Raw genomic sequence first — 56,689 nt, forward strand, 5'->3', positions numbered from 1 at the left:
GATCGATGCCCAGGGCATCGCCAAATTCACGATCGAGAACGGTCTGGTTGGCGGTGCCGCCTATGATGCCGACAAGCTCCCCATCACCGATGCAACGATGGCCAAGGCGGATGCGGCCGACGCCATCATCTTCGGCGCCGTCGGCGGTCCGAAGTGGGACAACGTGCCTTATGAGCACCGCCCCGAGGCTGGCCTGTTGCGCCTGCGCAAGGATCTCGGCCTGTTCGCCAATCTGCGCCCGGCCGTGTGCTATCCCGCGCTGGCGGAATCATCGAGCCTGAAGCGCGAGGTGGTTGAGGGCCTCGACATCATGATCGTGCGCGAGCTCACTGGCGGCGTCTATTTCGGCGAACCGAAAACCATCACCGATCTCGGCAACGGCCAGAAGCGCGCTGTCGATACGCAGGTCTACGACACCTATGAAATCGAGCGCATCGCACGTGTTGCGTTTGATCTGGCCCGCAAGCGCCAGAACAAGGTGACGTCGATGGAGAAGCGCAACGTCATGAAGTCGGGCGTACTCTGGAACGAGGTTGTCACGCAGGTCCACGGCCGCGAATACAAGGACGTCACGCTCGAGCATCAGCTCGCCGATTCCGGCGGCATGAATCTCGTGAAGTGGCCGAAGCAGTTCGACGTCATCGTTACTGACAACCTGTTCGGCGACATGCTCTCCGATATCGCAGCGATGCTGACCGGCTCATTGGGCATGCTGCCCTCGGCCTCGCTCGGCGAAGTCGATGCCAAGACCAAAAAGCGCAAGGCAATGTATGAGCCCGTGCACGGCTCAGCGCCGGATATTGCCGGCCAGGGCATGGCTAATCCGCTGGCGATGATCGCCTCCTTCGGCATGGCGCTGCGCTATTCGCTCGAGATGGGCGAGTTGGCCGACAAGGTCGACCAGGCCATCGCCGCGGTTCTGGCAAAGGGTCTGCGGACGGCGGATATCAAGTCGGAAGGCGCGACAGTGGTCAGCACATCAGGCATGGGCGAAGCGCTGCTGAAGGAATTGCAGGCGCTGCACGCTTAAGCGCGCTCGAACCTCTTCCCCCTGAACAAAAAATGCCCGGCTGAGCCGGGCATTTTCGTATCGATATGTCGCGCGCTCAGTAGAGCGGGAAGCGCTCGGGATAGCCGCCGAGATCCCACTGCGAGTTGAGCGGCTGGCGGTCCAGCGGACGGTTGTTATTGTCGCGGGCGAAAGAGTAGCCGGGCGGATAGGCGTAATCAGTGAACTTGCGATCACCCGGGAGCACTTCGACGCCGGCATCGAGCCAAGAGCGACGCGTCACGTAAACACGGGTGCGGCCCTGCTGATAGGTCACGTTCGGGCCGCGCGCACCGTAAACGGCGTCACGGTCAGAGACGCGCACCTTCTTCTTGGTGGCGGCGTCGGCCGGAGACGCGGCAACGGCGGTCGCGATGACGGCAACCGTCGCGAACAACGTGGCGAGAGTTTTCGCGGCGGGGAATTTCAAGGTCATCAGGTCCTCATTGCAGTCAGAAGATCGGCATTCAAAAGCCGAGTCGGCAAATCCGATTTGCGGTCAATTTAGCTGGCCGAGGTATCCGGCCACAAGGTCTATCCGGCCACAGTCGCCGATATAATGCGCGGGGTGGCCGAATGTTGCATGTAATCCAAGGTCTTGGTCCAACCCATCACGAAGAGGTCACAGGCTGCCGCGGAGCAGCGGGTTCTGGGCGCCGGTGACCCAGTCGGCCGAGGCCGCCGACAGCGCCGCACCACTGATGCAGCCGGCCCGCTTCAGATCTGCCTGGGCAAAGGCCTCCTGCAGCCGGGGTTCATTGCCGGCGGTGAGCAGCACCAGCCGGTTCAGCGTGCAAGCAATGGCCGCCCGCCGCGCCGGCAGGCCGTCGCCCTGGCACGACCAGCCGGAAATCCTGAGATTGGCGTCGTCCAGCGTCTTCATGAAGCCGAGGCAGCGCTTGCTGTCCTTCAGCCGGTCGGAAAAGCCCATCAGGGCGACCGGCCCGAACTTGCTGTCGACGATGCCCTCGCCCACCGCTTCGCTGACACCACCGGGGTCCATGCGGCCTGCAATGTCCGCCGCTGGCGAACCTGCCCGCTCGACCTCGGCACCAGGGCGATACAATTCCAGCTCGGCCACCGGGCGCTCCCCGGGCGACAACCAGCGCAAGACATCCTTGCGGCCGCCGTCGGGGTGTCTCAAGATCTCGTAAGATGCTGTTTTACCTGATGAATCAAACTGGCTGACGGCGAAGGCTGGATGGGAACGGCTGGCGACGCTCCAGCCGGCTTTGGCGACCGGTTCGCTGCTGAGGTCGAATTCCAGCCCGTCGAAAACGGTAACCGCGGCCATGACAACCAGTGCCAGCGCCCCCATATAGGCGAGCAGACGCACGGCGATGGCACCGCACTCGTCGGCAAAGCTCTGCAGGGCCGGATGGACGCCTGCCGACTTTGGGTGGTGCGAAACCAAAATTGAACGCATCAACACACGCAAATACGCTTAGGACGTTGTCTTTGCGACGTTTCTCGCATAGAAGCGCGGCTCTTCCCTTTCCACGGTATGTGGGGGTGAAGCATTTTTCTTCGGAGAGTGAACGATGGGTTACAAAGTCGCGCTGGTCGGAGCGACCGGCAATGTCGGGCGTGAAATGCTCAGCATTCTGGATGAACGTAAATTCCCCGCTGACGAGGTCGTGGCGCTTGCGTCGCGCCGCAGCATGGGCGTTGAGGTTTCCTTCGGCGACAGAACCCTGAAATGCAAAGACCTCGCGACCTATGACTTCAGCGATGTCGACATCTGCCTGATGTCGGCCGGCGGAGCCGTGTCCAAGGAATGGTCGCCCAAGATTGGTGCCGCCGGTGCCGTCGTGATCGACAACTCGTCGACATGGCGCATGGACCCGGACGTGCCGTTGATCGTGCCGGAAGTAAACGCTGCTGCCGTTGATGGCTTCACCAAGAAGAACATCATCGCAAACCCGAACTGCTCGACTGCGCAGCTCGTGGTGGCGCTGAAGCCGCTGCATGACAAGGCGACCATCAAGCGCGTCGTCGTCTCGACCTATCAGTCGGTGTCGGGTGCGGGCAAGGATGCGATGGACGAGTTGTTCTCGCAGACCAAGGCCGTCTACACCAACAGCGAGCTGGTCAATAACAAATTCCCGAAGCGTATCGCCTTCAACGTCATCCCGCAGATCGACGTGTTCATGGAGGACGGCTACACTAAGGAAGAGTGGAAGATGATGATGGAGACCAAGAAGATTCTTGATCCCAAAATCAAAATGTCCGCGACCTGCGTGCGCGTGCCGGTGTTCGTCGGCCACTCGGAAGCGGTCAACATCGAATTCGAGAATCCGATCTCGGAAGATGAAGCTCGCGACATCCTGCGCAACGCGCCGGGCTGCCTCGTGATCGACAAGCGCGAGCCCGGTGGCTACGTCACGCCTTACGAAGCCGCTGGCGAGGACGCCACCTATATCAGCCGCATCCGCACGGATTCGACGGTCGATAACGGTCTGGTTCTTTGGTGCGTGTCGGACAACCTGCGCAAGGGCGCGGCGCTCAACGCCGTGCAGATCGCGGAATGCCTGATCAACCGCAAGCTGATTACGGCGAAGAAGAAGGCCGCGTAAGCGGACCTTCGACTTCCAACAATCAAAAGCCGGATGCTCAGCATCCGGCTTTTTTTGTTTACGCCACTGGCTTAAACTCTTTCGCGGCCTGATCGAGCACGGACAGCGAGCCGACGGCGACGCCGAAGTAAGCGCCGTGCAGTTCGAGCTCGCCCTTCGCGACCTTGCTGCTCACGAACGGAAACGTCATCAGATTTTCGAGGCTGCGGAACACGGCGGCCTTTTCGATACGGGTGACGAAATCCTGGAACGCCTCGTGCTCGCGGATCTCGACCTTCTCGTCGGGCTTGATGAACATCGACATCCAGCGACCGATGAAGTCACCCGGCGACAGCGGCGCCGCATTGTCGACGAAAGCGCGGATGCCGCCGCATTGCGCGTGGCCGAGGATGACGATGTGCTTCACCTTCAACACCTGCACCGCATATTCCAGCGCCGCCGAGACGCCATGGGCGCCACCGTCGGGCTGATAGACCGGCACCAGGTTGGCGATGTTGCGCACCACGAACAATTCGCCCGGCGATGCATCGAAGATGACCTCCGGCGACACGCGCGAGTCGCAACAGCCGATCACCATGACTTCCGGCGACTGGCCCTTTTCCGATAATTCGCGGAAGCGCGACTGCTCGGTCGGCAATCGCTCCGACGTAAAGGTCTGGTAGCCGGCAATGAGCTGCTTCGGAAATGATGTCATGGTCTGCCTCATGGGTCCCCACGGATAACCATAGGACGCCAGCGCGAACAAGCCTTCCGGGCGGCGGACTGAGATGCTATCGCGAATACCAACCCATAAGCAGGCACCAATTTCAGGGAAATGACGCCATGATCCGTCCGCGCCGCAGCCATTTGTTCATGCCCGGCTCGAACCCGCGCGCGCTGGAGAAGGCCCGCACCGTACCGGCCGACGGCATCATCCTGGACCTTGAAGACGCCGTGGCTCCGGACGCCAAGGGAACCGCGCGCGAGGCCATCGCGCAGACGCTCAATGCCGGAGGCTTCGGTAAGCGCGAGGTCATCATCCGCATCAATGCGCTGGATTCGCCATGGTGGATCGACGACGTCACCATGGCCGGCAAGGCCAAGCCCGACGGCATCCTGGTGCCGAAGATTTCCAGCGTCGAGGATCTCTCAGCCGTTGCGGATCGCCTGAGTGACATTGGCGCCGACATGTCGATCAAGGTCTGGGCCATGATCGAGACCTCGCGCGCCATCCTCCATGCGGAGGAACTCGCGGCAGCCTCCAGGGATTCCGAAAATCGCCTGGCCGGCTTCGTGTTCGGCCCCAACGATATCGCGCGTGAAACCCGCATCCGCATGATGCCCGGCCGCGCGGCGATGTTGCCGATGATTACCCATTGCGTGCTGGCGACGCGGTTGCATGGTCTCGAAATTCTCGATGGTCCCTACAGCAATTTCAGCGATACCGAGGGTTTCATCGCCGAAGCCGAACAGGGCCGCGACATCGGCTTCGACGGCAAGACGCTGATCCATCCGAGCCAGATCGAGGCCTGCAACAAGGTCTTCACGCCGCCGGCCGACGAAGTTGCCCAGGCCCGCCGCATCATCGCAGCATTCGAGCAGCCGGAAAACGCCAGCCGCGGCGCGATCCAGCTTGACGGCAAGATGGTCGAGCGGCTGCATGCGGAGATGGCGAAGCGCACGATCGCGATTTCGGATGCGATTGCGACGATGGGGAGCTAACCACACTCGTCATTCCGGGACAGGATGGACGCCGCAGGCGGCCGGACTGAGCCCGGAATCTCGATGTGGGAGTCGCCGAGATTGAAGCCATCTCGGGATTCCGGGTTCATGCCGGTCCGCTACGCGGTCCGACCTGCCCCGGAATGACGAGCTTATGCTGCTTAGCTCATCTGCTTGTTGCCGACCCGCTCGGTCGCCCAGGCATAAAAGCTTCCCGGCATCGGCGCTTCCTTCCCACGTCCCTTTGGCGAGATATGAAAGCCGAGAATATCCGGATCGCCGACCAGCGTCGCAAAGTCCGACGGCTCGAAGAACAGCTTTGGCTCCGCATGAATCGAATAATAAGCCTTCCGCGGCAGCGCGTGATGCTGGGAGCCGTGGCGTTTCGCCAGCGCCGTCAGCGATGCCGGGCCGAAAATCGCGACACGGACGTCGCTGGCGCTCTTCGCACTACCGCGCAGCTTGCGCCACGTAAAAGCCAGCCGGTGACGCAATGACATCCAGTCGGGCGTCAACTCATCCTGCTTGATCAGCGCCTCGAACGCCGCGACGATCGGATCATTGGGCGGAAGATACAGCACCGAATTGCCGAGCTGACGTCGCTTCTCCCAGGCGAAATAGGGTTTTGCCGGATCAATCTCGATGGGCTTCAGCAACAACACATCCGCGTCGAGCCAGAGGCCAAGACCTTCGGCCATCAGCCGGATGCGAAAGAAATCGCTGAACTGCAGCGGGGTCCAGCCGACCCACGCGCCATTGGGAGCTGATGGGCGCAGCCGCTCGGCAAAGGCGCGCGGCAACACAGCTTCCGCATCGGCATTGCTCACGCCGTCCGGCAGGTCGGTGATGGGAGCGAAACTATAGAGCGTGACGCGATGGCCCGCCTCGACCTGCGACAGCAGACACAGCCTGCGCAATGCATCGAGCGGGCCATCCCAAAAGGTGACGACGTCAGGAATCACGCGTCACCTTCCGAAGTGAATCAGGCCCAGGCGCGCGCGGTCTTGAGCTTGGCCTCGTAGCTGTCGATGGAGGGCTTCTTCTCCATCGTCAGGCCGATATCGTCGAGACCGTTGAGCAGGCAGTGCTTGCGGAACGGATCGATCTCGAACTTCACCGTGCCACCATCGGGGCCACGAATTTCCTGGTTCGGCAGATCGATGGTGATCGTCGCATTGGCGCCGCGCTCGGCATCGTCGAACAACGCGTCGAGATCCTTCTGCGAGACGCGGATTGGCAGCACGCCGTTCTTGAAGCAGTTGTTGTAGAAGATGTCGCCGAACGAGGTCGAGATCACGCAGCGGATGCCGAAATCCAGCAGCGCCCATGGCGCGTGTTCGCGCGACGAACCGCAGCCGAAATTGTCGCCTGCGACCATGATCTTGGCGTTGCGATAGGCCGGCTTGTTGAGCACGAAATCCGGGTTCTCGCTGCCATCGTCGTTGTAACGGGCTTCCGAGAACAGGCCCTTGCCGAGGCCGGTACGCTTAATGGTCTTCAGGTACTGCTTCGGGATGATCATGTCGGTATCGACATTGATGATCTTCAGCGGCGCCGCGACGCCTTCCAGCGTGGTGAACTTGTCCATGGCAAAGGTCCTCGATTAAGCCAGCTTTTTAGCCTGATCGGGACGGCGCTCCAAGGGCGATTTTGGCTGAGCGCCCATGCCTTTCCCTGCGTGAAGCGAGGCTTCGCCAAGAGGAGAATCCTGCCGGCAGCGCGGAGGTAACCTGTCGAAACGTGCACTTGCCCCACGGCTGCAAACCCGCAACAAGGCGCGGATGTTTGATCTTGCACCAGAAATCATCGCGGCACTGTGCGCGGTTTCGCTGCTCGCTGGCTTTATTGATGCCGTTGCCGGAGGCGGCGGGCTGCTCGTAATCCCAGCGTTGCTCGCGGCTGGCGTCAATCCAGTAGCAGCGATCGCCACAAATAAAGTTCAGGCCAGTGCCGGTACTGCTTCCGCCGTTTGGACGTTCTGGCGCGCAGGCCGGATAGATTTTCGCATGTTGATTGTGCCGCTGCTCGCGACGCTAGGCGGAGCAATCCTGGGTGCGCTTGCGCTGATGGTAGCAGACACGCGTTGGCTATTGATCATCTTACCTGTGCTGTTGATCGCGATTGCGATTTATTTCCTGTTCGCCCCAACTGCAAGCGAAGTAGATCGCGAAGCCCATCTCAGCTCACTCAGCTACGCGGGCGTCGCTGCCGTTATCGGCTTTTACGATGGCTTCTTCGGTCCCGGCGCTGGATCATTCTACGCTTTAAGCCTTGTGACATTGCTGGGCATGGGACTGGTGAGAGCGACCGCCCATACAAAAGCACTGAATTTGATGAGCAACGTTGTTTCGCTTGTCGTCTTCGCTTTTGGAGGACAAGTTCTTTGGGTACTTGGCGCGACAATGGCGGTTGGGAACTTCATAGGAGGAAGGCTGGGATCGAAAGCAGCAATGCGCTTCGGGCCCGCTCTCATCCGCCCCTTGCTTGTGCTGATATCGCTCGGGATGACCGCAAAGCTGCTTCTCAATCCCGAAAATCCTCTCAGGCAGATCGTTCAAAGCTATTTCTGAGACGTCGGTTTTATCGCCTCGGTTGTCGTTGGGCGCACCCGAAGTTCCGTTGCGAGCAAATGCGCATTGCGAGGTTGCCCGCCTCTTTTGGACCGATCGGACGGGCGGTCCAGGCCCGATTTGCGGGCCCTAGTCAGTCACCTGCGCCTCGATCGCCTCCATATCGGCATCCGAGAGCCCGAAATGGTGGCCGATCTCGTGGATCAGCACGTGGCGGACGATATGGCCGAGGGTTTCGTCGTGTTCGGCCCAGTAATCCAGGATCGGCCGGCGATACAGCCAGATCATATTGGGCAACTGGCCAGTATTGTCCTGGCTCTGGAATGGCAGGCCGACGCCCTGGAACAGGCCGAGCAGGTCGAATTCGGTCTCGGCCTGCATCTCCTCCAGCACCTCATCGGTCGGGAAATCGTCGACCCGGATGATCACGCCCGCGCAGAGCTTGCGAAAATCCTCCGGCAGGAGGGCGAGCATGGCATGGGCCATGTCCTCCATTTCCGCGAGATCGGGAGCTTTTGCCTGGTGCCACATGTGTCCCTGTCTAGCCAATTCCCATGACATGGCAATGCGCCGGCACAAGGTTGTCCCGGCGGTTGACGGGCGGGCGTCAATCGGAGACTTTGCGGCATTCTTTTGAAGCATGATCCTGTCCGAGAACCGGCACCCACTTTTCGGGATCATGCGTATGGCGGTTTGGGGCGTTAAGATGCGGATCATGATGGCGGCACTGGGATTGGCGGTTGCGCTCGGCGCGTTGCCGATGGCGAATACCGCACAGGCGCAGACGGCCACGCAGGTCGCCCAATCCGACGACAGCGTTCAGCCTCGCCGTGCCCGCCCGCGCGTTCGCATCTATCGCACGCCGGACGAACGCGGTGTCTATCCCAGCTACAATCCCGGCCCGAATGCCGTGCGCGACTGCACCGCCAATCTGGTGCAGGAATATCGCCCGAGCGGCACCGTGATCGTGCCGCGCATGAACTGCTACTGGCGCCGCGGCTGAGCCGACACTTCATACTTTAATTTTGAATGACGTCAGGCCGAGACTTTGCAACTGCGGAGATGGCGTTCGCATGCGCTTACTCTCGTTCCAGCGATGCGTCACAAAACCATGCGACATATTCGCACCGAGCATATTCACATCGCGTTCACCTCCGGCGCCCTAGCGTCATGCACATGGGCGATGATCCATTCGTGAAGCTGCATCTCGACATGAACGCAGCAGACTCAGGAGAGAACACGTGAACGTGAAGAAATTTTTCGGCCTCGCCGCCATCGCAGGATTGCTGTTTGTCGCAGCGCCGACGCAGCAGGCAAATGCAGTCTCGCTGAACGGCCCGGGCATCGCATCGTCCGTGCAAGGCAGTGCGAAGCTGACGACTGACGTTCAGTATCGTCATCACCACAATCGCGGCTATCGCGGGCATCACGGCATGCGGCGTCACCACGGCTGGCATCGCCCACATCACGTCCGCCGCCATCATGGCTGGCACCGGCCGCATCACGTGCGTCGTCACGGCGGCTGGCGCTACTAAGACTATCTCTAAAATGAGAGCAGGCGTGCACAAGCGCGCCTGTTCTCATTGACAAGATGGTGACCGCGTCGGTCTGTCGCGGGAAATCATTGCAGCTATATGCGTTATGGGGTGAAGGCGACGAAAGACGATCGATGGAAAGCGATCGAGGCAAGGAAAAATCATGAAGAACTGGGTAGGCGCAGCCATGCTGGCTGCAACACTTTCACTTGGTGGCGCATTGACCAGCGCCCCCGCAATGGCTGACGCACAGACGCCTCAAAAGGCTGCGGCAGACAACAAGGCAAAGGCCACGGACTTCAGCGCGCAGCGGCGCCATCGTCACTTTCACCACCGCCATCATCACTTCGGCCACCGGCACTACGGGTATCGCAGCTATTACGGCCCGCGTTATGGCTACGGATACGGCTATCGCCCGTACCGCTCATATTACGGCCCGGCCTATTACGGACGCCCCTATGCCTATCGCCCTGCTTACTACGGCGGATACGGCTATCGGCCCTACGGCTATTACGGCGGCTATCATCCCTATGGCGCCTATGGCTACGGCCCGGGCTTCGGCGGCCCGCTCAGCGTCGGCTTCAGCTTCGGCCGCTGGTAAATCCTGACATCACCGGACGACATCGACAGGCGCCCTTTGCGGCGCCTGTTTTTTTGCGCGCGCCTTACAGCTTCTGCCTGCGTCATTCATGACGCGTTCAGATCGACATCCTTAATTTTCGGTCAAGGCGCGACAACCCACATGACATGACCCTGCGCAAACGCACCGTTGGCGCAAGCGAGGACCTGCGCCGTCAGGTTTGCGCGATCGATGTCCCATGCGCTGATCGAGGGAGGATGTTTCCGATGAGACATGTTCAAAATCGACAACCTGTCCTGAATGCCGAACGAAGTTTTGCGATCAGACAATTCATGACGCGCTCGCTCGGCGTGGCTGCCGCCGCAGCGATGATGGTGTCGCTGACGCCATCGGCACAGGCAGTCTCGCTGATCAATCCCGGCGCGGCACCGGCAGCCAAGCAGGCCAGCGACGCGCTGCTCACGCAGGTCCAGCATCGCGGTGGACGCGGCGGCGGTGGCGGAGGTGGTTTCCGCGGCGGTGGCGGAGGTCACGCCTTTCATGGCGGAGGTGGCGGCGGATTTCGCGGCGGCGGCATGCCGGCGTTTCGGGGCGGCGGAGGGGGCGGAGGCTTCCGGGCCGCAGCGCCTGTGTTCCGCGGCGGAGGCGGTTTCCGTCCGGGCCCGGCCTTTGTCGGCGGCGGCTTCCGGCGCGGCCCCGCATTCCATGGCGGCGGCTATCGCTACGCGGCGCCATTGATCGCGCGGCGACCCTATTATGCGCCGGCGCGTTACTACGGCGCGCGCCACTACGGTTATCGCCGCCATTTCCGCCCGCGCTATTACGCCTATGCGCCGAGCTATTATTACGGGCCACGCTACTACCAACCGCGCCGTTTCTGCCGGATCGTCTGGACCTATTACGGCCCACGCAAGATCTGCCGCTATCGCCCCTGGCATCACCGCCACTGGCACTACCGGCGGCATCACCATCGCTTCAACATTTACTGGTGAGATGGGTCGATTTGACTGAAGCGACGCTCCACACTCTCCGTCATGGCCGGGCTTGTCCGACCATGACGGCGGAGTTTGATTGCTCACTCTCCCAGCTGAAACGCCTCGAACCGCCCGAGCTCTTCCTCGATGCACCGCTTCCATTCCTTGCGCGGCGTCTTCGGCTTCGCGCCCTCACCGACCCAGCTCCATTGCTGCATCAGCAATTTGCGCTTTTGCCGATCGGTCTTGAGATCGACAGCCGCCACGATCTTGTCGTCTACCAGCACCGGCAATGCGAAATAGCCGAGCTGGCGCTTTTCTTTCGGCACATAAGCCTCGAAGCGATGATCGTGGCCGAAGAACAAATTCGTGCGCTTGCGCTGGATCACCAGGGGATCGAACGGCGACAGCACATGCACCAGCCCCGCCTCGCCTTCGCTTCCGTCCTCGAGCGCTGCGGGCGTCGTCCAGTGCTCCTGCTTGCCGGCGCCGTCGAGCGCGACGGCCACCAACTCACCCTTGCGCAACCGCGCCTCGATCAGCTTGCGAATGCCGGCCTTGGAGGGCGCATCGAGATGGCAGATCGAATCGAGACTGACGATGCCCTGCGAGCGTAGCGCGCGATCGAGCAGATAGGCGAATTTCTGCGCTGAAGTTGCCGGCTTGGGCAGCGTGTCCCAGCCGAAATGCCTCAGCAACAGGTCATAGGTCTTCAGCATGCCCGTGCGTTCGGAGATCGTGAGGTGGCCCTCATAGAAGGCGAGCTGCAACGCCCGCTTGGACGGCTTGCGGCTGGCCCATTCGTGATCCTTCTCGCGCAGCACATCGTCATCGATGTCGCGAATCGACAACGGGCCGGCTTTGGCCAGCCGCATCACCTTGCGCTTGTCCGCTGGCGTCACCGAGGCGAACCAGCCGTGGCCCTCGCGGCGATAATATTTCATGTCCGGCACGAAGAAGCCGATATCATCGGTCGGCACATAAGCGAGCGCATGGGTCCAGTATTCGAACACGCTCTTGTCGTGCGTCTGCGCCTGTCTGAGGTCCGCGCGTTTGTAGTTGGGGATGCGCGAGAACAGGATGTGATGATGGCTACGCTCGATCACATTGATGGTGTCGATCTGCACATAGCCGAGATGTTGCACGGCGGCCTTCACCGCCTCCGCACCATCGCCGAATGGCGCACGTGCATCAAGCTGCTGCGCGCGCAGCCAGATGCGGCGGGCGGCGGCGTTGGTCAATGCGATCGGTTTGTCGGGTGCGCGGGGCATTTGTGACGAATTACCAAGCTCATAAAAAAGACGGCCCGCGCAAGCAGGCCGTCGATCTTACCGAGGAAGTGACGTCGCGTGCAGCTAAATTAGTGCCACTCTCTGATATCGACGAAGTGCCCCGCGATCGCAGCCGCGGCCGCCATCGCCGGCGACACCAGATGGGTGCGGCCCTTATGGCCCTGACGGCCCTCGAAGTTGCGGTTCGAGGTGGCGGCGCAGCGTTCTTCCGGCGCCAGCTTGTCAGGGTTCATCGCCAAACACATGGAGCAGCCGGGCTCGCGCCATTCGAAGCCGGCTTTCAGGAAGATCTTGTCGAGCCCTTCGGCTTCAGCCTGTTCTTTCACCAGACCCGAGCCCGGCACGATCATCGCCGAGACATGGCCGTTGACGGTCTTGCCGTCGACGACCTTGGCCGCAGCGCGCAAATCCTCGATGCGGCCATTGGTGCAGGAACCGATGAAGACGCGATCCAGCTTGATGTCGGTGATTTTGGTGCCCGCGGTCAGGCCCATATAGGCCAGCGCGCGTTCCTTGGAGAGACGCTTGGCTTCATCGGCGATATCGGCGGGGTTCGGCACCTTGCCCGTGATCGAGATGACGTCTTCCGGCGACGTGCCCCAGGTCACGATGGGGGGCAGCTTGGCGGCGTCGAGACGTATCTCGTGATCGAAATGCGCGCCTTCGTCAGAGCGCAGCGTTTCCCAGTAGCGCACGGCCTGTTCCCACATATCGCCTTTCGGCGACATCGGGCGACCCTTGAGGAATTCATAGGCCTTCTCGTCCGGCGCTATCAGGCCGGCGCGGGCGCCGCCTTCGATCGACATGTTGCAGACCGTCATGCGGCCTTCCATCGACAGCGCACGGATCGCCTCGCCGGCATATTCCAGCACGTAGCCGGTGCCACCCGCAGTACCGATCTCGCCGATGATGGCCAGGATGATGTCCTTGCCGGTGACGCCGTCGGGCAGAATGCCGTCGACGGTGACGCGCATGTTCTTCGCCTTCTTCTGGATCAGCGTCTGCGTCGCCAGCACGTGCTCGACTTCCGACGTGCCGATCCCATGCGCCAGCGCACCGAACGCGCCATGCGTCGAGGTATGACTGTCGCCGCAAACGATGGTCGTGCCCGGCAGCGTAAAACCCTGCTCGGGGCCGATGACGTGAACGATGCCCTGACGCTTGTCGAACTCGTTGTAATATTCGATGCCGAATTCGCGCACGTTCTCAGCCAGCGTCGCGATCTGCTCGGTGCTTTCCGGATCGGGATTGGGCTTGGTGCGATCGGTGGTCGGCACGTTGTGATCGACAACAGCGAGCGTCTTCTCCGGCGCATGTACCTTGCGGCCGGTGATGCGCAAACCTTCGAAGGCCTGCGGGCTCGTGACTTCATGCACCAGATGGCGATCGATATAGAGCAGCGCCGTGCCGTCATCGGCTTCATGCACCAGATGATCGTTCCAGATCTTGTCGTACAGGGTGGTTGGCTTTGCAGAGTCAGTCATGAGATCAGGCCTCGAAAGAAACGTGGGCCAGTTGCGTGCTGCTAAATGATTTGCCGCATCGGCGGCGCAAAGCGCACAACTGAGAAACGGGAAGAGAAAGGCGTGAGATTGCTCACGCGCTTCTAAGCGCGCCCACGATCGACGTAGTGAAGCGGCCGAAGAAACGCCCGGGCAGCCGGCTATGATCGTCGATGACGATGCGCAAAGCGTGCTGGTGCAGGTCTAGAAACATTCCAGTCATATAGCACTCGGCGATCACGACGCCAATGCGACGGAGGTATGCAGTCTTCACATCACAAAAAAGCGCGGCTTGCGCCGCGCTTTTCGTCTCGCACAATTCGATGGTGCGGAAAATTACTTGGCAGCAGCCGCAGCAGCGACCTTGGCCGGACGCTCGGTCTTCTTCTCGGTGATGCGGGCCGACTTGCCGCGCAGATCGCGCAGGTAATACAGCTTGGCGCGACGCACCTTGCCGCGACGCACAACCTTGATGGAGTCGATCATCGGGGAGAGCAGCGGGAACACGCGCTCGACACCCTCGCCGTAGGAGATCTTGCGAACGGTGAAGCTCTCATTGATGCCACCACCGTTGCGGCCGATGCACACGCCTTCATAGGCCTGCACGCGGGAACGCTCGCCTTCGACAACCTTCACGTTGACGATAAGGGTGTCGCCGGGACCGAATTCCGGGATCGACTTGGTGGCGGAAAGGCGGTCGAACTGCTCTTTTTCAAGCGTCTGAATCAGGTTCATCGAAAATCTCCATCGGCGGCGCGCCCAGACGTTGCGCGGGCTGCGCTCGAAACTCTTACCCTGCCAGTGCACGGATTTGGCGCTGCTATACGGGAAAGCAAAGCCGTTGTCACCCGTCTGTGTCACTCACCCGTCGTGATTTTTGGCGGTTTTCGTTTTCTGCCTGATTCCGGAGCTTTCGGGTGCGCTGCCCACAGATCGGGCCGCCGTGCGGCGGTCAGCGCCTCGGCCTCCGCCAGCCGCCACTTGGCGACCCTGGCATGGTCGCCCGAGATCAAAACGTCGGGAATCTGGCGGTCCTCGAACACCTGCGGACGGGTATATTGCGGGTATTCCAGTAGCCCGTCGGAGAAGCTCTCGTCGGTCCCCGAGGCCAATTTGCCCATCACCCCCGGCAAAAGCCGCACACAGGCGTCAATCAGCGTCATGGCGGCGATTTCGCCGCCGGACAGTACATAGTCGCCGATCGAGACTTCCTCGAGCCCTCGGGCGTCGATGACGCGCTGGTCGATGCCTTCAAAACGGCCGCAGACGATCAGCGGTCCCGGCCCGGCCGCCAGCTCGGCCACCCGCGCCTGGGTCAATGGCCGACCGCGCGGGCTCATGACGAGCCTGGGGCGATCCTGCACATCTGCCGCATCAATCGCTGCCGCCAGCACGTCGGCCCGTAGCACCATGCCCGGCCCACCGCCGGCCGGCGTGTCATCGACGCTGCGATGCTTGTCGGTGGCCGAGGCACGGATATCGCGCGCCTCCAGCGCCCACAGGCCGGAAGCCAACGCCTTGCCTGCGAGGCTGATGCCTAGCGGTCCCGGAAACATTTCGGGAAACAGCGTCAGTACCGTCGCGCGCCATGGTGGGGGTTCGATAGTCATGGCTCTCCATCGCGCGTCCGGCGCGAGGCGTCAAACCCCCGCGAGCCCGTTCAAGCCGCCGACATCTGCTCGCTGGTGTCGCCTGCATCGAATGCGGCGCGCGCGGCCTGAATCTCCGCAAAGCTGCGCTCAGCCCAGTCGATCAGGCCGGCCAGTGGCCCGAGCACCGACTGCCCCAGCGGCGACAGCCGATATTCGACCGAAGGCGGCTTGGTGGGAAAGACGTGGCGGGTGACGAGCCCATCCCGCTGCAGCTCGCGCAGGCTCTGAGTGAGCATGCGCTTGGAGATATCCGGCACGGCGCGATGCAGCTCGCTGAACCGCCGCGGCTTGGCGGCCAGCGCCACCAGCAGCAGGGATGTCCATTTATCGCCAATGCGGTCCAGCACGTTGCGCACCGGGCAGGCATCGGCATCGAAGCCCCGCGCCTGCCATTCGTCGAATTGGGTGGCCAAGGGGGCGCCATGAGAGGCTTTTTGGGGCATCGGGAGGCTCCTTTCGGCCGACCGCAGGTCACTTCCAAGTAACCTGGCGAGAAAAACCTGCCTCCTTACGGAAACGGCAGGCGGTCTCTATTCAATACCTGTGTTCAATCAGAGACCTTACAGGATCCCGCCATGTCGAACCACCGTATTCTCGTCACAGCCGCCAGCGGCCAGCTCGGCCGCCTCACCATCGATGCCCTGCTCAAATTCGTCCCGGCCAGCCAGATTGTTGCCGGCCTGCGCGATCCCGCCAAGGGCGCCGATCTTGCCGCCAAGGGCGTCTCGGTCGTCGCTGCCGACTACAGCAAACCGGAGACACTCGACGCCGCCTTCAAGGGCATCGACCGCCTGCTGCTGATCTCATCGAACGAACTCGGGCAGCGCGTCGCGCAGCACCGCAACGTGATCGACGCCGCAAAGAAGGCCGGCGTGAAGCTGATCGCCTATACGAGCGTGCTGCGTGCGGACACCTCACCGCTATCAGTCGCGAAAGAACATCTGCCGACGGAAGAATTGATCCGCGCGTCCGGCATTCCCTTCGTGCTGCTGCGCAACGGCTGGTACACCGAGAACTACACGGCCTCGATCCCCGCAGCATTGGCGCATAATGCGCTGATCAGCAGCGCCCGCGATGGTCGTATCGCGTCGGCTTCGCGTGCGGACTATGCAGCCGCGGCCGCCGCCGTGCTGACCTCGGCAGCGGATCACGCCGGAAAAATCTATGAGCTGGCCGGCGACGACGCCTACACGCTGGAAGCTTTCGCAGCGGAGATCACGAAACAGTCCGGTAAGACCGTTGCTTATGTCCGTCTGCCCGAAGCCGACTTCAAGGCGGCGCTGCTCGGCGCGGGACTGCCGCCTGAACTTGCGGAGCTGATTGCGACGTCGGATACGGCCGCAGCGGATGGCGCGCTGTTCGACGACAGTCGCACGCTGAGCAAGCTCATCGGACGGTCGACCACGCCGTTTGCAACAACGATTGCGGAAGCGTTGAAAGCGTAAGCCTTACGCCGCGGTGGGATCATCGCCGATGATCTCACCGGGCAATTCGATCACGACCTTGCCGTCCGCGAGATCAACAGTCGGCACCACCGCATTGGTGAAGGGCAACAGCAGGGTCGCGCCCTCTGGCGGCGCGATCTCGATGATATCGCCGGCGCCGAAATTATGGACACCGACAACACGGCCGATCGCATCGCCCGCGGCATTGACCGCAGCGAGGCCAATCAGATCGGCGTGGTAATATTCATCATCTTCAGTGTCGGGCAGCGCATCGCGCGCCACATAGAGCTCGAGACCATTGAGGCGCTCGGCGTCTTCGCGGGACGCGACGCCTTTCAGCGTCGCGACCAGATGGCCCTTGGCCTCGCGGACATCATCGACCTCAAAGCTCCGCTTGCCGTCTTTGGTGGCAAGCGGACCGTAGTCGCACACGGCGAATGGATCTTCGGTGAAGGTCCACAGCCGGACCTGGCCGCGCACACCATGCGGCGCGCCGATGCGCGCGACGCAGATTTGCGCGGAGGTCATTCCGCCTTACTTCTTGGCGGCGGCTTCAGCGTTGGCCTTGCGCTCCTTGCGCGGCACGGCCTTCTCGGGATTGTTGCGGGCTTCGCGCTTGGCAACGCCAGCGGCATCGAGGAAGCGAGCCACGCGATCCGAGGGCTGCGCGCCCTTGGCGATCCAGGCCTTGGTCTTTTCGAGGTCGAGCTTCAAGCGCAGCTCGTTGTCCTTGGCGAGCAGCGGATTGAAGTAGCCGAGACGCTCGATGAAGCGGCCATCGCGGGGAAAACGCGAGTCGGCGACGACGACGTGATAGACGGGACGCTTCTTGGTGCCAGCGCGGGCGAGGCGGATAACGACGGACATGGAATTCTCCTAAGTGTGTTCGATTTGAATGTAAGTTGAATTGATCGCGTTATTTCTTTTTCCCGAGACCGGGAAAGCCGCCGAGTCCCGGCAGCGTCGGTTTGCCCAGGCCCGACAGGCCCGGGAAATCTTTCGGCAATGACGGCATGCCCTGCGGCATCCCGCCCGGCATCTTCTCGGCCATCGCCTTCATTTGTTCGGGTGACGGCATGCCGCCACCACCGAAGCCCATGGCCTGCGCGATACCGGCCATCGGGCCGCGCTTGCCGGAGCCCATGGCCTTCATCATGTCGGCCATGTTCCGGTGCATCTTCAGCACCTTGTTGACTTCCTCGACCTTGAGCCCGGCGCCGGCAGCGATACGCTTCTTGCGGCTGGCCTTGAGGATGTCGGGATTCTTGCGCTCCTGACGCGTCATCGAATCGATGACTGCGATCTGGCGCTTCACCACGCGGTCATCGAGACCGGCAGAGGCGATCTGATTCTTCATCTTGGCGATGCCAGGCATCATGCCCATCAGGCCGGAGAGACCGCCCATATTGGTCATCTGGATCAGCTGCTCACGCATATCCGTGAGATCGAACTGACCCTTGCGCATGCGCTCGGCAGTGCGCGCAGCTTTCTCGGCGTCGATATTCGCAGCGGCGCGCTCGACCAGCGACACCACGTCGCCCATGCCGAGAATGCGGCCGGCGATACGGCTTGGATGGAAGTCTTCCAGCGCATCGGTCTTTTCACCCGTACCGATCAGCTTGATTGGCTTGCCGGTCACGGCGCGCATCGACAGTGCAGCGCCGCCGCGGCCATCGCCGTCCACACGCGTCAGCGCGATGCCGGTGAGGCCGACGCGTTCGTTGAAGGAGCGTGCGAGATTGACAGCGTCCTGACCGGTCAGCGAGTCCGCAACCAGCAGCACTTCGTGCGGATTGGCGATCGCTTTGATCTCGATCGCTTCCGACATCATCTCTTCGTCGAGCGTCGTGCGACCGGCCGTATCGAGCAGCACCACGTCGTAGCCGCCGAGCTTCGCAGCGGACAGCGCGCGCTTAGCGATCTCGGCCGGCTTCTGGCCTTCTACGATCGGCAGTGTCTGAATCTCAAGATCGCGGCCGAGCACCGCGAGCTGCTCCATGGCGGCCGGGCGATAGACGTCGAGCGACGCCATCAGCACCTTGCGCTTGTCGCGCTGGGTGAGACGACGCGCGAGTTTCGCAGTGGTGGTGGTCTTACCGGAGCCCTGCAGACCGACCATCATGATGGCGACGGGCGGGACAGCCTGAAGATCGATACCGCCTTCGCCATCGGCGCCGAGCGTGGCGACGAGCTCGTCATGGACGATCTTGACGACCATCTGACCGGGAGTGACCGACTTGACGACGGTGGCGCCGATCGCCTGTTCGCGCACACGATCGATGAAGGAGCGGACCACATCGAGCGAGACGTCGGCTTCGAGCAGCGCACGGCGCACTTCGCGCATCGCGGCATCGACGTCAGCCTCCGACAGCGCACCGCGCCCGGTGAGCCGGTCGAGAATTCCGCCAAGTCGTTCCGACAGATTGTCGAACATCGCGCCTTCGCTTCCGATATCGCCATCACCATGATGACGAAGAACCAAACACTTTTGCGCCCGAGGGCGCATCGCGCTGTCGGGCGTTGACCTCCGGTCTCCAGGACCGGTCGGCGGGTCGAAAAGAGAACTTTTCGAGAATTGGCGGGGATTTACAGCGCAGGGGCCCGGCGAGTCAAGGAAATATGGCCACCGCGCCACCGTTCGAAACCGCAACCTCTTCAGGATAAAGGATATTTTCTGCAGCGGGCGATTAAATTGACAATAGGCAATTGGATTTCCGCGTGAGCTGACCTAGATGTGAGTGATCGCTCACCTCAGGTTCCCCTTTTTCGACGCCTCACATTCATGACCATCACCCGCCGCAAGCTTCTCGCATCCGTCGGCGGCCTCGCCGCAGCGGCGGGGCTGTCGGCCATCTGGGCTTCCCGCATGACCAATTATGACGGCCCCGTCTCCGATCACTTCGACGGCAAGATCTTCTTCGATCCCGACGGCGTGCCGCCCAAGTCGCTTGGCGAAGTGCTGCGCTGGCAGTTCGGCGGCGGCCGCACCCGAGAGGTCTGGCCTGACTGGATCGAGAACGAGTTTGCCGATACGCCGCCTGCCAGGGTCGAGGGCACGGGCGTTCGTTTTTGTTACGTCGGTCACGCCAGCTGGCTGATCCAGACCGCCGGAATCAACATCCTGTTCGATCCGGTGTGGTCCGATCGCGCGTCGCCATTGTCATTTACCGGGCCGAAGCGCCACAACGCGCCGGGCATCGCGTTCGATAAATTACCTGGCATCGACGTCGTGCTGGTGTCGCACGGTCATTACGACCATCTCGATCTTCCCACGCTGTCGAAGCTATCGGCCAAATTTGCACCGCGCGTAATCACGCCGCTTGGCAATGACGTCACCATGAAGAGCGCCGACAGCGCGATCAAGGCCGAGGCCTATGACTGGACAGATCGCGTCGAGCTCGGCAACGGCCTCGCCGTGACGCTGGTGCCGACGCGGCACTGGACGGCACGCGGCCTGTTCGATCGCAACAAGTCGCTCTGGGCGAGCTTCGTGCTGGAGACACCAGCCGGCAAGATCTACATCGTCGGCGATTCCGGCTATGGCGACGGCCTGCACTTCCGCCGCGTGCGCGAAGCCCATGGTGCTATCAGGCTCGCGATCCTGCCGATCGGCGCCTATGAGCCGCGCTGGTTCATGAAAGACCAGCACATGAATCCGGAAGATGCCGTGAAGGCGCTCGCAGATTGCGGCGCGCAGCAGGCGCTGGCCAGCCATCACAGCACATTCCAGCTCACCGATGAGGCGATTGACGGACCGGTGCAAGGATTGGCTGCCGCATGCAGCGCGGCGGAATTGCCCAGCGAGAAGTTTATGGCGCTGAAGCCAGGGCAGGTAGTGGAGATTTAAACTGTCGTCCCCGCAAAGGCAGGGACGACATGCGGAGGGGTGTCACGCTGCCATCACTGCGCCGGCTTGATTTCCCAGCTCACGCTGACATTCACGCGCAGCACGTCCTCGCCTTGCGCCACCGGAGCCGATGCCACGTCGGCGCCCATCTTGCGCAACATCATCGGCGCCGGAGCGCTGCCGGAGTCCTCGGAGATACTGATCGGCGCGCCGAGCTTGACGCCGGCAGCCTTGGCGTAAATCTCCGCTTTGCGCCGCGCATCCGCGATCGCGTCGCTGCGCGCATCGTCGAGCAGTTGCGACGCCTTGGTCACCATGAAATTGATGCCGCCGACCTCATTGGCACCGGACGATACCAGCGCGTCGATCGTGCCGGCCACCTTGGTCACGTCGCGTACGCGGATGGTGACGCGGTTACTGGCGCGATAGCCCGAGATAACGTTGGGGCCAGGATTGGGATTGGGACGGGTCTGCTGCGCATATTGCGGAAACAACGACAACCGCGACGTCTGCATGTCCTTCTCGGCAATGCCGGCACTCTTCAGGGCCGCCAACACCTTGGCCATCGCGGCATTGTTGGCCTCGGCGGCCTCGCGTGCGGTCTTGGCGTCAGTCGTGACACCGCCGTCGACGACAGCGAGATCAGGCGGCACCGAGACGGTGCCTTCGCCGGAGACGGAAATCGTCGGCGGTGGATTGACCTGCGCGAGTGCAGGAGTGGCGATGAGCGCAATGCCGAAAACGGCCAGAGTCAGATGATTTTTCATGCCCGATCTCTCGCGACCGTCCAAGGCTTCTTTATGACCAGAGGCTTATGACAGAGCTACGGTTCGACTACTTGAGCGGCACATAGACATTGATGACCAGCTTGTCTTCCGCCGTCTTCAAGGGATCGGTCATGTATTCCTCGATGAAGGTGTCTTTCGCCTCTAGCTTCTTGTCATCGAGGTGATTGGTGATCGCCTCATAGGTGTTGTCCATATTGTCGTAGGAGCCGCGATGGACGAACTTCAGCGCCTTGCCGTCGGGTGACAGGCCCATCTTCATCGCCTTCGGCAGATTCTTCACCTCCTGATCGACCGGGATTTCCGCGAGAAAGGTGAAGCCGGTGTCATCGGTGGTCGTATAGACGATCATCGGATTGCCCGATGATTTGACACCCTGTTTGTCGAGCACGGTGGTGATCTGCTTGAACGCATCCATCAGCGTATCGAAGGCAGAATCCCAATTCGCCTTGCCGACGAACGTCACCATCTGCTTCGGCGACAGCGTGATTTCCTCGCCGAACGGATCGGCAACCTGGACCTGAGGCGCAGGTGGCGTTGCGGGGGCCTGCGCTGCAGCAGGCGGCGTTGCCGGCGCAGCGGGGGCCGGCGTCTCCGATGTGGCGGGAGCGGGAGTGGTAGGAGCCGCTGCCGCCGGAGCTGGTGTCGCCGGCGCGGGCGGGGTGGCCGGGGTGCTTGCCGCTGGCGGCGTGGCGGGTGGAGATTGCGCCCAGGCCGCGGCGTTCAGCGTCAGCGCGGCAGCCGGGATCAGCGCCGCAGTGGCGAGGCGGGACAGGCGAGAACGGGTCATTCGAAGGGTCTCCAGTGACATCCTGCAGCGCAGCGTCCGGCAACATGCGCGATACGGCACCATGGTAACACGCAGCTGCGGCTTTCGTCCCCTCCCCAAATTGCGCAGGGCCATTCAAAACAACCGACACAGAATAGCCGCACTGGTCAATCGGAGCGGCCTCGCCATATAAGGCAGGGATAACGGGACACGACATGAGCGCACTGGCCAACCATTCCTTCGCCAAGATGAACGGCATCGGCAACGAGATCGTCGTGATCGACCTGCGCGATACGGCCTCCGGTATCACGCCGGCCGAAGCCCGCGCCGTGGCCACTCCCGAAGGCGTGCCCTATGACCAGTTGATGGTGCTGCAGAAGCCCCGGCTGGCCGGCACCGACGCCTTCGTCTCGATCTACAACAATGACGGCTCTGAGGCGGGCGCCTGCGGCAACGGCATGCGCTGCGTGGCGCGTCAGACTTTTGCCGGCGGCGACAAGACCGCACTCACATTCGAGACCAAGGCCGGGCTGATCAATTGCTGGCAAGGCCCAGCGCCTGACCTTTACACGGTGGACATGGGCACGCCGAAGTTCGGCTGGCAGGACATTCCGCTGGCCGAGGAATTCCGCGACACCCGCGGCATTGAGCTGCAGATCGGCCCGATTGACGCCCCGATCCTGCACACGCCGTCAGTGGTGAGCATGGGCAACCCGCATGCGATTTTCTGGGTCGACGACATCCAGGCCTATGACCTCGAGAAGTTCGGACCATTGCTGGAAAACCACCCCATTTTCCCGGATCGCGCCAATATCACGCTAGCCCATATCATCGATCGCGATCACATCGTGATGCGCACCTGGGAGCGCGGCGTCGGCCTAACCAAGGCCTGTGGCTCCGCAGCTTGCGCAACCGCTGTTGCCGCCGCTCGCCTGCGCCGGACCAACCGCACCGTGCATATGACGCTGCCCGGCGGAGAACTCACCATCGAATGGCGCGACAGCGACGACCACGTGCTGATGACGGGGCCGGCCGCGTTTGAATATGAGGGCACGTTCGATCCGAAGCTGTTCGCTTCGGTCGCCTGAAGCAAGCCCCGCGCGCGGCCGAACTGATCCTCAGTTAGGCACCATCGCCGACAATCCATTTTGTATCGGCATGCCCTTTTATTCAACTTTTAGTTGCGATATACCGATCCAACGCGTGGGGAGGTGGACATGCCGTCAATCGTTCGCGTCAATTTCGCGGACCACAGCAGTAGCGAGCCAGGCACGGCGGCAGCATCGGCCGCCGCGGGCGGCATGCCGACTTACGAACTCAAGTTTCTCAATAACAGTGGTTCGAGACAGACATTCGTCTGCTTCCAGTCCAGCCAGAACCCGCCTTCCGGGCCTGTCCCGGCCTGGTTCGCCATGCGGGTCGGCCCGAGGACGCAACTGCTCTTTTCCTGGCAACCGACTTATGACTTCGCCTGGATGGAGAGCGGCAAGCTCGCGCCGGGCATCACCTTCGCTGCGGTCGAGATCTTGCCCGCGGCGCTGCCGGCCAGCAGCCTCGTGACATTGACCTATGGCAGCGGAGCCTTTGGCTTCATCGACCAGCGGCAGGGGCGAAGCGACTCCCTGATGATCACATGCGACGGGACGATCCCGATGGACACGGCAAGCGTCGGCATCGGCATGGCCGGATCAGCAACCGAGGTGATGCAGGCCGCGCCAAACATAGCATTCACCTTCACGTCGACGGCGAGATACTGGATGACGTTCGCTGATGTCGTGCAGGGCGAAATCTTCGATCCGTCCAAGCTGGCGGTCGTCGTGCCATTGGTTTTCGAACCGAACCTGTGTGCACTCACCGTCACATTGAACCCCGATGGCACGGTGACAGTTCAGGACGGCGCTACCGCGTGAGCATAGTCCATCAAAGCGCGGCTGATGCAGCGCTATTCCGGTGCGTCATTCCCCGTTCCAGCCGCACGCCTTGAGCCGCTCGTGCAGATGCGGCGGAGCCGGTGCGACGACGTGGATCGGGTCCTTGTTGCGCGAGATCGGAATCACGATCTCGCGGGCATGCAGATGCAGTGTCGGCTCACCGAATCTTGGCCCGTTGCCGTAGATATTGTCGCCGACAATCGGAAATCCCGATGACGCGCAATGCACGCGGAGCTGATGCGTGCGACCCGTCACCGGCTCCAGCGCCAGCCAGCTCATGCCACCGCCGCGGCCGAGCACGGTGAAGTTCGAGACAGCCTTCAGCCCCTCCGGATCCGGCTTCATCCACCAGCCCCGGTCGGCATTGAGCCGCCCGAGCGGCATGTCGATCACGCCCGACTCCTCGGCAGGCCCGCCCTCGACCACCGCCCAATAGGTTTTCCGTATACGGCTGTGCTTGAACAGCAGGCCAAGCGACGCCGTGGCCTTGCGGTGCCGGCCGAGCACCAGGCAGCCCGACGTATCGCGATCCAGACGATGCGCCAGAACAGGCGCGCGCGGCAGGCCATAGCGCAGGAACTCGAACGAGGTTTCCAGATTGGCGCCGCCCTTGGGGCCGCGATGCACCGGCAGGCCGGCCGGCTTGTCGATCACCAGCATCAAGCCGTCACGATGCAACACCCGCGCCAGAATCTCGGCCGCGGTCAATTCGACTGCGTCGGTGCGGGGTTCCAGCCGGGGCTCGGCCTCCGACCTGATATCTTCGTCACTTTCGTTCATGGCGCGAAACGGCTAACACACCCCCGACATGAGCGACACTCCCGAAACGCCAAAACTGAGCTGGTGGCGACGGCTCTCCGGCGGGCTGAAGCGCACCTCGAGCGCCCTTGGCACCGCGGTCGCAGACCTCGTGACCAAGCGCAAGCTCGACCGCGCCATGCTCGAGGACATCGAGGACGTGCTGCTGCGGGCCGATCTGGGTACCGAAGTGGCGGCGCGGATTTCCGCTGCGGTCGGCCATGGCCGCTATGACAAGGCGATCTCAGCGGACGAGGTCAAAACTGTCGTGGCCACCGAAGTCGAGAAGGTGCTCTCAGCCGTGGCCAAGCCGCTGGTGATCGATACCAGCCACAAGCCGTTCGTCATCCTCGTGGTCGGCGTCAACGGTTCCGGCAAGACCACCACCATCGGCAAGCTGGCGTCCACCTTCTCTGCCGAAGGCCGCAAGGTGATGCTCGCCGCCGGCGACACGTTTCGCGCGGCGGCCATCGAGCAGCTGAAAGTCTGGGGCGAACGCAACAAGGTGCCCGTCATCGCCGGCGCGCAGGGTTCGGATTCCGCGAGCCTCGCTTTCACCGCCGTCACGGCAGCCCGCGACGACAATCGCGACGTCCTGCTGATCGACACTGCCGGCCGGCTGCAAAATAAGACCGAGCTGATGGTCGAGCTTGAGAAGGTCGTGCGCGTGATCAAGAAGGTCGATGCCTCGGCGCCCCATGCGGTGCTGCTGGTGCTTGATGCCACAGTGGGACAAAACGCGCTGTCGCAAGTCGACGCATTTCATCGTACGGCTGGTGTCACTGGCCTTGTGATGACTAAGCTCGACGGCACGGCGCGCGGCGGCATCCTCGTGGCCCTGTCCGAGAAATACAAATTGCCGGTGCATTTCATCGGCGTCGGTGAAGGCATCGACGATCTCGCGCCCTTCACCGCCAAGGATTTCGCGCAGGCGATTGCAGGAATTGAAAGCTGACATGACCGACGTGATCGACAAGAAGCAACCGCATCCGTTGCTCAAGCTCGCCACCGAGCTCGGCCCGCTGATCGTGTTCTTCGTCGCCAATGCCAAGTTCAACCTGTTCGTTGCCACCGGCGCCTTCATGGTGGCCATCGTCGCGGCGATGATCACGTCCTATGTCGTGGTCAGGCACGTGCCGATCATGGCGCTTGTCACCGCCGTCATCGTGCTGGTGTTCGGCACGCTGACGCTGGTGCTGCATGACGAGACCTTCATCAAGGTCAAGCCGACTATCATCTATGGCCTGTTCGCAGCGATCCTCGGCGGCGGCCTGTTGTTCGGCCGCTCCTTCATCGCCATTATGTTCGACCAGATGTTCAATCTCACGCATGAAGGCTGGCGCGCGCTGACGAAGCGTTGGGCGCTGTTCTTCTTCGCCATGGCGCTTCTGAACGAAGCGATCTGGCGCACCCAGAGCACCGATTTCTGGGTGGCCTTCAAGGCGTTCGGTGTCATCCCGCTGACCATGGCCTTCGCGGTAGCGCAAATGCCGCTGATCAAGCGCTACAGCATCGAGCCGGCTACGCTCGCGGAGAGCGCCGCTGATGAAGGCGATGTGAGGAAGTAACTTGAGCTGTCATTCCGAAGCGATCGCGCATCTTGCGCGAGCGAACCCGGAATGACGATCATGGGACAGCTCAATCAAACCGCCAGCGTGCCGGCCTTTGCCGCCGCATAGCGCTCGCCGACCTTGGTCCAGTTGACCGTATTCCACCACGCCTTGAGATAATCAGCGCGACGGTTCTGGTAGGTCAGATAATAAGCGTGCTCCCAGACGTCGTTGCCCATCAGCGCGCGCTTGCCGTCCATGATCGGGTTGTCCTGATTCGGACGCGTCTCGATCGACAGCTTGCCGTCCTTGTCGACGATCACGAACACCCAGCCAGAGCCGAACTGACGGCCGCCGGCCGCATTGAAATCGGTCTGGAATTTCTCGAGGCCGCCGAGGTCGCGATCGATCGCCGCGAGCACATCGCCTTCCGGCTTGCCGCCGTTCGGGCCCATGATCTGCCAGAACATGGTGTGGTTGGCATGGCCGCCGAGATTGTTGCGCACGCCGGTGCGGATCGCGTCAGGCACGCTGTTGAGATTGCCGAGCACCTCGACCAACGGCTTCTCGCCGATCACCGGGGTGTCCTTGGCAAAATTGTTCATGTTGGCAACATAGGCGGCGTGATGCTTATCGTGATGGATCTCCATCGTCTTGGCATCGATATGCGGTTCAAACGCCGTGACCGGATAGGTCAGCGGCGGCAGAATGAACGGCGCGTTACCAGCGGCGGGCGTCGCGGGTGCGGCAGCCTGGGCAAAAGCAAGACGGGGCGCGACGGCCGCGGCAGCGATGCCGGTCGCAGCGAGCATGAGATGGCGTCGGGACATCGATGCGGAGGTCGTCATGGGGCTTCTCCCTGAGGAATTTGCGGGTTCGTCGGACAGATACGCAACGCATCACTGCCAGTTTCATATGCGGGCATTGTGACGCAGCGGGACATAGCACATCACGTGTCGGAGAGACGTGTTCCTCTTTTCCCTCCCCCAAGCGTAACAAAGCCACGCGCAGCGGGGAGGATATTTCGGCGTCTCGGAGAACATCGCCACAAACAAAAAGGGCGACCTTTCGGCCGCCCTTTTGCAACTCATCTCGCGTGAGCGAAGATTACTCGGCTGCCGGAGCAGCTTCGGCCTTCTGCTTGGCTTCGAGGTCTTCGCCGGTCTCCTGATCGACTGCCTTCATCGACAAACGCGTCTTGCCGCGATCGTCGAAGCCGAGCAGCTTGACCTTGACCTTGTCGCCTTCCTTGACGACGTCGGAGGTCTTCTGCACGCGGCCGCCAGCGAGCTGGCTGATATGAACCAGACCATCCTTGGCGCCGAAGAAGTTCACGAACGCACCGAACTCCATGACCTTGACCACGGTGCCTTCGTAGATCGCGTTGAGCTCCGGATCCGAAGCGATCGACTTAATCCACTTGATCGCAGCCTTGATCGACTCACCATCGGATGAGGCCACCTTCACGGTGCCGTCGTCTTCGATGTTGACCTTGGCGCCGGTCTTTTCGACGATTTCGCGGATCACCTTGCCGCCGGTGCCGATCACTTCACGGATCTTGTCGGTGGCGATCTTGAAGGTCTCGATGCGCGGCGCGTATTCGCCGAGCTCGGCGCGGGCGTTGTTGAGCGCCTTCGACATCTCACCGAGAATGTGAATGCGGCCTTCCTTGGCCTGGCCCAGAGCGACCTTCATGATCTCTTCGGTGATACCGGCGATCTTGATGTCCATCTGCAGCGAGGTGATGCCGGTATCGGTACCAGCCACCTTGAAGTCCATGTCGCCGAGGTGATCTTCATCACCCAGGATGTCCGACAGAACTGCGTAGCGTGAGCCTTCGAGGATGAGGCCCATGGCGATACCCGCCGTCGGACGCTTCATCGGAACGCCCGCATCCATCAGCGCCAGCGAAGCACCGCAGACCGACGCCATCGACGACGAACCGTTGGACTCGGTGATTTCCGACACCACACGCACGGTGTACGGGAATTCGTGGTGACCCGGCAGAACCGGATGGATCGCGCGCCAGGCGAGCTTGCCGTGGCCGATTTCGCGACGCTTGGTGCCGCCCATACGACCGGTCTCGCCAACCGAGTAGGGAGGGAAGTTGTAGTGCAGCAGGAACGTCTCTTTATACGTTCCCGACAGCGAGTCGATGTACTGCTCGTCTTCACCGGTGCCGAGCGTGGTCACGACCAGCGCCTGGGTTTCACCGCGGGTGAACAGCGCCGAGCCGTGGGCACGCGGCAGCACGCCAACTTCAGCGACGATCGGACGAACGGTGGTCAGGTCGCGGCCGTCGATGCGCTTCTTGGTGTCGAGGATGTTCCAGCGAACGATCTTCGATTCCAGTTCCTTGAACACGCCGGCGATGCGGAGCTTGTCGTATTTCGGCTCCTGACCTTCCGGGAAGTAGTGTGCCATCGCCTTCGCCTTGACGGCACCGACGGCGGCGTAGCGGTCCTGCTTCACGGGGATCGCGTAAGCAGCGCGCAGCTCGGTTTCGACGAGACCGAGCATTTCCTTCTCGATTTCGCTGTCATCGATGGTCTTGACCTCGCGCGGCTCCTTCGCGGCCTTCTCGGCGAGCTCGATGATCGCCTTGATGACCGGCTGGAAGTGGCGGTGACCGAACATCACGGCGCCGAGCATCACGTCTTCGTTGAGCTCCTTGGCTTCCGATTCCACCATCAGCACGGCATCGCCAGTGCCGGCGACGACGAGGTCGAGATTGGTGTCGGCCATCTCGTCGAGGGTCGGGTTGAGGACGTATTCATCGTTGATGAAGCCGACGCGGGCCGCACCGATTGGGCCCTGGAACGGGGCGCCGGAAATCGTCAGGGCAGCCGAGGTGGCGACCAGCGCGAGAATGTCCGGATCGTTTTCCATGTCGTGCGACAGCACAGTAACGACGATCTGGGTTTCGTTACGCCAGCCATCGACGAACAGCGGGCGGATCGGACGATCGATCAGGCGGGAGACCAGCGTCTCCTTCTCGGTCGGACGACCTTCGCGCTTGAAGTAGCCGCCGGGAATGCGGCCGGCTGCGTAGGTCTTCTCGATGTAATCGACGGTCAACGGCAGGAAGTCGATGCCATCCTTGGCAGTCTTCGCAGCGACGACGGTGGCGATAACGACGGTCTCGCCATAGGTGGCGATGACGGCGCCGTCAGCCTGACGGGCAACCTTGCCGGTTTCCAGCTTGAGCGGACGACCGCCCCAATCGATCTCGACGGAGTGAACATTAAACATCGTGGTTTTCTTTCATGGGTTCACGGAGGACGTGACGGCCAAAAACACTGAAGTCCAAAACACAAAAGCCATGCGCAAGACGGCAAGAGGCTGACCGCGTTACAGCGAAATCAGCGTCCGGCGATCCTGCCATGGCTCTGGTATTCTGAATGGCGTCCATCCTTCCGATGGTCGCGGGGATCTTTGGAGGATCGCGCCGCGCGACGGGCACCTTGCCCGTCATCGTCCAGTTGCCGGATTGCTTCTGAACGTTATCGCGGAAGCCGCACATGGCTTCCGCTACAAAAAACGCGCGCAAGAGGCTTGCGCGCGTGATTTCGCTTAGCGGCGAATGTTGTGCTTCTCAAGCAGCGCCTTGTAGCGCGCCTCGTCCTTGCGCTTGATGTAGTCAAGCAGCGAACGACGCGTGGACACGAGCTTCAGGAGACCACGACGGGAATGGTTGTCCTTGGTGTGGGTCTTGAAGTGTCCGGTCAGGTTGGCAATGCGCTCGGAGAGGATCGCAACCTGGACTTCCGGCGAACCAGTGTCGCCGGTCTTGTTAGCATTGGTCTTGATGACTTCCGCTTTGCGTTCTGCGGTAATCGACATCGTCAGTTACTTTCTTTGCGGGCCGAACTGGCGGTCAGTCCGGTCAGGTTAAACACGCGCTTGGGGATGAGTTCGCCATTGCCAACTTCAGCGAGGGCCAATAATCGCCCTGCCACCGTGACATAAACTGTGCCGCTACAATCGGGCGCATCCCGTCCGCGCAACAAAACGGCCTGGCCCCGATGGAGCCTTGCCGCATCCGCCCGTGTGACGGCCAGTGCCGGGATGTCGTCCAGCGCGGTCTCAACGGGCAGTAGCGCGTCGGCGAGGCTACCCTCGCCAGACGCGGCTCTATCGCACAAAGCCTCCAACTGTTCCAGCGGAATCATGTCGGCTTCGGCGAAAGGTCCGACCAGGGTACGCCGGAGCGCACTGATATGGCCGTAGCAGCCGAGTAAACGGCCGATATCGCGGGCCAGCGCGCGCACATAAGTGCCCTTGCCGCACTCGGCCTCGAACACGGCATGGTCACTATCTGGCTGTTCTGTCAGAACTAATTCGTGAATCACGACCGGTCGGGGAACCAACGGCACCACCTCGCCGTCGCGGGCGAGGTCATAGGCGCGCTCGCCCTGAATCTTGATCGCCGAGTATTGCGGCGGGGTCTGTTCGATATTGCCGGTAAATTGCGGCAGCAGCGCCCGGATCTGGTCGGCCGTTGGCCTATTCGGGCTGGTGAAGGTCGCGCGGCCCTCGGTGTCGTCGGTATCGCGTTCCTCGCCCCAGGCGACCGTGAAGCGATAGCGCTTGCGGCCGTCCATCACGAACGGAACAGTCTTGGTGGCTTCGCCGAGCGCGATCGGCAGACCGCCGGACGCCAGCGGATCGAGGGTACCGGCATGGCCGGCGCGCTTGGCCTGGAACAAGCGCTTGGCGATCGCGACCGCCTGTGTCGAGGTCATGCCGATCGGCTTGTCGAGGATCACCCAGCCATGAACGTCGCGCTTGTCGCGCCGGACCTGGCCCTGCTGACGCTGCTTGCCGCCCTGATGGCGGGGATCGTTATTGCCGCGATGGCCCTGATGCTGACGCTGGTCATTGCCGCCGCGGTCACCTTGCTGACCGTGGTCGCCGTGCTGCACAGCCGGAGACAGGGTGGACTCGCCATTGCCCGTTTCATCGAGGCGTGAATCGAGGGCGGCGGCTGGGGTCGTCACAGTCATTCGTTTTCGTCCGAGTCTGGTTTGAGGTCGCGCGCAACGGCAGGCGTGCGCAAAAGTTTGTCGATGCGCTCGGCTTCGTCGAAGCGCTCATCTATGCGGAAGCGAAGATCGGGGGCGTATTTGAGGTTCACGCGATACGCGACCTCGGTTCGCAGGAAGCTCTTGTTCGCCGCGAGCGCCTTCAGCACCGGTTCGGTGTTCTGGCCGCCGAGCGGCATCACATAGACAGTGGCGAGCTTGAGATCGGGCGACATCTTCACCTCGGGCACGGTGATGATGGTGGTCTGCAGAACGGGATCGTGGACCCCACCTTGGGACAGGATATCGGCAATCGCGTGGCGCATCAGCTCGCCAACGCGCAATTGACGCTGCGAGCCGCCCGGCGCCGCGGACTTCTGGTGATGCTTGGGCATCGGTTTCCCTACGAAAACAACATACGTCATGGCCGGAATTGTTCCGGCCATTCACGTTTTCAACGACTGAAATTCAAAGACGTGGATGCCCGGCAATACGCCGGGCATGACATCTCGTTAAATCCGGTCTCTCTGTAAGATTTGGACTTACAGGGAGCGCTGGATGGTCTCTACGCGGTAACACTCGATCACGTCGCCGGCGCGCATATCGCCGTAGTTCTCGAACGCCATGCCGCATTCCTGGCCTGACGCCACTTCCTTCACTTCGTCCTTGAAGCGCTTCAGTGTCGACAGCTTGCCTTCGTGCACCACGACGTTGTCGCGGATCAGGCGCACATTCGCGCCGCGTTCCACGGTTCCGTCGGTGACGCGGCAACCCGCAACCTTGCCGACCTTCGAGATGTTGAACACTTCGAGGATCTGCGCATTGCCCAGCATGGTTTCGCGCAGCGTGGGCGCGAGCAGACCGGACATGGCTTTCTTCACGTCATCCACGAGGTCGTAGATGATGTTGTAGTAGCGGATTTCGATGCCGTTGCGCTTGGCAGCAGCGGCGGCTTCCTTGTTGGCTCGAACCGAGAAGCCGATGATGGCGGCGTTGAAGCCTTCCGCCAGCGTGACGTCCGATTCCGAGATGCCGCCGACGCCCGCATGCAGGATGCGTGCAGCGACTTCGTCGGTGCCGAGCTTCTCGAGCGAGCCGAGAATGGCTTCGAGCGAACCCTGCACGTCGGCCTTGATGATCAGCGGGAAGTCCTTGCGACCCGAGGTCTTCAGCTGGCTCATCATCTGCTCGAGCGAGCCGCGCATGCCGTTGGTAGAGGCTGCGGACTTCTCGCGCTTCTGATGCGCACGGTAGCCGGTGATTTCACGGGCGCGGGCTTCGTTCTCGACCACGGCCATACGATCGCCGGCTTCCGGCGGGCCGTTGAAACCGAGCACTTCGACCGGCACCGACGGACCTGCCGCGGTCAGCGTCTCGCCCTGATCGGAGATCAGCGCGCGGACACGGCCCATTTCTGCACCGGCCACGATGATATCGCCAACCTTCAGGGTGCCGCGCTGAACCAGCACGGTCGCCACCGGACCACGACCACGATCGAGCTTGGCTTCGATCACGGTACCTTCCGCCGGACGCTCCGAATTGGTCTTCAGGTCGAGAATATCGGCCTGCAGCGCGATCATTTCCAAGAGCTTGTCGAGGTTGGTCTTGTTCTTCGCCGACACTTCGACGTCGACCACGTCGCCGCCGAAGGATTCGACCTGCACGTCATGCTGCAGCAGTTCGGTGCGCACGCGCTCCGCCTTGGCGTCGGGCTTGTCGATCTTGTTGATCGCCACGATCATCGGCACGCCGGCTGCCTTGGCGTGGTTGATGGCTTCGATGGTTTGCGGCATGACGCCGTCATCGGCCGCCACCACAAGGATGACGATATCCGTGACCTTGGCGCCGCGGGCGCGCATCGCGGTGAACGCAGCGTGGCCTGGCGTATCGATGAAGGTGATCTTCTTTCCGCTCTCGGGCGACGTGACCTGATAAGCGCCGATATGCTGGGTAATGCCGCCAGCTTCGCCGGACACCACATTGGCATGGCGCAGCGCGTCGAGCAGCGAGGTCTTGCCGTGGTCGACGTGGCCCATGACGGTCACAACCGGCGAACGCGGTTCGGTATCGGTGGAATTGTCGACGACGTCGAACAGACCTTCTTCAACGTCCGACTCGGCAACGCGCTTGACGGTGTGGCCCATTTCTTCGGCCACCAGCTGCGCGGTGTCGGCGTCGATGACGTCGTTGATCTTGTGGATCGCGCCCTGCTTCATCAGCAGGCGGATAACGTCCACGGCGCGCTCGGCCATACGGTTGGCGAGTTCCTGAATCGTGATCGCTTCCGGGATCGTGACTTCACGAACCAGCTTTTCCTTCGGCTCGTTCGACTGATGCCCCTTCAGACGCTGGGTGCGGCGACGGAACGAGGCGATCGAACGCTCGCGCACGTCGCCGGCCGACAGCGCGGTGACGACGGTGAGACGGCCGCGCTCCTTCTGCGGACCGGGCTTGGCAGTGGGCTTCGGCGCGATCACGGGGCGCGCGGCGCCGCCGGGACCACGGCGAATGACGCGTGGACCTTCATCTTCGTCGGTGCCGTCGGCAGCGACGCCGGGCGCACGCGCAGGCGTAGTTGAGGTGGCGCCGGGACGGGCCGTCGTCGTGGTCGGCTTGGCAGCTTTCGCATCGGCTTCAGCCTGACGGCGCTTGGCCTCGACTTCAGCGCGGCGCTTGGTTTCTTCTTCCTGGCGGTGACGCTCTTCCTCGGCCTTGCGACGGGCTTCGGCAGCTTCACGCTCTTCCTGTTCCTTGAATTCCTTGGTGTTGCGGCGGGCTGCCTCGATCTCGGCGAGGCGGCGCTCTTCCTGCTCGCGCACGCGGGCATCGGCCAGCGCGCTGGCGCGGGCATTGCGCTCTTCCTCGGTCAGGGTGCGCAGCACGACGCCCGAACCCGAACGGGCCGGAGGCTGCGGGCGCTGCGGCGCGCGCGACGGCGGCGCTGCGGGAGGCGGAGCGGAGCTGCGGCCTGCGGGAGAAGGTGCAGCAGTGCGGGAAGCCGGTGCGGCCGGCGCAGGCGCAGCAGCGCGCGCAACCGGCGCCGCGGGCGCAGCAGTTGCAGCGGGAGCAGCCGGCGCAGCAGCAACGGGAGCTGGTGCAGCAGTCTCGACAGGTGCGGGAGCAGCAGCTGCTGGCGCCGCGGCGGGCGCAGCCGCGGGCGCATCGCCGGGCATGCGGCGCTTGCCGCGCTTCTCGACCACCACCTGCTTGGTGCGGCCATGGCTGAAGCTCTGGCGCACAGTGCCCTGCTCGACGCGCGGCTTGAGCGTCAAGGTCTTGCTGGGAACGCTCAGAGTCTTGTCACCAGGCGTTTTCGTATCAACCATTCAGCAGTCCTAATCTTGTTGCGTTGTGCGCGGTCGCACAGTCGTCGAAGTTTCGATCAGCGAGATCGTTGGCGTCAGCGGCTCCGTCTCCGGCGCAGCAGTTGTCAGCGAAGCTTTGGCGCTTGCGTTGATGTCGTCGTCAGCCAGCCGGTATTGGACCAGAGTCTGGCTGCGCGACAGGAACGTTTTGCCCGCCGGGCCCGTAAGCACGGCAGCATGTATCACATTTGACCGCCCCAATGCCAAATCCAATTCATCGGAGCTTAAAACCGTAATGATCGGCAATTTCGGCGCGTCGTCGCCGGATTCCGCGTCAAATTCCACGCGTTGCCGGGCGATGCCGTCCAGTTTGCGGATTCCATCGGGTGCGCCGTTGGAAGCGTGGAGAAGAACACCGACCGTTCCGCGGCGCAGGGCGTCCTCAACCTTGGTAAAGCCGGAAACCACCTGACCGGCCTTGGCGGTCATGGCCAGCGCCTCGATGACGCCGCGCACCATGAGCTTGTCGGTGTCGTCGGCCAGGGTCGGCGACGCCTTGACCGCTTTCTTGAAGCCCTTGGCAAAAAGATTGCGCTTGGCCGCCTCGGCCACCGCCTTGCGGGAGGCCGTGACCCAGAGGCCGCGGCCTGGAAGCTTGCGCTTCAGGTCCGGAATCGCCTCGCCCGTGGGCGCGACAACGAACCGGATCAGATCATCGATCGGGCGCACGCTCCGCGTGACCACACACATCCGCATCGTCCCGGGCTTGGTGCTCCGGGGGCCGTTGTCCAGATCTGCTTGGTCAGCAATGGCGAGCATACGCGTGGCATTGTCCTTACGCTTCTTCGGTGGCGTCGAGCGGCGCACCCTTGTCTAGATCGGCCTGGGTGATCCAGCCGGCCACGACGCGGGCTTGCATGATCAGATGCTCGGCGTCTTCGCGCGAAATTTCGCTGGCATCGAGAATGCCCGGGTGCTTGGTCGGCTCGGAGCCTTCCTTGCGCTCGGTCCAGCCCACCAGATCGTCAGTGGCGCAGCCGGCGAGATCCTCGACAGTCTTGATGTCGTTTTCGCCGAACTTGACCATCATCTTGAGGGTCACGCCCGGAACGTCCTTCAAAGCGTCTTCCACACCCAGTTCCTTACGTTTGCCTTCGAGTTCAGCTTCGAGCTGCTCGAGATATTCACGTGCGCGGCTCTGCAATTCGGCCGCGGTTTCGTCATCGAAGCCTTCGATGCCGGACAGTTCCTTGGCATCGACCATCGAAAGTTCTTCCACCGAGGTGAAACCTTCCGATGCCAGCAGCTGACCGACGACTTCGTCGACGTTCAGCGCTTCCATGAAGACGCGCGTGGAATTTTCGAAATCGGCCTGGCGACGTTCGGATTCTTCCTGCTCGGTCAGGATGTCGATATCCCAGCCGGTCAGCTGCGAAGCCAGGCGCACATTCTGGCCGCGACGACCGATCGCAAGGGATAGCTGGTTATTCGTGTCGGGAACGACAACCTCGATGCGCTCACGATCTTCATCGATCACGACTTTCGAGACTTCTGCCGGCGCCAGCGCGTTCACCACGAAAGTGGCGATATCCGGCGACCACGGAATGATGTCGATCTTTTCGCCCTGCAGCTCGTTGACCACGGCCTGCACGCGGGAACCACGCATACCGACGCAGGCGCCGACCGGATCCACCGACGAGTCGCGCGAGATCACGCCGATCTTGGCACGCGAACCGGGATCGCGGGCCACGGCCTTGATCTCGACGATACCGTCATAGATTTCAGGCACTTCCTGCGCGAACAACTTGGCCATGAATTGCGGATGGGTGCGCGACAGGAAGATCTGCGGACCGCGGGTCTCGCGGCGCACGTCGAACACATAGGCGCGAACGCGGTCGCCGTTGCGGAACACTTCGCGCGGCAGCATCTCGTCGCGACGCACGATGGCTTCGCTGCGGCCAAGATCGACGATCACCGAACCGTATTCGACGCGCTTGACGATGCCGTTGACGATCTCGCCGATGCGATCCTTGAATTCCTGGTACTGCCGGTCACGCTCGGCTTCGCGCACCTTCTGCACGATGACCTGCTTGGCGGACTGCGCGGCGATACGGCCGTATTCCAGCGGCGGCAGCGTGTCGGCGATGGTATCGCCGATCTGCGCACCTGGATTGGCGCGCTGCGCGTCAAACAGCGAGGTCTGGAAAGACGAATTCTCGACGTCCTCGACCACCAGCATGTGGCGGGTCAGAGAGAGCTGGCCGGTCTTCGGATGAATCTCGGCATGCACGTCAGTCTCGGAACCGTAACGGGCACGGGCCGCTTTCGCGATCGCCTCTTCCATCGCCTGGATAACGATGTTGCGGTCGATCGATTTTTCGCGCGCGACGGCGTCGGCGATCTGCAGCAGTTCGAGTTTATTGGCGCTGACAGCGGCCATAGCTCATTCTCCTTCGATGGGATCGATTTCGCCTCGGCGCGCACGGTCGGCGGCCAGACGATGTTCTTTGGTATTCTTCGGCAAAGGCTTCTTGGTAGCTTTCGCGACCTTGAGTTTCGGCTTCGGCGCAAAGCTCTTTTTCGGATCGCTGCGCTTGGCATGCGGTGCCGGCGGCGGCGCGAGACCGAGCTCCCGCTTGAGATCAAGTTCGGCGTGCTTGCCGCGGCGCATGGACTCGGCGATCAGCTCGTCGGTCAGCACCAGGCTGGCATTGGAGATGTCTTCCAGCGGCAACCGCGTGATGGGGTCCTCGCCGTCGCGGGCGCCTTCGCGGTCAATCAGTACGACGTCGCCTTCGATGGCGCCGAGCAGACCACGGAAGCGTTTGCGGCCGCCGACGGCGACAGCCATCTCGACCTTAACCAGATAGCCGTTATAGCGCTCGAAATCGGAGCGTCGGACCAGCGGACGATCAATGCCGGGCGACGAAATTTCGAGGCGGTAGGCGCGCTGGATCGGATCGGCGACATCCATCACCGGCGACAACGCATTCGAGATCGCCTCGCAATCCTCGACCAGCATGGTGCCGTCCGGACGTTCCGCCATGATCTGCACGGTGCAGCCGAGCTCGCCGGAAATTTTAATCCGCACCAGCCGGTAACCGAGGTTTTCAAGCACGGGCGTGGCGACTGCCGATACCCGCGCCGCAGCACCCGGCTCGATCACCAGGCGCGGCTCGGAAAGCAGCTCGGTATCAACGGTTTCTGGGTTTTGGTCGGTCATGTCCAGGATCGAAGTATTCCGGTTGGAGGATGTCTGAATGCGCGTGCAGCCTGCAGAAGTGTATCGCGTCGGGCTTTCGGCCCTTTTGGACCCGGACGAGCTCCGCCGGATTATCGGCCAAGGTCCGTTCAGGTAATAAAAAAGAGCGGGTCCCGAGGGGCCCACTCTCAAACGCGATCGTATGAGAACCTAATAAGTTGTGGGGGATATAGCCCTTTTCCGGCGCCCCGGCAAGGCCGCAATGGCTGCCCCGCAATATTTCTGCAACCCGCGGTAGCCCAATCCTGCAGACTAACCGTTCCTTCATCAACCCCATCTACGGTGCCCCAGCCTTTCCGTATGGTGGTGTTGAGTATTTTTTGATGGCTGAGGCGAAATCGCTCATTCCGGGGCTGGAGAACATCGTCAGAGATGGCGATCCCAAGCGCCGCGGCGAGGCGGTGCGTAAGATTTCAGAGCTTTTCCTGCGGGGCGCATCCCGTTTTCAGCCGGCCCATGTCGATCTATTCGACGGCGTTCTGACGAGTCTGGTTCCACAAACCGAGGTCGAAGCGCGCAGCGCGCTGGCGGAACGGCTGTCCGATCTCGTCAACGCACCGCCGCAACTGGTGGCCTTGCTCGTCCGCGATGACGAAATCCTGATCGCCGGGCCGCTGCTGCGCCGCTCGCCGCTGATCGACGAACCAACACTGGTCGATATCGCCAAGGCGCAGGGCCAGTCGCATCTGCTGGCGATCTCCGATCGCTCGACACTGACCCCGCGCATTACCGACGTGATCGTCCGCCGCGGCGACCGCGACGTGATCCGCCGCGTGGCTGGCAATGCCGGTGCCGCTTTCTCGCAGCTCGGCTATACCGGCCTCATTCGCCGCGCTAGCGATGATGGCGCGCTCGCCGTTACAGTCGGGCAGCGCGACGATCTCGCGCCGGAACAGCTCAAACACCTGTTGGCGCAGTCGGTCGAGGTGGTTCGCCGCCGGCTGTTCGACGCCGCCGCGCCCGAACTGCGCAATGCGATCAACCGTGCGATGCAGGACATCACCGGCACGCCGACGCATCTCGCCGCCACACGCGACTTCGCCACCGCACAGCGTGCCATTCGCAAGCTCCATCAGGCCGACGAACTGGACGAAGGCGCGTTGCTGCGCTTTGCCCGCGCCCATCAATATGAGGAAACCGCCGCCGCCCTCGCCGCTCTGTCGGGCGTGCGGATCGGCACCATCGACCAGCTTCTCAAAGGCGACCGCGACGATCCGATGCTGATCCTTGGCAAATCGATCGGCATTTCCTGGGCCACTGTCCGCGCCCTGATGACGCTGCGTCTCGGCCCCGGCCGCTCGCCCGCCGCCGCCGATGTCGAGGAAGCCCGGCAGAATTTTGAGCGCCTGGTGCCCGCCACGGCACAGCGCGTGCTGACCTTCTGGCAGACCCGCGAGACCGCCTCAGCGATCCCCTTGCCGCTCTGATCCGCTGGGGTTCTCCGGGGCCGCTGCCCGGCGCTCCCGTTTGCGCCACTCCGCGACAAAACTCACGAACGCCGCCAAGGCCGGTGGCGGCTGCCGGCGGCTCGGATAATACAGGAACGGGCCCGGGAATGGCGGCAGCCAGTCCTCCAGCACGCTGACCAGCCTCCCGGTCGCGAGATCGTCCCGCACATAGCCCTCAAACACCGCGTAAAAGCCAAGTCCGTCCCGGGCCGCTTCCAATCCGAGCCGGGAATAGCTCGCCAGCAGCGGCCCCCGCGGCGGTATGCGGACCACCTGGCCGTCCTTTTCGAACTCCCATTCCGGAATCGAACCGTTGTCGAAACGGGTTCTGATGCAGCAATGCTGCAGTAATTGCTGCGGTGCAATAGGGCGCCCATGCTGCGCAATATATTGCGAGGAAGCCACCATCACGAAGCGCTGCGGCGGCCCCAGCGAAACCGCGATCATGTCCTGCGCCAGATCTTCGCCATAGCGAATGCCGGCGTCGAAACCCTTGGCGACAATGTCAATCAATGACGTTTCGGCAACGATCTCAAGCTCAACCTGCGGATATTGCTGCAAAAATGGCGTAACCATCGGCGCCACGACGATATCGATGGCTGGGGCCGGACCGTTGATCCTAAGTCGGCCGGACGGTACATCGCCGAAATCGCGAACTTGTTGCAACGCAGCATGAACATCATCCATAGCCGGAGCGATTTTGCGCTGCAGCAATTCTCCTGCCTCGGTCAGCGCAACACTGCGCGTTGTGCGATGCAGCAAACGAACACCGAGGCGCTCTTCCATGTCGCGCAGCCGCTGGCTCAGGCTGGACACCGAGACATGGGTCTCTACCGCAGCCCGCCGGAAATTCCGGGTCCGTGCAACTGCCAGAAAGGCCGCCAGATCGCGCAGATCGAGATCGCTCATTGTTCGACAGAGTGAACAAGCCTTTCGAGATTGTCCAGCTTATCGGCTCAATGCATCGGGCTCATATCGGGACGGCAGCGGTAAAGGATCGGTATGGATCGGTCCGGCCGCCTTCTGGGAGAGCCACAGTGAAACACCTTCAACTCGGAAAGACCAGCCCCAGCGTGGGCGCCCTCGGCCTCGGCTGCATGGGCATGTCGGATGTCTATGGCCCGGCTGACCGCGGCGAGAGCATTTCCACCATCCACGCCGCGCTGGAGGCCGGCGTCACCCTGATCGACACCGGTGACTTCTACGCCATGGGCCACAACGAACTCCTGATCGCCGAAGCCTTGCGCGGCCGCAACCGCGACAACCTGCAGCTTTCGGTCAAATTCGGCGGTATGCGCGATCCCGCCGGTGCGTTCATCGGCTTCGACAATCGCCCGATGGCCGTGAAGAATTTCGTGGCCTATTCGCTGGTGCGCCTCGGCGTCGAAGTCATCGACATCTATCGCCCGGCCCGGCTCGACCCCAATGTGCCCATCGAGGACACCGTCGGCGCCATCGCCGACCTGATCAAGGCCGGTTACGTCAGACATATCGGCCTGTCCGAAGTCGGCTCCAAGACCATCCGCCGCGCCCACAAGGTACATCCGATCACCGATCTGCAGATCGAATATTCGCTGATCTCGCGCGGCATTGAGAACGACATCTTGCCGACTTGCCGGGAACTCGGCATCGGCATTACGGCTTACGGCGTGCTGTCGCGCGGCCTCATTGGCGGCCACTTCTCCAAGACCGACCTCAACGCGAAGGACTATCGCAGCCACAGCCCGCGCTTCAGCGCTGCGAATATCGATCAGAACTTGGCTCTGGTTGAAAAAATCCGCACCATCGCCAGCGAGATCGGCGCCTCGGTCGCGCAGGTCGCGATCGCCTGGGTCGCCGCACAGGGCCAGGACATCCTGCCCGTAGTCGGTGCCCGCCGACGGGATCGGCTCACTGAAGCGCTGGGATCGCTGGATGTGAAACTCACGCCCGCGCATCTCAGGGCGCTGACGGAGGCGATCCCGGCCGACGCCGCAGCTGGTGGCCGTTATCCGGACGAGCATCTGGCGCATATGGACAGCGAGAAGAAGCGGGCGTGATACGCAAAGACGCTAGTAGCCTCCCTCCCCCAAAGCAGCAAAGCTGCGCAGTGGGGAGGGACAAGAAGCGCCTCACAAATACGCGCTCAAATCCCTGATGCTCGGCGCATCCCCATTCAGCGGATTCGCTGGATCGCGCCCGTAACGCAGCGTCTCGAAGCGCATGTTGCGGGCGTCGATCATCAGCAGCCGCCCGACCAACCCCTCGCCAAAGCCGACGATCTCGCGGATTGCTTCCAGCGCCATCATCGAGCCAACCATACCGGCCAGCGCGCCCATGACGCCGGCTTCCTGGCAGCTCGGCACCGTGCCCGGCGGCGGCGCTTCGGGAAACAAGCAGCGATAGGTCGGGTTCAATGCGCCCGATGCGTTGGCCTCATGGGCACGGATCGTGGTCAGCGAGGCATCGAAAGTGCCGAGCGCCGCGGAGATCAACGGCTTCTTTGCGAGATAGCACGCATCCGACAGCAGATAGCGCGTGGTGAAATTGTCGGAGCCGTCGAGCACAATGTCGTAGCCCGACAACAGCGCCATCGCATTCGCTGCATTGAGCCTGACGGCATGGCCGATAAATCTGACATGCGGATTGAGCGCGTGGATCCTTGCAGCGGCGCTATCGGTCTTCAGCGCGCCGATATCCGGCGTTGCGTGAATAACCTGTCGCTGCAAATTCGACAGCGACACCGTGTCGTCATCGACCACACCGAGCGTGCCGATGCCCGCGGCCGCCAGATACATCAGCGCTGGGGCGCCAAGCCCACCGGCTCCGATCACCAGCACTTTCGCGCCCTGCAGCGCGGTCTGGCCGGGACCACCGACCTCGCGCAGCACAATGTGACGCGCATAACGCTCAAGCTCGTCGGCATTCAACATCGTGTCGTTACGTCCCCGTTCTGCATCATCGTGAACCCATCCCGCGCTGTCACCGACCCAGCAGATGTGCTTAATTCCACTGAAATCAATCGCCAGCTTCAAGGCCCAGGGTTTGGACATGTCATGAGATCGATGCTTTCAGCAACATTGATGATCGTGACGGCCTCAGCAGCCCACGCACAGGTGCAGGCAACGCCTCCCGCGGTGCAGGGCGTCAAACCCAAGCCCGTCACCACCACGCCGATCCGTCCGGCACTGCAGACCCCTGCCGACACCGCCAATGCCATGGCGCAGGCCGAGCGGCTCGGAATCCAGTCGGATCTGGCATGGACGGGGCAATATAACGGCGCCATCACAGGCGAAGTCTCGGATCGCATGGTCAATGCGATCAAGACGTTCCAGAAGGACAATGGCGCCAAGCAAACCGGCGTGCTGAACCCGCAGGAGCGCGACGTGCTGCGCGCGGCAGCGAAGAAACTTCAGGACAATGTCGGCTGGAAAATGGTCACCGACATGGTGACCGGCGCACGGCTCGGCATTCCCGGCAAGCTGGTGCCGCAGCAGGCCTCTGATGCGAACGGGAGCAAGTGGTCGTCCTCCACCGGCACGATCCAGATCACGCTGGCGCGCCGCAAGGAAGACGCACCGTCCACCGCAAAGCTCGCCGAGGCCGAACGCAAGGAGCCAGGCCGCAAGATCGACTATCAGGTCGTCAAGCCGGATTTCTTCGTACTGTCCGGCCTGCAGAACCAGAAGAAATTCTACATCCGCGGCCAGTTCAAGGACTCTGAAGTCCGCATTCTCTCGATCTTCTACGATCAGGCCACCGAAGGCACGATGGAGCCCGTGGTAATCGCGATGTCGTCTGCCTTCAACGCATTCCCCGCAGGGGCGCAGGCGATGGGCCCGCCGCCGCGCAAGAAGGTCGAATATGCCAGCGGCATCGTGGTGAGCGACGACGGCGCCATCGTCACCGACCGTCAGGCGGTCGATGGCTGCATGTCGATCGTTGTCGCTGGTTACGGCAATGCCGACAAAGTCGCCGAAGATAAAATGCGCGATCTCGCATTGCTGCGCATCTATGGCGCGCGCGAGCTGAAGCCGCTGTCGCTCGGCGCAGGCGCAGCGAAACCCAATCTCGATCTCGTGGGGATTGCCGATCCGCAAAACCAGGGCGGCGGCGCAGCCATCACCAGCGTGAAGGCGTCCACCACACCGGTCGGCGCCGGAAGCGAACTGGCGCTGTCGCCTGCACCCGGCATCGGCTTCTCCGGCGCAGCCGCTATCGACAGTGACGGCAAATTCGCCGGCCTCGCGCAATTGAAGCCGCTGCTCGTGGCCGGTCCGCCGAATGCGGCACCGCAGGCCGCGCTGGTGCCTGCGGATCACGTGCGCAATTTTGTGAAAGCAAATGACGCGAGCGCGAATGGCACCTCGGCTGATGCGAAGGCAGCAATGGTGCGCGTGATCTGCGTGCGGAAATAGCTCTCAGGATTCGAGGCGCACCAACGCGTCCCTAGTCCACTTCCTCATACATCGAATCCATCTGCGCAGCGAACGGCGTCGCCCGCGGCGGCGGCGCTGCGGGAGCGCGGATGATCCGGCGTTCGAGTTGTTCGCGGTTCTGCTGCTCGACGAATTTCACTGCGAAGCCGCCCTGGAGATGGCGCACCACGCGGCCGACGCAGGCGCCGACAGCGAGCGGCGTTCCGACCTCCGGCTGCACATCGGCAGAGACTGCGGCGCCGGACACCGACATGTCGATGACGAAGCAGCTTTTCATGCTGCCGTCAGCGAAGGTCAGCATGGAATGCGGGCTCGCGGGAATGAGGCGCGCCTGCTTGCGCTCTTCCCGCACCGTGGGGTCTTTCTGGAATTTCTCCAGCCAGGTCAGCTTGTCCGAGAGCTTCTGACGCATCGGCGGCGTCATGTTCAGTTCGAGCAGGAAACTGCCGGAGATGGTGTCGCTGATACGGCCTTCGAGCTGACCGAAGTCGCCAAAATAGGGCGTGATGCGATCGCCGATACGACCCACCACCGGCACATCGACAATCATCCGAAACGGCGAGACGCGGCTGGTCCGGCAGGCAAAGCTGCGCGGATTCCCTTCGGAATCCAGCCAGTTCGACAGCGTATATTGCCCGCTGACAACGACGTTGACGGCGCGCTGCTTGAGGAATTTTTCGACGGACACAGGTTCATCCTCTACGGTACATTTCCACCACCATAGAAAACCCAACCACGCCAGCATTTGCGCCCGCCTTGGTTATTGCGTTACTTATATACCCTTTCAAGTTGAGGAAATATTACCGCCAAAATCCCGACGATTGGCGCCACGGAGGCCGGAGGATGCTCTGCCTCAGCCGGGCACCCGCCCCTTGATGGCATTGGCGCGGGCGCTGCAGGTGATACGGCCGGTTGCATCCTCCGAAAGTTCCGTCCGGACGCGCGATTTGAGCTGAACGATCTCCTCCGGCGTCATCACCGTCAAAGCCGCCTTCACCGACGGGCCCGCGGACGAGGCCGCCCAGAAGTCCTCGAAATCGGTGAACGCCCGGGTCACGTCGATCACACGCGTTTCGACGTCCACCAGGCCGGCGGAGGTCCACAGCGACTGCATCACGTCGAGGCGTGACGCGTCCACGCTCGGCGGCAGCGACGGCACCTGGCCCATCTTCAGCAATTCACCGAGGATCGGCTGCAGCGGAAAGCCGCCGCCATCCATATCCCAGGCATAGGCGGCGACCGTGCCGCCGGGCGATACGACACGGACCATTTCCGCCACGCCCCTAGCCGGTTCCGGCACGAAGAAGATCACCAGCGCCATCACGGCGACATCGAAGGATTTGTCGGAAAACGGCAGCGCCATCGCGTCGCCCTGATGAAACGCGGCCAGTGCCGCGCCCGGCCGCGTCCGCGCATAAGCAAGCTGCGGCTCCGAGGGATCGATGCCGTCGATCACCGACGGCGCATGGCGCTCGGCGATCAGCTGCGTGAAGGCGCCGTTGCCACAGCCGACATCGACCCAAGCAAGACCCGGCTTTGGTGCCACCCAATCCAGAAAGACCTCGCCGGCGCTGCGGCTCCAGACGCCCATCATCCGCTCATAGGACGCGCCGTCATTGAAGCGGATGGAGGGAGACGATGCGTCGGTCATGGGCGTCCTCAATAGGGTGTTGGCGGCAGATCATGGCCGGAAATGCATCGCCTGCAACCTCTGCCCTTCATGGTGAGATCGTGTGGTCGACGCAAGAGCGCGTATCGGCACGGTTGTTGCTTTGTTCAACGCAAGCAGAATGGTTCGCGATGCCCCGGGGGGCGTCACGCGATTGCGAAGGAGAGCGAGATGAAGGTCGGCGTATTCATTCCAATCGGGAACAATGGCTGGTTGCTCTCTGAAAATGCCCCGCAATACATGCCGACTTTCGACCTCAACAAGGAGGTGACGCTAAAGGCCGAACATTACGGACTCGATTTTGTGCTCTCGATGATCAAATTGCGTGGCTTCGGCGGGAAAACCGAATTCTGGGACCACAATCTGGAATCCTTCACCCTGATGGCCGGCTTGGCCGCGGTGACCAAGCGAATAAAACTGTTCGCGACGGCAGCGACGCTCGTGATGCCTCCCGCGATTGCCGCGCGCATGGCTGTGACCATCGATTCGATTTCACACGGCCGCTTCGGCCTCAATCTCATCACCGGGTGGCAACGTCCCGAATATTCGCAGATGGGGCTTTGGCCGGGCGACGAATACTTCGCGCGCCGCTACGAATATCTTTCGGAATATGTCGAGATCCTGCGCGAGCTCTGGCAGACCGGCGCCTCGGATCGCAAGGGCGAGTTCTTCCAGATGGAGGACTGCCGCGTCAGCCCGCGGCCGCAGGCCGACATGAAGATCATCTGCGCCGGCCAGAGCGGCGCCGGAATGGCCTTCTCCGCAAAATACGCCGACTACAATTTCTGCTTCGGCAAGGGCATCAACACCCCGACGGATTTCGCACCTGCCGCCGAACGCCTGATCGAAGCCACCCATGACACCGGCCGGCACGTGACGACCTATGTCCTGTTCATGGTGATCGCGGCGGAAACCGACGAAGCCGCGTTTGCAAAATGGGAGCACTACAAAGCCGGCGTCGATCACGAAGCGGTCGCCTGGCTGGGCGTACAGGGTGCCGCCGATACCAAGTCCGGAAAAGACACCAACATCCGCCAGATGGCGGACCCGACATCAGCGGTCAATATCAACATGGGGACCTTCGTCGGCTCTTTCGCCAACGTCGCCCGCATGCTCGACGACGTCGCCACCGTGGCGGGCACCGAGGGCGTGTTGCTCACCTTCGACGACTTCGTCCAAGGCGTTGAAGACTTCGGCCAGCGCATTCAACCATTGATGACATCGCGTAAGGGAGTTGCAGAGGCCGCAGCCACCGCATTGAAAGACATGTGAGGATCGATACTCAACAACGACGTGCCGGCAAGGCCGCCCGACGCGGTGTCACCTCTGACACTTCGGGCACCAGAAGGTCGACCGTCCGTTCTGCACGAAGCGCTTCACGATCCCCTCGCAGCCATCGGTCTGGCATGGCTCGCCTTCGCGGTCATAGACCTGGAAAGAGTGCTGGAAGTAGCCAAGCTCGCCATCGGTCTGGCGGTGATCGCGCAGCGACGATCCACCGGCCTTGATCGCCTGGTTGAGCACGTCATGGATTGCCAGGAGAAGTCGCTCGGCTCGGTCGGTCGGTTCGCCCTTCTTGGTCGCCAGTGTCGCGGCCAGCCGCCGCGGCGACAAATGCGAGCGAAACAGCGCTTCGCAGACATAGATATTGCCGAGACCGGCGACGACGCGCTGATCCAGCAGCGCGGCCTTGAGGCTGGTCTTCTTGCCTGCGGTAGCATTGGCCAGCATCGCCGCATCGAAGGCGTTGCCCAGCGGCTCCGGCCCGATGTCCTTCAGGAACGGCTCGCTCTCAATCTCGCTGCGCGCGAAGATCTTCATGAAGCCGAAGCGGCGGGGGTCGTTGTAGATCACCGACGGGCCCGACGACATGTGAAAGACCACATGATCATGCGCCCGCTCGTCGCTGCGTGGATGATGGAAGGCGCCGGGCATCACGTTATTTTCATCACCCGCGCCAGCATCAGAGACCACCCGGAACGAGCCGGACATGCCCAGATGCATCAGCAACACGTCGCCGGAATCCAGATCCGCCAGCAGATATTTGGCGCGGCGGCCAAGGCTGGTGATGACCCGGCCTTGCAATCGCGCCGAGAAATCCGGCTGGAACGGAAACCGCAGGTCCTTCCGGCGCAATTCCAGGCGGGTGATCTTGGCCCCCTCCATGGCCGGCTGCAGGCCCCGGCGGACGGTCTCGACTTCGGGTAATTCAGGCATGATTCACGTCATTCACCTTGAGATGGGGACGTGATAGCCCCTATGCGGCAGGCGCGCTATGGTCCGCCGCATTGAGGCTTTTGAGATGAAAACGATGGATCAGCCGGGCGAAACCACCCATTTCGGCTTCAGGGACGTCCCCGTGGGCGACAAGCAGACGCTGGTGAACGACGTGTTCCACAGCGTCGCCCAGCGCTACGACCTGATGAACGATCTGATGTCCGGCGGCATGCATCGCGTCTGGAAGGACGTGATGATCAACCAGCTCAACCCGCCGCGCTCGGATGCGCCGTTTGCCCTGCTGGACGTTGCCGGCGGCACCGGCGACATCTCGTTCCGCGCCGCCAGGGCTTCCGGCCTCGGATTCGCAGCGACGGTCTGCGACATCAACACGGGGATGCTGGCAGTCGGCAGCGAGCGCGCCATCAAGCAGCATCTCGAACATCAGGTGTCATTCATCGAGGGTAACGCCGAAGAGCTGCCATTCGCCGACAAGAGCTATGACGCCTATACGATCGCCTTCGGCATCCGCAACGTGCCGCGCATCGACCGCGCACTTGCCGAAGCTTACCGCGTGCTGAAACCCGGCAGCCGGTTTCTCTGTCTCGAATTCTCGACCGTCGACGTGCCGGGTCTCGACAAGATCTATGACCTGTTTTCATTCAAGGTGATCCCGCCGCTCGGCAAGGCCGTCACCGGCGACTCCGAGTCGTATCAGTATCTCGTGGAATCGATCCGCAAGTTTCCGAAGCCGCCCATCTTCGCCGACATGATGCGCGAGGCCGGTTTCTCCCGCGTGAAATATGAACTCCTCTCGGGCGGCATCGTCGCGCTGCATTCGGGCTGGCGTTTGTGATCGCTGCTCTCTCTCATATGGCGCGGCTTGCCCGCGCCGGTTTCGTGTTTGCGCGCGAAGGCGTGTTCGGCGTCGTCGATCCCTCGCTGGTGCCGCCGCCGGGACAGCTCGCGCTGCGCATGGCGCGGCTGATCGAACGGCCCGGCGCGAAATCCGGCGCGCGGCTCTCACGCGCGCTGACGCGGCTGGGACCTGCCTATCTCAAGCTCGGACAGTTTCTGGCGACGCGGCCCGACGTGGTCGGCGTCACCATGGCGCGCGATCTCGAAAGCCTGCAGGACAGGCTGCCGCCATTCTCCCTGACCGAAGCCGAAGGCGTTGTCGCTGCTTCGCTGGAACGCCCTGTGGCGCAGCTCTATGCGAGCTTCAGCCCGCCGGTCGCCGCGGCCTCGATCGCGCAAGTGCATCGCGCCGAGATCGACAAGGACGGTGTCCGCAAGACATACGCCGTGAAAGTGCTGCGCCCTAATGTCGCCGCGCAATTCCGCCGCGACCTCGGCGATTTCGCTTACGTCGCCCACAAGGCTGAAGAACATTTTTCCGAAGCGCGGCGTCTTCGCCTGATCGAGATCATTACCACTATGTCGCGCTCGGTGGCGATGGAGATGGATCTTCGGCTCGAAGCCGCAGCACTCTCCGAGATGGCGGAGAACACCCGCAACGATCCGGACTTCCGCGTGCCGGAAGTGGACTGGGATCGCACATCGCACAACGTGCTGACGATGGAGTGGATCGACGGCATCGCGCTGAACGATCACAAGCAGCTGGAAGCATCCAACGTCGATCTGCCGGACCTCGGCCGCAAGGTGATCCAGAGCTTCCTGCGCCACGCGCTGCGTGACGGCTTCTTCCATGCCGACATGCATCCCGGCAATCTGTTCCTCGATCCAGACGGCCGCCTCGTCGCCGTCGACTTCGGCATCATGGGCCGGCTCGGTCTGAAGGAACGCCGCTTCCTCGCGGAGATTCTGCTGGGCTTCATCACGCGCAACTATCGCCGCGTCGCCGAAGTTCACTTCGAGGCCGGCTATGTGCCAGGCCACCATTCAGTAGAGAATTTCGCGCAGGCGATCCGCGCGATCGGCGAGCCGATCCACAATCGCACGGCCGAAGAAATCTCGATGGCCAAGCTGCTGACGCTGCTGCTCGAGGTCACCGGTCTGTTCGACATGCGCACGCGACCGGAATTGATCCTGCTGCAGAAGACCATGGTCGTGGTCGAAGGCGTCGCGCGAAGCTTCGATCCCAAGCTCGACATCTGGAAAGTCGCCGATCCCGTTGTGCGCGAATGGATCGAGCGCAACCTCGGGCCACTCGGCAAAATCCAGGGCGCACTGTCCGGGGCTGGCGAACTCGGCAAGGTCGCAGGCAGCCTGCCGGCTCTGGCAACACGGGCGCTGACGGTGCTCGAACAGCTCGAGGCCATGACCCGGGATGGCGTCAGGCTCGACGATGCGACCATCGCCGCCATCGCGCGGGCGCGAGCCAAGCAGCTCCGCTGGCGCACGGTTGGCGTCTGGGTGATCGCGCTGTCATTCCTTGGGCTGCTGCTGTCGATCCGGTAGAATGATTGCAATGCTGGCACCTTGTGCTAGCGTTGCTGTCAAAATAGCGCGAGACGCCTCATGGCCAGCCTGACTATCCGCAAGCTCGACGACGCCATTCGCGATGAATTGCGGCTGCGTGCTGCCCGCAACGGACGGTCGGTTGAGGACGAGGTGCGGGTCATTTTGCGCGAGGCGTCGCAAGACGGCCTCAAGACTGACGCAAGATTTCCGCAAGGCACGCCAAACCCCGAAAACCCATACAAGCCCTTGAAAAATAGCGGTGATCAGCTCCGCGTCACGCTGATCATCGGCGGCGGAATCGCAGCTTATAAAGCACTCGATCTGATCCGCCGGATGAAGGAGCGCGGCATCCATGTCCGCGTGGTGCTGACCCGCGCCGCGCAGCAATTCGTCACGCCGCTGGCCGCCAGCGCACTGTCCAACGAGCGCGCTTACACCGACCTGTTCGACCCGCAGAGCGAATTCGATGCTGGGCATATTCGCCTCGCGCGCGAATGCGATCTCATCGTCGTCGCGCCGGCGACCGCGGATCTGATGGCGAAGATGGCCAATGGTCACGCGGATGATCTCGCCTCGGCGATTCTGCTCGCGGCCGACAAACCGATCCTGATCGCGCCGGCGATGAATCCGCTGATGTGGAACAACGCAGCAACGCGCCGCAATGTTGCGCAATTGCAGCGTGACGGCGTGAGGATGATCGGACCGAATGCCGGCGAGATGGCGGAACGCAACGAAGCCGGCGTCGGCCGCATGGCGGAGCCGACCGAGATCGCGATTGCCGCTCACACCTTCCTGCGGCCACCGGCGCCGAAGCCACTGGCCGGCAAGCGCGTGCTGATCACTGCAGGCCCGACACACGAGCCGATCGACCCCGTGCGCTACATTGCCAATCGCTCGTCCGGCAAGCAGGGCTATGCGATCGCCGCTGCGGCACGGGCTGCAGGCGCCGAGGTCATTCTCGTCTCGGGCCCGGTCGATCTCGACGAGGTGCCGGGCGCGACGATGACTCATGTCGAATCCGCGCGCGACATGCTCGCCGCGGTACAGGCCGCCTTACCGGTCGACATCGCAATCTTTGCGGCGGCCGTGGCCGACTGGCGCGTGGTCAACGAAGGTGCGCAGAAACTGAAGAAGACAGCCAGCGCTGCGATGGCACCGCTGCAGCTCACGGAAAATCCCGACATTCTCGCGACGATCTCGAAACTCCCCGAGCATCGCCCTCCCCTGGTGATCGGCTTCGCCGCCGAAACCGAGCACCTGATCGACAACGCCAAAGCCAAGATCGCGCGCAAGGGCTGCGACTGGATCGTTGCCAATGACGTCTCGCCCGCCACCGGCATCATGGGCGGCGACGACAACACCGTGCATCTGCTCACACGGAGCAAGGACAGCACCGATATCGCCGTTGATTCGTGGGCACCGATGAGCAAGGAACAGGTCGCGACGACCCTGGTCGCGCGAATCACCGACGCGGTGACATCAAATAAATCGACGCAATCCACGAAAGACCAATCATGAGCGCTGCCATCCCCGTTCAGGTCGACGTCCAACAGCTCCCGCATGGCGCAGGCCTTGCGCTGCCGGCCTATCAGACCGCACATGCCGCCGGCCTCGATCTGCTTGCCGCGGTTCCGGAAGACCAGCCGATGATTCTCGCCAGCGGCAAATATGCGCTGGTGCCGACCGCCCTGACCATCGCGCTGCCACCCGGCTATGAGGCGCAGGTGCGCCCGCGCTCCGGCCTTGCCGCCAAGCACGGCATCACTGTGCTGAATTCACCGGGCACCATCGACGCCGATTACCGCGGCGAGATCGGCGTGCTGCTGATCAATCACGGCCCCGGGGATTTCACGATCAAACGCGGCGAGCGAATCGCCCAGATGGTGATCGCGCCGGTCACGCATGCGGAACTCGTGGTGGCCGCGGCGCTTAGCGAAACAGAACGCGGCAACGGCGGCTTCGGATCCACCGGCCGCTAGCGCGTATTTCGTCACATCGCGCAGCATTTGAATCAAAAGCACCCGCATTATTTAACCGGGGACTCTGCGTTCACGGTCTGGACTCTTACCCGGCGACTCCCGAAGCGGATATTGTCGAACGATTCGCTGGTGGTGAGGGGCTGCCGGGGAAGACGTGCGGTTTGGGGCAAATGATGTCAGGCGTGATCGCGGCGATGCGTCGGACCTTGCTGTCGTGCACTTCTATAGTGCGCGACGGGCTTGTCGGCATCAGTGCGTCTGCACTTCTGGCCACCTCCTCGGCGTGGGCCGCCGACGAACCCTTCATCAGCCAAACGCTCGCCAATCTGCTCGATCTCGATCGCCAGGAAATCGCCGCGCTGACGACAGCGACAGCGGTGCTCGGCTTCTCCGTCGTTTCCGCCATCCTGTTGATGCACAATCGCATTCGCTCGGCCAAGACCGAGGCGAAGCTGCGCGCCGAGCTGCATACGCTGCAGGTTGAATCCGACCGCTTTCGCGCGTTGCTGTTCACCGAGCCGCAGGTGCTGATCGCCTGGGCCGCGGGCGAAACCCGTCCCGATATCTCCGGCGACACCGCACTGATGATGTCGCAGGACCCGCAGCAGCATCAGCCGCAGCGCATTCTCGCGTTCGGAACATGGCTGCCGCCGGAACCCGCGCTGCGCATGGATCACGCCGTCGACGCACTGCTCGATGCCGGCGAAGGCTTTGTGCTCAATCTGACGACCTCGAGCGGCCGCGCCATCGAGGCGATGGGCCGCGCCATCGGCGGCCAGGCCATTGTCCGGATTCGCGAATTGAGCGGTTTGCGGCGTGAGCTCGCCGAAGTCTCGCTGCGTCACAAGGATCTCGCGGAAGAAGCCGAAATTCTCCGCGGCTTCGCCAATGCCGCGCCATGGCCGATCTGGGCCAAGGGCGCTGATGGCGGATTGAGCTTCGTCAACGCCGCCTATGCGCGTGCGACCGAAGCGACTGATACGGGCGATGCGGTCGGTCGTAATCTGGAACTTCTGGATAGCGATGACCGCAGCAATCTGGCGCGAGCGCTGAACGACAACCAGCCCTTTGCCGCGCGCGTGCCAATCGTGATCTCAGGCGAACGCCGCATTTTCGATGTCCATGCAGCGAAAGTCGCCAGCGGCAGCGCCGGTATGGCCATCGACGCCAGCGAGGCCGCCGCACTCAGCGCCGCCTTGGTGCGGATGGCCGAAGCGCATCGCCGCACGCTCGATCAATTGTCGTCGGGCGTTGCCGTATTCGACGGCCAGCGCCGCCTCACCTTCTACAACGATGCCTATCGCCGGCTGTGGGATCTCGATCGGACCTTCCTCGACAGCAATCCCGACGATTCCAGCGTGCTGGATCGTCTGCGCGCCGCGCGCAAACTGCCGGAGCAGCCCGACTTCCGTGCCTGGAAGACCAAGCTGCACGAGGCCTATCGTGCCGTCGAGGCAGCCAAAGATGTCTGGTATCTGCCGGATGGCCGCGCGCTCTCGATCGTCACCACGCCGAATCCCGAAGGCGGCGTCACCTATCTGTTCGATGATGTGACCGAGAGCCTCGAGCTGGCACGGCGCTTCGATGGCCTGATCCGCGTTCAGCGCGAGACGCTCGACAGTCTCGCCGAAGCCGTCGCCGTGTTCGGCAGCAACGGCCGCGCGCAACTGTTCAATCCGGCTTTCGCCAAGATGTGGCGACTGTCCGACGAGGCGCTGGAGCAGCGGCCGCATATCGAGATGGTCGAGACCTGGTGCCGGCCACTGTTCGACGACACGCCGACATGGCAGGCGATCCGCAGCGCCATCACAGGGATCGACAATCGCAAATCTGTCCCGCTCAAGCTCGAGCGCAAGGACGGCAGCGTGCTGGCCTGCATGACCATGCCGTTGCCAGACGGCGCGACCATGCTGACCTTCCAGGACATTTCAGACGCCGAGAATGTCGAGCGCGCGCTGCGCGAGCGCAACGAGGCGCTGGAGACCGCGGACCAGATGAAGGTGGACTTCGTCCACCACGTTTCCTACGAGCTGCGTTCGCCGCTGACCACGATCATCGGCTTCGCGCATCTGCTGAGCGATCCCGTCACCGGCCCGCTGATGCCGAAGCAGGCGGAATATCTCGATTACATCACCACCTCGACCGGTGCGCTGCTGGCGATCATCAATAACATTCTGGATCTTGCCACTATCGATGCCGGCGCGATGACGCTGAATCTCGGTCCCATCGATATCCGCAAGACCATCGCTGCAGCGGCCGAAGGCATTCAGGATCGACTGGCGAAGGATCACATCGCGCTGCAGATCGAAGCTGATCCCGCCATCGGCAGCTTCACCGGCGACGAAAGCCGCGTGGTGCAGGTACTATATAATCTGCTGGCCAATGCGGTCGGCTTCGCACCGCAGAATTCGGCGATCACGCTGACGGCGCGCCGCTCGGAGCACACGGTCACATTCGCAGTGACCGATCGCGGACCCGGCATTCCGCCCGAAGTGAAGGACAAGGTGTTCGACTGGTTCGAGAGCCACGCCAACGGCTCGCGCCATCGCGGCGCTGGACTCGGCCTGTCGCTGGTGCGCTCCTTCGTCGAATTGCATGGCGGCAAGGTCCGCGTCGATTCCGCCGTCGGCAAGGGCACCACCGTCACCTGCGACTTCCCCATCGACCAGACCGCGCATCGCAACGCCGCCGAATGACCGAACCCATCATAAACGAGCCCTGCAAATTTTCGCTGGCGCTCGCAAATGAGACGGCCACTGCGCAATTGATGGCCGACCTCGCTCTGCTGATCGGCCCCGGCGATGTCATCACGCTCTCGGGCGATCTCGGCGCCGGCAAGACGGCCGCGGCACGCGCGATGATCCGCTATCTCGCAAGCGACCCCGAACTCGAAGTGCCGAGCCCGACCTTCACGCTGGCGCAAAGCTACGAGCTTCCGTCGTTTCCGCTTGTTCACGCCGATCTCTATCGCATCAACGACGCGAGTGAGCTCGAGGAGATCGGCTTGTCGCCGCTGCCGGATGGCGTTGTGGCGCTGATCGAGTGGCCGGAACGCGCCGATGGCGCGCTGCCGCCGGATCGTATCGATATCGCACTCAGTCATCGGCCCGCGCTGGGCTCCGTGGCGCGCGCCGCGGAGATCACCGGTCACGGCAAGGCCGCATCGATCGTTCTGCGCCTCAAGGCACTGCGCGAATTTCTAGAAGAGGCGCGCTATCTCGATGCCACGCGCCAGCGCATGGCCGGCGATGCCTCGACACGCTCTTATGCGCGACTGATCCGCGGTGATGACGTCTTCATCCTGATGAATGCGCCGAAGCGGTCGGATGGTGCGCCGGTCTATGACGGCAAGTCCTACAGCGCAGCAGTGCATCTGGCCGAAGACGTCAAGCCGTTCGTCGCCATTGCGAACGGTCTGCGCGCACAGGGCATCTCCGCGCCGGCGATCCATCACGCCGATCTCGACGCGGGTTTCCTCATCACCGAGGATTTCGGCACAGCGCCGGTGACCGAAGGCGAGCCGCCGGCGCCGATCGCCGAGCGCTATCAGGTCGCGACCGACATGCTGGCCATGCTGCACAGCAAACCGCTGCCGGAGACGCTGCCGCTGTTGCCGCATGTCGACTATGCCATTCCCGTCTTCGACACCGACGCATTGCTGGTCGAGATCGGCCTGATGCCGGAATGGTATCTGCCGGACCGCAACGCACCGCTTGCAGACGATGCACGCACTGAATTTGTCACGATGTGGCGTGAGCTGCTGGCGAAGCCCGCCGCTGCGCCAAAAACCTGGGTGCTGCGCGACTTCCATTCGCCGAACATCATCTGGCTCGACACCCGCGAGGGCATCAACAAGATCGGCGTGATCGACTTTCAGGACACGGTGCTCGGTCCCGCCGCCTATGACCTCGTCTCGCTGCTGCAGGACGCGCGTATCGATGTGCCTGAGAATCTGGAGCTGACCATGCTGACGCGCTACATCAAGGCGCGGCGCGCGGCCGATCCCGCTTTCGATGCCGCAGCTTTTGCCGAGCTCTATGCGATCATGTCGGCGCAGCGAAACACGCGACTGCTTGGCACATTTGCGCGGCTCAACCGCCGCGACGGCAAGCCGCATTATCTCAAGCACCAGCCGCGGATCTGGACCTATCTCAACCGCTCCCTGGCGCATCCGACGCTGGCGCCGTTCCAGCAGTGGTATGCGGCGCATGTACCACCGCCGCAGGTCTAGAGCCTTTTGTATTGACGCATTTTCTTGACGCGAACCGGTATCCACTTCGCTCGAAAACGCTCTAACACTTCCTTAACCACTTATTAGCTGCACGCGCACTATCCTGCGTTTGAGCCCTGCATCTGCGGGGCTTGGCGTACTGGACAAGGGACGTGTC

At 62.5% G+C, this 56,689-nt stretch carries 55 protein-coding genes (1 of these 55 running past the window's edge); 24 read left to right on the plus strand and 31 right to left on the minus strand.

From position 1 onward, the window contains the following. A protein-coding gene (gene leuB / locus AB8A33_RS26050; RefSeq protein ID WP_439095433.1) for a 3-isopropylmalate dehydrogenase crosses the window boundary here: on the plus strand, positions 1-1,030 show its 3' portion. Its footprint begins 83 nt before the window's first position; only the last 1,030 of its 1,113 coding nucleotides appear in the window; its start codon lies off the left edge, out of view; the stop codon is at positions 1,028-1,030. Between the two features lie 76 nt (positions 1,031-1,106). Here the strand turns inward: leuB and AB8A33_RS26055 are convergent, their stop codons facing one another. Together AB8A33_RS26055 and AB8A33_RS26060 are read right to left on the minus strand one after the other, a co-directional pair. Further along, positions 1,107-1,484 (minus strand): hypothetical protein, encoded by a 378-nt coding sequence (locus AB8A33_RS26055; RefSeq protein WP_439095434.1) that lies wholly within the window; start codon positions 1,482-1,484, stop codon positions 1,107-1,109. A 186-nt stretch (positions 1,485-1,670) separates the two neighbouring features. Then, on the minus strand, positions 1,671-2,474 hold the full coding sequence (locus tag AB8A33_RS26060; protein ID WP_439095435.1) for a hypothetical protein: 804 nt from the start codon (positions 2,472-2,474) through the stop codon (positions 1,671-1,673). 115 nt (positions 2,475-2,589) lie between these two features. Here AB8A33_RS26060 and AB8A33_RS26065 point away from each other — a divergent pair, with 115 nt between their 5' ends. Then, entirely contained in the window at positions 2,590-3,624 is a 1,035-nt protein-coding gene (locus tag AB8A33_RS26065) for an aspartate-semialdehyde dehydrogenase (protein WP_439095436.1), read from the plus strand. Between the two features lie 58 nt (positions 3,625-3,682). Here AB8A33_RS26065 and AB8A33_RS26070 read toward each other — a convergent pair whose 3' ends face one another. Continuing rightward, positions 3,683-4,318, minus strand: coding sequence for a carbonic anhydrase (locus AB8A33_RS26070; protein WP_439095437.1), 636 nt, complete (start codon positions 4,316-4,318; stop codon positions 3,683-3,685). A gap of 128 nt (positions 4,319-4,446) precedes the next feature. Between AB8A33_RS26070 and AB8A33_RS26075 the strand changes: the two genes are divergently transcribed. Next, complete coding sequence (locus AB8A33_RS26075; RefSeq protein WP_439095438.1) at positions 4,447-5,325, plus strand: HpcH/HpaI aldolase/citrate lyase family protein; 879 nt, start codon at positions 4,447-4,449, stop codon at positions 5,323-5,325. A gap of 161 nt (positions 5,326-5,486) precedes the next feature. Here the strand turns inward: AB8A33_RS26075 and AB8A33_RS26080 are convergent, their stop codons facing one another. Together AB8A33_RS26080 and leuD are read right to left on the minus strand one after the other, a co-directional pair. Beyond that, the gene (locus tag AB8A33_RS26080; protein WP_439095439.1) at positions 5,487-6,287 is read right to left on the minus strand and encodes a hypothetical protein; all 801 of its coding nucleotides are present in this window, start codon (positions 6,285-6,287) and stop codon (positions 5,487-5,489) included. 20 nt (positions 6,288-6,307) lie between these two features. Beyond that, the gene (leuD, locus tag AB8A33_RS26085) at positions 6,308-6,913 is read right to left on the minus strand and encodes a 3-isopropylmalate dehydratase small subunit (RefSeq protein WP_439095440.1); all 606 of its coding nucleotides are present in this window, start codon (positions 6,911-6,913) and stop codon (positions 6,308-6,310) included. Between the two features lie 193 nt (positions 6,914-7,106). On the opposite strand from leuD, the gene AB8A33_RS26090 reads away from it, so the two are divergent. Beyond that, complete coding sequence (locus AB8A33_RS26090) at positions 7,107-7,895, plus strand: TSUP family transporter (RefSeq protein WP_439095441.1); 789 nt, start codon at positions 7,107-7,109, stop codon at positions 7,893-7,895. A 129-nt stretch (positions 7,896-8,024) separates the two neighbouring features. On the opposite strand, the gene AB8A33_RS26095 is transcribed toward AB8A33_RS26090, so the two are convergent. Beyond that, a complete protein-coding gene (locus AB8A33_RS26095) occupies positions 8,025-8,426 on the minus strand; it encodes a metallopeptidase family protein (protein WP_439095442.1) in 402 nt (133 codons plus the stop codon). 154 nt (positions 8,427-8,580) lie between these two features. Here AB8A33_RS26095 and AB8A33_RS26100 point away from each other — a divergent pair, with 154 nt between their 5' ends. The 4 genes from AB8A33_RS26100 to AB8A33_RS26115 all read left to right on the plus strand — a co-directional run bounded on the left by AB8A33_RS26100 (position 8,581) and on the right by AB8A33_RS26115 (position 11,002). Further along, on the plus strand, positions 8,581-8,898 hold the full coding sequence (locus tag AB8A33_RS26100; RefSeq protein WP_439095443.1) for a hypothetical protein: 318 nt from the start codon (positions 8,581-8,583) through the stop codon (positions 8,896-8,898). A gap of 238 nt (positions 8,899-9,136) precedes the next feature. After that, positions 9,137-9,430 (plus strand): hypothetical protein, encoded by a 294-nt coding sequence (locus AB8A33_RS26105; RefSeq protein WP_439095444.1) that lies wholly within the window; start codon positions 9,137-9,139, stop codon positions 9,428-9,430. 163 nt (positions 9,431-9,593) lie between these two features. After that, positions 9,594-10,031: a hypothetical protein gene (locus AB8A33_RS26110; protein WP_439095445.1), complete on the plus strand. Its 438-nt coding sequence runs from the start codon at positions 9,594-9,596 to the stop codon at positions 10,029-10,031. 311 nt (positions 10,032-10,342) lie between these two features. Beyond that, the gene (locus tag AB8A33_RS26115; RefSeq protein WP_439095446.1) at positions 10,343-11,002 is read left to right on the plus strand and encodes a hypothetical protein; all 660 of its coding nucleotides are present in this window, start codon (positions 10,343-10,345) and stop codon (positions 11,000-11,002) included. Positions 11,003-11,085: 83 nt separating this feature from the next. Here the strand turns inward: AB8A33_RS26115 and AB8A33_RS26120 are convergent, their stop codons facing one another. From AB8A33_RS26120 to AB8A33_RS26140, 5 genes are all read right to left on the minus strand, one after another. Further along, a complete protein-coding gene (locus AB8A33_RS26120) occupies positions 11,086-12,255 on the minus strand; it encodes a winged helix-turn-helix domain-containing protein (RefSeq protein WP_439095447.1) in 1,170 nt (389 codons plus the stop codon). 89 nt (positions 12,256-12,344) lie between these two features. Next, on the minus strand, positions 12,345-13,760 hold the full coding sequence (gene leuC, locus AB8A33_RS26125; protein WP_439095448.1) for a 3-isopropylmalate dehydratase large subunit: 1,416 nt from the start codon (positions 13,758-13,760) through the stop codon (positions 12,345-12,347). A 354-nt stretch (positions 13,761-14,114) separates the two neighbouring features. Beyond that, on the minus strand, positions 14,115-14,513 hold the full coding sequence (gene rplS, locus AB8A33_RS26130) for a 50S ribosomal protein L19 (protein ID WP_439095449.1): 399 nt from the start codon (positions 14,511-14,513) through the stop codon (positions 14,115-14,117). A 122-nt stretch (positions 14,514-14,635) separates the two neighbouring features. After that, entirely contained in the window at positions 14,636-15,388 is a 753-nt protein-coding gene (trmD, locus tag AB8A33_RS26135; RefSeq protein WP_439095450.1) for a tRNA (guanosine(37)-N1)-methyltransferase TrmD, read from the minus strand. A gap of 50 nt (positions 15,389-15,438) precedes the next feature. Continuing rightward, positions 15,439-15,873 (minus strand): winged helix-turn-helix transcriptional regulator, encoded by a 435-nt coding sequence (locus AB8A33_RS26140; RefSeq protein ID WP_439095451.1) that lies wholly within the window; start codon positions 15,871-15,873, stop codon positions 15,439-15,441. A gap of 132 nt (positions 15,874-16,005) precedes the next feature. On the opposite strand from AB8A33_RS26140, the gene AB8A33_RS26145 reads away from it, so the two are divergent. Beyond that, a complete protein-coding gene (locus AB8A33_RS26145) occupies positions 16,006-16,875 on the plus strand; it encodes an SDR family oxidoreductase (protein WP_439095452.1) in 870 nt (289 codons plus the stop codon). Positions 16,876-16,878: 3 nt separating this feature from the next. Here AB8A33_RS26145 and rimM read toward each other — a convergent pair whose 3' ends face one another. From rimM to ffh, 3 genes are read right to left on the minus strand one after another with little or no spacing between them, the layout of a single operon-like run. Next, the gene (gene rimM / locus AB8A33_RS26150) at positions 16,879-17,403 is read right to left on the minus strand and encodes a ribosome maturation factor RimM (RefSeq protein WP_439095453.1); all 525 of its coding nucleotides are present in this window, start codon (positions 17,401-17,403) and stop codon (positions 16,879-16,881) included. Positions 17,404-17,409: 6 nt separating this feature from the next. Further along, the gene (rpsP, locus tag AB8A33_RS26155) at positions 17,410-17,742 is read right to left on the minus strand and encodes a 30S ribosomal protein S16 (RefSeq protein WP_439095454.1); all 333 of its coding nucleotides are present in this window, start codon (positions 17,740-17,742) and stop codon (positions 17,410-17,412) included. A gap of 49 nt (positions 17,743-17,791) precedes the next feature. Beyond that, positions 17,792-19,309: a signal recognition particle protein gene (ffh, locus tag AB8A33_RS26160; RefSeq protein WP_439096064.1), complete on the minus strand. Its 1,518-nt coding sequence runs from the start codon at positions 19,307-19,309 to the stop codon at positions 17,792-17,794. A 348-nt stretch (positions 19,310-19,657) separates the two neighbouring features. On the opposite strand from ffh, the gene AB8A33_RS26165 reads away from it, so the two are divergent. Further along, a complete protein-coding gene (locus tag AB8A33_RS26165; RefSeq protein ID WP_439095455.1) occupies positions 19,658-20,722 on the plus strand; it encodes an MBL fold metallo-hydrolase in 1,065 nt (354 codons plus the stop codon). A gap of 53 nt (positions 20,723-20,775) precedes the next feature. Here the strand turns inward: AB8A33_RS26165 and AB8A33_RS26170 are convergent, their stop codons facing one another. Continuing rightward, positions 20,776-21,489 carry an SIMPL domain-containing protein gene (locus tag AB8A33_RS26170; RefSeq protein ID WP_439095456.1) on the minus strand — a complete coding sequence of 238 codons (714 nt, stop codon included), beginning with the start codon at positions 21,487-21,489 and terminating at the stop codon, positions 20,776-20,778. A gap of 67 nt (positions 21,490-21,556) precedes the next feature. Next, positions 21,557-22,297, minus strand: a complete 741-nt coding sequence (locus tag AB8A33_RS26175; protein ID WP_439095457.1) for a GyrI-like domain-containing protein — start codon at positions 22,295-22,297, stop codon at positions 21,557-21,559. A 194-nt stretch (positions 22,298-22,491) separates the two neighbouring features. Here AB8A33_RS26175 and dapF point away from each other — a divergent pair, with 194 nt between their 5' ends. Both dapF and AB8A33_RS26185 read left to right on the plus strand, forming a co-directional pair. Beyond that, a complete protein-coding gene (gene dapF, locus AB8A33_RS26180; protein WP_439095458.1) occupies positions 22,492-23,364 on the plus strand; it encodes a diaminopimelate epimerase in 873 nt (290 codons plus the stop codon). 129 nt (positions 23,365-23,493) lie between these two features. Further along, positions 23,494-24,186, plus strand: coding sequence for a hypothetical protein (locus tag AB8A33_RS26185; protein WP_439095459.1), 693 nt, complete (start codon positions 23,494-23,496; stop codon positions 24,184-24,186). A gap of 45 nt (positions 24,187-24,231) precedes the next feature. Here the strand turns inward: AB8A33_RS26185 and AB8A33_RS26190 are convergent, their stop codons facing one another. After that, a complete protein-coding gene (locus AB8A33_RS26190) occupies positions 24,232-24,987 on the minus strand; it encodes an RluA family pseudouridine synthase (protein WP_439095460.1) in 756 nt (251 codons plus the stop codon). A gap of 28 nt (positions 24,988-25,015) precedes the next feature. On the opposite strand from AB8A33_RS26190, the gene ftsY reads away from it, so the two are divergent. Continuing rightward, positions 25,016-25,960, plus strand: a complete 945-nt coding sequence (ftsY, locus tag AB8A33_RS26195) for a signal recognition particle-docking protein FtsY (protein WP_439095461.1) — start codon at positions 25,016-25,018, stop codon at positions 25,958-25,960. Positions 25,961-25,973: 13 nt separating this feature from the next. Continuing rightward, complete coding sequence (locus AB8A33_RS26200; RefSeq protein ID WP_439096065.1) at positions 25,974-26,573, plus strand: septation protein A; 600 nt, start codon at positions 25,974-25,976, stop codon at positions 26,571-26,573. 74 nt (positions 26,574-26,647) lie between these two features. Here AB8A33_RS26200 and AB8A33_RS26205 read toward each other — a convergent pair whose 3' ends face one another. The 9 genes from AB8A33_RS26205 to rimP all read right to left on the minus strand — a co-directional run bounded on the left by AB8A33_RS26205 (position 26,648) and on the right by rimP (position 38,107). Continuing rightward, positions 26,648-27,403: a superoxide dismutase gene (locus tag AB8A33_RS26205; RefSeq protein ID WP_439095462.1), complete on the minus strand. Its 756-nt coding sequence runs from the start codon at positions 27,401-27,403 to the stop codon at positions 26,648-26,650. Between the two features lie 259 nt (positions 27,404-27,662). Beyond that, positions 27,663-29,807: a polyribonucleotide nucleotidyltransferase gene (pnp, locus tag AB8A33_RS26210; protein WP_439095463.1), complete on the minus strand. Its 2,145-nt coding sequence runs from the start codon at positions 29,805-29,807 to the stop codon at positions 27,663-27,665. Between the two features lie 321 nt (positions 29,808-30,128). Beyond that, positions 30,129-30,398, minus strand: a complete 270-nt coding sequence (rpsO, locus tag AB8A33_RS26215) for a 30S ribosomal protein S15 (protein WP_068734145.1) — start codon at positions 30,396-30,398, stop codon at positions 30,129-30,131. A 2-nt stretch (positions 30,399-30,400) separates the two neighbouring features. Then, entirely contained in the window at positions 30,401-31,480 is a 1,080-nt protein-coding gene (truB, locus tag AB8A33_RS26220; RefSeq protein WP_439096066.1) for a tRNA pseudouridine(55) synthase TruB, read from the minus strand. Between the two features lie 77 nt (positions 31,481-31,557). Continuing rightward, positions 31,558-31,974: a 30S ribosome-binding factor RbfA gene (gene rbfA, locus AB8A33_RS26225; protein ID WP_068734171.1), complete on the minus strand. Its 417-nt coding sequence runs from the start codon at positions 31,972-31,974 to the stop codon at positions 31,558-31,560. A gap of 147 nt (positions 31,975-32,121) precedes the next feature. After that, entirely contained in the window at positions 32,122-34,905 is a 2,784-nt protein-coding gene (gene infB, locus AB8A33_RS26230; protein WP_439095464.1) for a translation initiation factor IF-2, read from the minus strand. A 9-nt stretch (positions 34,906-34,914) separates the two neighbouring features. Next, complete coding sequence (locus tag AB8A33_RS26235) at positions 34,915-35,703, minus strand: RNA-binding protein (RefSeq protein WP_439095465.1); 789 nt, start codon at positions 35,701-35,703, stop codon at positions 34,915-34,917. 16 nt (positions 35,704-35,719) lie between these two features. Beyond that, positions 35,720-37,324 (minus strand): transcription termination factor NusA, encoded by a 1,605-nt coding sequence (gene nusA, locus AB8A33_RS26240; protein ID WP_068734140.1) that lies wholly within the window; start codon positions 37,322-37,324, stop codon positions 35,720-35,722. 3 nt (positions 37,325-37,327) lie between these two features. After that, on the minus strand, positions 37,328-38,107 hold the full coding sequence (gene rimP, locus AB8A33_RS26245; RefSeq protein WP_439095466.1) for a ribosome maturation factor RimP: 780 nt from the start codon (positions 38,105-38,107) through the stop codon (positions 37,328-37,330). 362 nt (positions 38,108-38,469) lie between these two features. On the opposite strand from rimP, the gene AB8A33_RS26250 reads away from it, so the two are divergent. Continuing rightward, positions 38,470-39,573, plus strand: coding sequence for a DUF2336 domain-containing protein (locus AB8A33_RS26250; protein ID WP_439095467.1), 1,104 nt, complete (start codon positions 38,470-38,472; stop codon positions 39,571-39,573). Here AB8A33_RS26250 and AB8A33_RS26255 read toward each other — a convergent pair. After that, entirely contained in the window at positions 39,550-40,503 is a 954-nt protein-coding gene (locus AB8A33_RS26255; RefSeq protein WP_439095468.1) for a LysR family transcriptional regulator, read from the minus strand. The two genes, AB8A33_RS26250 and AB8A33_RS26255, sit on opposite strands and share 24 nt — an antisense overlap. Before the next feature lie 128 nt (positions 40,504-40,631). On the opposite strand from AB8A33_RS26255, the gene AB8A33_RS26260 reads away from it, so the two are divergent. Next, a complete protein-coding gene (locus AB8A33_RS26260; RefSeq protein ID WP_439095469.1) occupies positions 40,632-41,633 on the plus strand; it encodes an aldo/keto reductase in 1,002 nt (333 codons plus the stop codon). A 72-nt stretch (positions 41,634-41,705) separates the two neighbouring features. Here the strand turns inward: AB8A33_RS26260 and AB8A33_RS26265 are convergent, their stop codons facing one another. Then, on the minus strand, positions 41,706-42,506 hold the full coding sequence (locus AB8A33_RS26265; RefSeq protein ID WP_439096067.1) for a HesA/MoeB/ThiF family protein: 801 nt from the start codon (positions 42,504-42,506) through the stop codon (positions 41,706-41,708). A gap of 123 nt (positions 42,507-42,629) precedes the next feature. Here AB8A33_RS26265 and AB8A33_RS26270 point away from each other — a divergent pair, with 123 nt between their 5' ends. Then, positions 42,630-43,991, plus strand: a complete 1,362-nt coding sequence (locus tag AB8A33_RS26270; protein ID WP_439095470.1) for a peptidoglycan-binding protein — start codon at positions 42,630-42,632, stop codon at positions 43,989-43,991. Positions 43,992-44,022: 31 nt separating this feature from the next. On the opposite strand, the gene AB8A33_RS26275 is transcribed toward AB8A33_RS26270, so the two are convergent. After that, positions 44,023-44,700 carry a PilZ domain-containing protein gene (locus AB8A33_RS26275; RefSeq protein ID WP_439095471.1) on the minus strand — a complete coding sequence of 226 codons (678 nt, stop codon included), beginning with the start codon at positions 44,698-44,700 and terminating at the stop codon, positions 44,023-44,025. A gap of 165 nt (positions 44,701-44,865) precedes the next feature. Next, complete coding sequence (locus AB8A33_RS26280; protein WP_439095472.1) at positions 44,866-45,663, minus strand: class I SAM-dependent methyltransferase; 798 nt, start codon at positions 45,661-45,663, stop codon at positions 44,866-44,868. A 189-nt stretch (positions 45,664-45,852) separates the two neighbouring features. Here AB8A33_RS26280 and rutA point away from each other — a divergent pair, with 189 nt between their 5' ends. Further along, the gene (gene rutA, locus AB8A33_RS26285) at positions 45,853-46,953 is read left to right on the plus strand and encodes a pyrimidine utilization protein A (RefSeq protein WP_439095473.1); all 1,101 of its coding nucleotides are present in this window, start codon (positions 45,853-45,855) and stop codon (positions 46,951-46,953) included. Positions 46,954-47,001: 48 nt separating this feature from the next. On the opposite strand, the gene mutM is transcribed toward rutA, so the two are convergent. Further along, a complete protein-coding gene (mutM, locus tag AB8A33_RS26290; protein ID WP_439095474.1) occupies positions 47,002-47,898 on the minus strand; it encodes a bifunctional DNA-formamidopyrimidine glycosylase/DNA-(apurinic or apyrimidinic site) lyase in 897 nt (298 codons plus the stop codon). A gap of 94 nt (positions 47,899-47,992) precedes the next feature. Here mutM and ubiE point away from each other — a divergent pair, with 94 nt between their 5' ends. The 6 genes from ubiE to tsaE all read left to right on the plus strand — a co-directional run bounded on the left by ubiE (position 47,993) and on the right by tsaE (position 56,532). Next, positions 47,993-48,754, plus strand: coding sequence for a bifunctional demethylmenaquinone methyltransferase/2-methoxy-6-polyprenyl-1,4-benzoquinol methylase UbiE (ubiE, locus tag AB8A33_RS26295; RefSeq protein ID WP_439096068.1), 762 nt, complete (start codon positions 47,993-47,995; stop codon positions 48,752-48,754). After that, positions 48,751-50,319, plus strand: a complete 1,569-nt coding sequence (gene ubiB, locus AB8A33_RS26300) for a 2-polyprenylphenol 6-hydroxylase (RefSeq protein WP_439095475.1) — start codon at positions 48,751-48,753, stop codon at positions 50,317-50,319. The genes ubiE and ubiB overlap by 4 nt, the downstream gene beginning before the upstream one ends. A 60-nt stretch (positions 50,320-50,379) precedes the next feature. Next, positions 50,380-51,840 carry a bifunctional phosphopantothenoylcysteine decarboxylase/phosphopantothenate--cysteine ligase CoaBC gene (gene coaBC, locus AB8A33_RS26305; protein ID WP_439095476.1) on the plus strand — a complete coding sequence of 487 codons (1,461 nt, stop codon included), beginning with the start codon at positions 50,380-50,382 and terminating at the stop codon, positions 51,838-51,840. Further along, positions 51,837-52,301, plus strand: coding sequence for a dUTP diphosphatase (dut, locus tag AB8A33_RS26310; protein ID WP_439095477.1), 465 nt, complete (start codon positions 51,837-51,839; stop codon positions 52,299-52,301). The genes coaBC and dut overlap by 4 nt, the downstream gene beginning before the upstream one ends. A 173-nt stretch (positions 52,302-52,474) precedes the next feature. Next, positions 52,475-54,997, plus strand: coding sequence for an ATP-binding protein (locus AB8A33_RS26315; protein ID WP_439095478.1), 2,523 nt, complete (start codon positions 52,475-52,477; stop codon positions 54,995-54,997). Next, the gene (gene tsaE, locus AB8A33_RS26320) at positions 54,994-56,532 is read left to right on the plus strand and encodes a tRNA (adenosine(37)-N6)-threonylcarbamoyltransferase complex ATPase subunit type 1 TsaE (protein ID WP_439095479.1); all 1,539 of its coding nucleotides are present in this window, start codon (positions 54,994-54,996) and stop codon (positions 56,530-56,532) included. Before AB8A33_RS26315 ends, tsaE begins: the two co-directional genes overlap by 4 nt. The last annotated feature ends 157 nt before the right edge of the window (positions 56,533-56,689 follow it).

It is taken from the genome of Tardiphaga sp. 813_E8_N1_3 (assembly GCF_051811025.1).
In the GTDB taxonomy this organism is placed as follows: domain Bacteria; phylum Pseudomonadota; class Alphaproteobacteria; order Rhizobiales; family Xanthobacteraceae; genus Tardiphaga.

Coding starts and splice junctions, on each gene's coding strand:
- AB8A33_RS26055 (WP_439095434.1), bottom strand. CDS start 1,484: ATGACCTTGAAATTCCCCGCCGCGAAAACTCTCGCCACGTTGTTCGCG.
- AB8A33_RS26060 (WP_439095435.1), bottom strand. CDS start 2,474: ATGCGTTCAATTTTGGTTTCGCACCACCCAAAGTCGGCAGGCGTCCAT.
- AB8A33_RS26065 (WP_439095436.1), top strand. CDS start 2,590: ATGGGTTACAAAGTCGCGCTGGTCGGAGCGACCGGCAATGTCGGGCGT.
- AB8A33_RS26070 (WP_439095437.1), bottom strand. CDS start 4,318: ATGACATCATTTCCGAAGCAGCTCATTGCCGGCTACCAGACCTTTACG.
- AB8A33_RS26075 (WP_439095438.1), top strand. CDS start 4,447: ATGATCCGTCCGCGCCGCAGCCATTTGTTCATGCCCGGCTCGAACCCG.
- leuD (WP_439095440.1), bottom strand. CDS start 6,913: ATGGACAAGTTCACCACGCTGGAAGGCGTCGCGGCGCCGCTGAAGATC.
- AB8A33_RS26090 (WP_439095441.1), top strand. CDS start 7,107: ATGTTTGATCTTGCACCAGAAATCATCGCGGCACTGTGCGCGGTTTCG.
- AB8A33_RS26095 (WP_439095442.1), bottom strand. CDS start 8,426: ATGTGGCACCAGGCAAAAGCTCCCGATCTCGCGGAAATGGAGGACATG.
- AB8A33_RS26100 (WP_439095443.1), top strand. CDS start 8,581: ATGGCGGTTTGGGGCGTTAAGATGCGGATCATGATGGCGGCACTGGGA.
- AB8A33_RS26110 (WP_439095445.1), top strand. CDS start 9,594: ATGAAGAACTGGGTAGGCGCAGCCATGCTGGCTGCAACACTTTCACTT.
- AB8A33_RS26115 (WP_439095446.1), top strand. CDS start 10,343: ATGACGCGCTCGCTCGGCGTGGCTGCCGCCGCAGCGATGATGGTGTCG.
- AB8A33_RS26120 (WP_439095447.1), bottom strand. CDS start 12,255: ATGCCCCGCGCACCCGACAAACCGATCGCATTGACCAACGCCGCCGCC.
- leuC (WP_439095448.1), bottom strand. CDS start 13,760: ATGACTGACTCTGCAAAGCCAACCACCCTGTACGACAAGATCTGGAAC.
- rplS (WP_439095449.1), bottom strand. CDS start 14,513: ATGAACCTGATTCAGACGCTTGAAAAAGAGCAGTTCGACCGCCTTTCC.
- trmD (WP_439095450.1), bottom strand. CDS start 15,388: ATGACTATCGAACCCCCACCATGGCGCGCGACGGTACTGACGCTGTTT.
- AB8A33_RS26140 (WP_439095451.1), bottom strand. CDS start 15,873: ATGCCCCAAAAAGCCTCTCATGGCGCCCCCTTGGCCACCCAATTCGAC.
- AB8A33_RS26145 (WP_439095452.1), top strand. CDS start 16,006: ATGTCGAACCACCGTATTCTCGTCACAGCCGCCAGCGGCCAGCTCGGC.
- rimM (WP_439095453.1), bottom strand. CDS start 17,403: ATGACCTCCGCGCAAATCTGCGTCGCGCGCATCGGCGCGCCGCATGGT.
- rpsP (WP_439095454.1), bottom strand. CDS start 17,742: ATGTCCGTCGTTATCCGCCTCGCCCGCGCTGGCACCAAGAAGCGTCCC.
- ffh (WP_439096064.1), bottom strand. CDS start 19,309: ATGTTCGACAATCTGTCGGAACGACTTGGCGGAATTCTCGACCGGCTC.
- AB8A33_RS26165 (WP_439095455.1), top strand. CDS start 19,658: ATGACCATCACCCGCCGCAAGCTTCTCGCATCCGTCGGCGGCCTCGCC.
- AB8A33_RS26170 (WP_439095456.1), bottom strand. CDS start 21,489: ATGAAAAATCATCTGACTCTGGCCGTTTTCGGCATTGCGCTCATCGCC.
- AB8A33_RS26175 (WP_439095457.1), bottom strand. CDS start 22,297: ATGACCCGTTCTCGCCTGTCCCGCCTCGCCACTGCGGCGCTGATCCCG.
- dapF (WP_439095458.1), top strand. CDS start 22,492: ATGAGCGCACTGGCCAACCATTCCTTCGCCAAGATGAACGGCATCGGC.
- AB8A33_RS26185 (WP_439095459.1), top strand. CDS start 23,494: ATGCCGTCAATCGTTCGCGTCAATTTCGCGGACCACAGCAGTAGCGAG.
- AB8A33_RS26190 (WP_439095460.1), bottom strand. CDS start 24,987: ATGAACGAAAGTGACGAAGATATCAGGTCGGAGGCCGAGCCCCGGCTG.
- ftsY (WP_439095461.1), top strand. CDS start 25,016: ATGAGCGACACTCCCGAAACGCCAAAACTGAGCTGGTGGCGACGGCTC.
- AB8A33_RS26205 (WP_439095462.1), bottom strand. CDS start 27,403: ATGACGACCTCCGCATCGATGTCCCGACGCCATCTCATGCTCGCTGCG.
- pnp (WP_439095463.1), bottom strand. CDS start 29,807: ATGTTTAATGTTCACTCCGTCGAGATCGATTGGGGCGGTCGTCCGCTC.
- rpsO (WP_068734145.1), bottom strand. CDS start 30,398: ATGTCGATTACCGCAGAACGCAAAGCGGAAGTCATCAAGACCAATGCT.
- rbfA (WP_068734171.1), bottom strand. CDS start 31,974: ATGCCCAAGCATCACCAGAAGTCCGCGGCGCCGGGCGGCTCGCAGCGT.
- infB (WP_439095464.1), bottom strand. CDS start 34,905: ATGGTTGATACGAAAACGCCTGGTGACAAGACTCTGAGCGTTCCCAGC.
- AB8A33_RS26235 (WP_439095465.1), bottom strand. CDS start 35,703: ATGCTCGCCATTGCTGACCAAGCAGATCTGGACAACGGCCCCCGGAGC.
- nusA (WP_068734140.1), bottom strand. CDS start 37,324: ATGGCCGCTGTCAGCGCCAATAAACTCGAACTGCTGCAGATCGCCGAC.
- rimP (WP_439095466.1), bottom strand. CDS start 38,107: ATGACCGACCAAAACCCAGAAACCGTTGATACCGAGCTGCTTTCCGAG.
- AB8A33_RS26250 (WP_439095467.1), top strand. CDS start 38,470: ATGGCTGAGGCGAAATCGCTCATTCCGGGGCTGGAGAACATCGTCAGA.
- AB8A33_RS26255 (WP_439095468.1), bottom strand. CDS start 40,503: ATGAGCGATCTCGATCTGCGCGATCTGGCGGCCTTTCTGGCAGTTGCA.
- AB8A33_RS26265 (WP_439096067.1), bottom strand. CDS start 42,506: ATGTTGAATGCCGACGAGCTTGAGCGTTATGCGCGTCACATTGTGCTG.
- AB8A33_RS26270 (WP_439095470.1), top strand. CDS start 42,630: ATGAGATCGATGCTTTCAGCAACATTGATGATCGTGACGGCCTCAGCA.
- AB8A33_RS26280 (WP_439095472.1), bottom strand. CDS start 45,663: ATGACCGACGCATCGTCTCCCTCCATCCGCTTCAATGACGGCGCGTCC.
- rutA (WP_439095473.1), top strand. CDS start 45,853: ATGAAGGTCGGCGTATTCATTCCAATCGGGAACAATGGCTGGTTGCTC.
- mutM (WP_439095474.1), bottom strand. CDS start 47,898: ATGCCTGAATTACCCGAAGTCGAGACCGTCCGCCGGGGCCTGCAGCCG.
- ubiE (WP_439096068.1), top strand. CDS start 47,993: ATGGATCAGCCGGGCGAAACCACCCATTTCGGCTTCAGGGACGTCCCC.
- coaBC (WP_439095476.1), top strand. CDS start 50,380: ATGGCCAGCCTGACTATCCGCAAGCTCGACGACGCCATTCGCGATGAA.
- dut (WP_439095477.1), top strand. CDS start 51,837: ATGAGCGCTGCCATCCCCGTTCAGGTCGACGTCCAACAGCTCCCGCAT.
- AB8A33_RS26315 (WP_439095478.1), top strand. CDS start 52,475: ATGTCAGGCGTGATCGCGGCGATGCGTCGGACCTTGCTGTCGTGCACT.
- tsaE (WP_439095479.1), top strand. CDS start 54,994: ATGACCGAACCCATCATAAACGAGCCCTGCAAATTTTCGCTGGCGCTC.